Annotated in this window: 52 protein-coding genes (2 of these 52 only partly in view); 26 read left to right on the top strand and 26 right to left on the bottom strand. The window is 40.2% G+C overall.

The window, feature by feature from the left end; genetic code table 11:
* Positions 1–873 carry the 3' portion of a sigma-54-dependent transcriptional regulator gene (locus tag NU887_RS01460; protein WP_258421573.1) on the top strand. The gene continues 462 nt to the left of window position 1, outside the view, so 873 of the gene's 1335 nt are visible here — the last part of the coding sequence; its start codon lies off the left edge, out of view; its stop codon occupies positions 871–873.
* A gap of 1 nt (position 874) precedes the next feature.
* Here NU887_RS01460 and NU887_RS01455 read toward each other — a convergent pair whose 3' ends face one another.
* The 4 genes from NU887_RS01455 to tsaD form a co-directional block, all read right to left on the bottom strand.
* Positions 875–3400, bottom strand: coding sequence for a hybrid sensor histidine kinase/response regulator (locus NU887_RS01455; protein ID WP_258421572.1), 2526 nt, complete (start codon positions 3398–3400; stop codon positions 875–877).
* 74 nt (positions 3401–3474) lie between these two features.
* The gene (locus NU887_RS01450) at positions 3475–3981 is read right to left on the bottom strand and encodes an HNH endonuclease (RefSeq protein WP_258421571.1); all 507 of its coding nucleotides are present in this window, start codon (positions 3979–3981) and stop codon (positions 3475–3477) included.
* Positions 3982–4036: 55 nt separating this feature from the next.
* Positions 4037–4507 carry an SsrA-binding protein gene (gene smpB, locus NU887_RS01445; RefSeq protein ID WP_258421570.1) on the bottom strand — a complete coding sequence of 157 codons (471 nt, stop codon included), beginning with the start codon at positions 4505–4507 and terminating at the stop codon, positions 4037–4039.
* A 278-nt stretch (positions 4508–4785) separates the two neighbouring features.
* Entirely contained in the window at positions 4786–5790 is a 1005-nt protein-coding gene (tsaD, locus tag NU887_RS01440) for a tRNA (adenosine(37)-N6)-threonylcarbamoyltransferase complex transferase subunit TsaD (RefSeq protein ID WP_258421569.1), read from the bottom strand.
* Positions 5791–5802: 12 nt separating this feature from the next.
* Here tsaD and NU887_RS01435 point away from each other — a divergent pair, with 12 nt between their 5' ends.
* The 7 genes from NU887_RS01435 (at position 5803) to NU887_RS01405 (ending at position 15611) form a co-directional block, all read left to right on the top strand.
* Positions 5803–10422, top strand: a complete 4620-nt coding sequence (locus NU887_RS01435; protein WP_258421568.1) for a translocation/assembly module TamB domain-containing protein — start codon at positions 5803–5805, stop codon at positions 10420–10422.
* Positions 10423–10469: 47 nt separating this feature from the next.
* Positions 10470–11771, top strand: a complete 1302-nt coding sequence (locus NU887_RS01430) for a cryptochrome/photolyase family protein (protein WP_258421567.1) — start codon at positions 10470–10472, stop codon at positions 11769–11771.
* Complete coding sequence (locus NU887_RS01425) at positions 11768–12718, top strand: Smr/MutS family protein (RefSeq protein WP_258421566.1); 951 nt, start codon at positions 11768–11770, stop codon at positions 12716–12718. Before NU887_RS01430 ends, NU887_RS01425 begins: the two co-directional genes overlap by 4 nt.
* Positions 12719–12721: 3 nt before the next feature.
* On the top strand, positions 12722–13555 hold the full coding sequence (locus tag NU887_RS01420) for a hypothetical protein (protein ID WP_258421565.1): 834 nt from the start codon (positions 12722–12724) through the stop codon (positions 13553–13555).
* Between the two features lie 76 nt (positions 13556–13631).
* Complete coding sequence (locus NU887_RS01415) at positions 13632–14627, top strand: bestrophin family protein (RefSeq protein ID WP_258421564.1); 996 nt, start codon at positions 13632–13634, stop codon at positions 14625–14627.
* 43 nt (positions 14628–14670) lie between these two features.
* The gene (locus NU887_RS01410; RefSeq protein ID WP_258421563.1) at positions 14671–15216 is read left to right on the top strand and encodes a GNAT family N-acetyltransferase; all 546 of its coding nucleotides are present in this window, start codon (positions 14671–14673) and stop codon (positions 15214–15216) included.
* Positions 15217–15332: 116 nt separating this feature from the next.
* Positions 15333–15611 (top strand): autophagy-related protein 27, encoded by a 279-nt coding sequence (locus NU887_RS01405; protein WP_258421562.1) that lies wholly within the window; start codon positions 15333–15335, stop codon positions 15609–15611.
* A 46-nt stretch (positions 15612–15657) separates the two neighbouring features.
* On the opposite strand, the gene hisIE is transcribed toward NU887_RS01405, so the two are convergent.
* The 13 genes from hisIE to NU887_RS01340 all read right to left on the bottom strand — a co-directional run bounded on the left by hisIE (position 15658) and on the right by NU887_RS01340 (position 32093).
* Positions 15658–16266, bottom strand: a complete 609-nt coding sequence (gene hisIE / locus NU887_RS01400; RefSeq protein WP_258421561.1) for a bifunctional phosphoribosyl-AMP cyclohydrolase/phosphoribosyl-ATP diphosphatase HisIE — start codon at positions 16264–16266, stop codon at positions 15658–15660.
* 367 nt (positions 16267–16633) lie between these two features.
* Positions 16634–17389 (bottom strand): imidazole glycerol phosphate synthase subunit HisF, encoded by a 756-nt coding sequence (gene hisF, locus NU887_RS01395; protein WP_258421560.1) that lies wholly within the window; start codon positions 17387–17389, stop codon positions 16634–16636.
* Positions 17390–17532: 143 nt separating this feature from the next.
* Entirely contained in the window at positions 17533–18951 is a 1419-nt protein-coding gene (locus NU887_RS01390; protein ID WP_258421559.1) for a Glu/Leu/Phe/Val family dehydrogenase, read from the bottom strand.
* 54 nt (positions 18952–19005) lie between these two features.
* Positions 19006–20100: a serine hydrolase domain-containing protein gene (locus tag NU887_RS01385; protein WP_258421558.1), complete on the bottom strand. Its 1095-nt coding sequence runs from the start codon at positions 20098–20100 to the stop codon at positions 19006–19008.
* 79 nt (positions 20101–20179) lie between these two features.
* Positions 20180–20863 (bottom strand): ABC transporter ATP-binding protein, encoded by a 684-nt coding sequence (locus tag NU887_RS01380; RefSeq protein ID WP_258421557.1) that lies wholly within the window; start codon positions 20861–20863, stop codon positions 20180–20182.
* A 359-nt stretch (positions 20864–21222) separates the two neighbouring features.
* The gene (locus NU887_RS01375) at positions 21223–22482 is read right to left on the bottom strand and encodes an ABC transporter permease (protein WP_258421556.1); all 1260 of its coding nucleotides are present in this window, start codon (positions 22480–22482) and stop codon (positions 21223–21225) included.
* Positions 22479–23567 carry an efflux RND transporter periplasmic adaptor subunit gene (locus tag NU887_RS01370; RefSeq protein WP_258421555.1) on the bottom strand — a complete coding sequence of 363 codons (1089 nt, stop codon included), beginning with the start codon at positions 23565–23567 and terminating at the stop codon, positions 22479–22481. The genes NU887_RS01375 and NU887_RS01370 overlap by 4 nt, the downstream gene beginning before the upstream one ends.
* A 63-nt stretch (positions 23568–23630) precedes the next feature.
* Positions 23631–24416, bottom strand: a complete 786-nt coding sequence (locus NU887_RS01365; protein WP_258421554.1) for an SDR family NAD(P)-dependent oxidoreductase — start codon at positions 24414–24416, stop codon at positions 23631–23633.
* Positions 24417–24589: 173 nt separating this feature from the next.
* Positions 24590–26725, bottom strand: a complete 2136-nt coding sequence (locus NU887_RS01360) for a S9 family peptidase (RefSeq protein WP_258421553.1) — start codon at positions 26723–26725, stop codon at positions 24590–24592.
* 329 nt (positions 26726–27054) lie between these two features.
* Entirely contained in the window at positions 27055–28203 is a 1149-nt protein-coding gene (locus NU887_RS01355; protein WP_258421552.1) for a baeRF3 domain-containing protein, read from the bottom strand.
* A 101-nt stretch (positions 28204–28304) separates the two neighbouring features.
* A complete protein-coding gene (locus NU887_RS01350; RefSeq protein WP_258421551.1) occupies positions 28305–28826 on the bottom strand; it encodes a YceI family protein in 522 nt (173 codons plus the stop codon).
* A gap of 3 nt (positions 28827–28829) precedes the next feature.
* Entirely contained in the window at positions 28830–30365 is a 1536-nt protein-coding gene (locus tag NU887_RS01345; protein ID WP_258421550.1) for a hypothetical protein, read from the bottom strand.
* A gap of 225 nt (positions 30366–30590) precedes the next feature.
* Positions 30591–32093 (bottom strand): S10 family peptidase, encoded by a 1503-nt coding sequence (locus NU887_RS01340; RefSeq protein WP_258421549.1) that lies wholly within the window; start codon positions 32091–32093, stop codon positions 30591–30593.
* Between the two features lie 247 nt (positions 32094–32340).
* Here NU887_RS01340 and NU887_RS01335 point away from each other — a divergent pair, with 247 nt between their 5' ends.
* The 3 genes from NU887_RS01335 to NU887_RS01325 all read left to right on the top strand — a co-directional run bounded on the left by NU887_RS01335 (position 32341) and on the right by NU887_RS01325 (position 34278).
* A complete protein-coding gene (locus NU887_RS01335; RefSeq protein ID WP_258421548.1) occupies positions 32341–32688 on the top strand; it encodes a single-stranded DNA-binding protein in 348 nt (115 codons plus the stop codon).
* A 236-nt stretch (positions 32689–32924) separates the two neighbouring features.
* The gene (pfkA, locus tag NU887_RS01330; RefSeq protein WP_258421547.1) at positions 32925–33899 is read left to right on the top strand and encodes a 6-phosphofructokinase; all 975 of its coding nucleotides are present in this window, start codon (positions 32925–32927) and stop codon (positions 33897–33899) included.
* A gap of 7 nt (positions 33900–33906) precedes the next feature.
* A complete protein-coding gene (locus tag NU887_RS01325) occupies positions 33907–34278 on the top strand; it encodes a hypothetical protein (protein WP_258421546.1) in 372 nt (123 codons plus the stop codon).
* 65 nt (positions 34279–34343) lie between these two features.
* On the opposite strand, the gene miaA is transcribed toward NU887_RS01325, so the two are convergent.
* Positions 34344–35231, bottom strand: a complete 888-nt coding sequence (miaA, locus tag NU887_RS01320) for a tRNA (adenosine(37)-N6)-dimethylallyltransferase MiaA (protein ID WP_258421545.1) — start codon at positions 35229–35231, stop codon at positions 34344–34346.
* Between the two features lie 76 nt (positions 35232–35307).
* Here miaA and NU887_RS01315 point away from each other — a divergent pair, with 76 nt between their 5' ends.
* From NU887_RS01315 to NU887_RS01295, 5 genes are read left to right on the top strand one after another with little or no spacing between them, the layout of a single operon-like run.
* Positions 35308–36051, top strand: a complete 744-nt coding sequence (locus NU887_RS01315; RefSeq protein ID WP_258421544.1) for a response regulator — start codon at positions 35308–35310, stop codon at positions 36049–36051.
* On the top strand, positions 36048–36425 hold the full coding sequence (locus tag NU887_RS01310; RefSeq protein ID WP_113925476.1) for a response regulator: 378 nt from the start codon (positions 36048–36050) through the stop codon (positions 36423–36425). Before NU887_RS01315 ends, NU887_RS01310 begins: the two co-directional genes overlap by 4 nt.
* A 15-nt stretch (positions 36426–36440) precedes the next feature.
* The gene (locus NU887_RS01305; RefSeq protein ID WP_258421543.1) at positions 36441–36719 is read left to right on the top strand and encodes a hypothetical protein; all 279 of its coding nucleotides are present in this window, start codon (positions 36441–36443) and stop codon (positions 36717–36719) included.
* On the top strand, positions 36716–37477 hold the full coding sequence (locus NU887_RS01300) for an MBL fold metallo-hydrolase (RefSeq protein ID WP_258421542.1): 762 nt from the start codon (positions 36716–36718) through the stop codon (positions 37475–37477). Before NU887_RS01305 ends, NU887_RS01300 begins: the two co-directional genes overlap by 4 nt.
* Before the next feature lie 2 nt (positions 37478–37479).
* The gene (locus NU887_RS01295) at positions 37480–39051 is read left to right on the top strand and encodes an NFACT RNA binding domain-containing protein (protein WP_258421541.1); all 1572 of its coding nucleotides are present in this window, start codon (positions 37480–37482) and stop codon (positions 39049–39051) included.
* An 83-nt stretch (positions 39052–39134) separates the two neighbouring features.
* Here the strand turns inward: NU887_RS01295 and pyk are convergent, their stop codons facing one another.
* Positions 39135–40565: a pyruvate kinase gene (gene pyk / locus NU887_RS01290; protein WP_258421540.1), complete on the bottom strand. Its 1431-nt coding sequence runs from the start codon at positions 40563–40565 to the stop codon at positions 39135–39137.
* 13 nt (positions 40566–40578) lie between these two features.
* Positions 40579–41007, bottom strand: coding sequence for an IPExxxVDY family protein (locus NU887_RS01285; RefSeq protein ID WP_258421539.1), 429 nt, complete (start codon positions 41005–41007; stop codon positions 40579–40581).
* 151 nt (positions 41008–41158) lie between these two features.
* Here NU887_RS01285 and NU887_RS01280 point away from each other — a divergent pair, with 151 nt between their 5' ends.
* The 5 genes from NU887_RS01280 to NU887_RS01260 all read left to right on the top strand — a co-directional run bounded on the left by NU887_RS01280 (position 41159) and on the right by NU887_RS01260 (position 46439).
* A complete protein-coding gene (locus NU887_RS01280; RefSeq protein WP_113925470.1) occupies positions 41159–41395 on the top strand; it encodes an acyl carrier protein in 237 nt (78 codons plus the stop codon).
* A 22-nt stretch (positions 41396–41417) separates the two neighbouring features.
* On the top strand, positions 41418–42671 hold the full coding sequence (gene fabF / locus NU887_RS01275) for a beta-ketoacyl-ACP synthase II (RefSeq protein WP_258421538.1): 1254 nt from the start codon (positions 41418–41420) through the stop codon (positions 42669–42671).
* Positions 42672–42754: 83 nt separating this feature from the next.
* Positions 42755–43414, top strand: coding sequence for a ribonuclease III (gene rnc / locus NU887_RS01270; RefSeq protein ID WP_258421537.1), 660 nt, complete (start codon positions 42755–42757; stop codon positions 43412–43414).
* Positions 43415–43457: 43 nt separating this feature from the next.
* Complete coding sequence (gene nadE, locus NU887_RS01265) at positions 43458–45305, top strand: NAD(+) synthase (RefSeq protein WP_258421536.1); 1848 nt, start codon at positions 43458–43460, stop codon at positions 45303–45305.
* A 36-nt stretch (positions 45306–45341) separates the two neighbouring features.
* Complete coding sequence (locus NU887_RS01260; RefSeq protein WP_258421535.1) at positions 45342–46439, top strand: prolipoprotein diacylglyceryl transferase; 1098 nt, start codon at positions 45342–45344, stop codon at positions 46437–46439.
* A gap of 6 nt (positions 46440–46445) precedes the next feature.
* Here the strand turns inward: NU887_RS01260 and yidD are convergent, their stop codons facing one another.
* Positions 46446–46667, bottom strand: a complete 222-nt coding sequence (gene yidD, locus NU887_RS01255; RefSeq protein WP_258421534.1) for a membrane protein insertion efficiency factor YidD — start codon at positions 46665–46667, stop codon at positions 46446–46448.
* 73 nt (positions 46668–46740) lie between these two features.
* Here yidD and NU887_RS01250 point away from each other — a divergent pair, with 73 nt between their 5' ends.
* From NU887_RS01250 to NU887_RS01235, 4 genes are all read left to right on the top strand, one after another.
* Complete coding sequence (locus NU887_RS01250; RefSeq protein WP_258421533.1) at positions 46741–48198, top strand: POTRA domain-containing protein; 1458 nt, start codon at positions 46741–46743, stop codon at positions 48196–48198.
* Between the two features lie 123 nt (positions 48199–48321).
* Positions 48322–49131 (top strand): PorV/PorQ family protein, encoded by an 810-nt coding sequence (locus NU887_RS01245; RefSeq protein WP_258421532.1) that lies wholly within the window; start codon positions 48322–48324, stop codon positions 49129–49131.
* The gene (locus NU887_RS01240) at positions 49128–51230 is read left to right on the top strand and encodes a ComEA family DNA-binding protein (protein WP_258421531.1); all 2103 of its coding nucleotides are present in this window, start codon (positions 49128–49130) and stop codon (positions 51228–51230) included. Before NU887_RS01245 ends, NU887_RS01240 begins: the two co-directional genes overlap by 4 nt.
* 64 nt (positions 51231–51294) lie before the next feature.
* The gene (locus NU887_RS01235) at positions 51295–53757 is read left to right on the top strand and encodes a zinc-dependent metalloprotease (protein WP_258421530.1); all 2463 of its coding nucleotides are present in this window, start codon (positions 51295–51297) and stop codon (positions 53755–53757) included.
* Positions 53758–53809: 52 nt separating this feature from the next.
* On the opposite strand, the gene NU887_RS01230 is transcribed toward NU887_RS01235, so the two are convergent.
* Positions 53810–53941: a DUF2256 domain-containing protein gene (locus tag NU887_RS01230; RefSeq protein ID WP_258421529.1), complete on the bottom strand. Its 132-nt coding sequence runs from the start codon at positions 53939–53941 to the stop codon at positions 53810–53812.
* Between the two features lie 78 nt (positions 53942–54019).
* A complete protein-coding gene (locus NU887_RS01225; protein WP_258421528.1) occupies positions 54020–54922 on the bottom strand; it encodes a DUF1684 domain-containing protein in 903 nt (300 codons plus the stop codon).
* 177 nt (positions 54923–55099) lie between these two features.
* On the opposite strand from NU887_RS01225, the gene NU887_RS01220 reads away from it, so the two are divergent.
* On the top strand, positions 55100–55867 hold the full coding sequence (locus NU887_RS01220) for a 3-keto-disaccharide hydrolase (protein ID WP_420839698.1): 768 nt from the start codon (positions 55100–55102) through the stop codon (positions 55865–55867).
* 8 nt (positions 55868–55875) lie between these two features.
* Here NU887_RS01220 and NU887_RS01215 read toward each other — a convergent pair whose 3' ends face one another.
* From NU887_RS01215 to NU887_RS01205, 3 genes are all read right to left on the bottom strand, one after another.
* Positions 55876–56289, bottom strand: coding sequence for an NUDIX hydrolase (locus NU887_RS01215; RefSeq protein WP_258421527.1), 414 nt, complete (start codon positions 56287–56289; stop codon positions 55876–55878).
* 88 nt (positions 56290–56377) lie between these two features.
* Complete coding sequence (locus NU887_RS01210) at positions 56378–57001, bottom strand: Lcl C-terminal domain-containing protein (protein ID WP_258421526.1); 624 nt, start codon at positions 56999–57001, stop codon at positions 56378–56380.
* Between the two features lie 128 nt (positions 57002–57129).
* Positions 57130–57671, bottom strand: partial view of an EcsC family protein gene (locus NU887_RS01205; RefSeq protein ID WP_258421525.1) — the 3' portion only. The gene runs 202 nt beyond the window's last position; 542 of the gene's 744 nt are visible here — the last part of the coding sequence; its start codon lies beyond the right edge, outside the window; its stop codon occupies positions 57130–57132.

Genomic DNA, 57671 nt, shown 5'->3' with positions numbered 1-57671 from the left:
GTTGCTCCTACAGACCTGAGTGTACTGATATTGGGAGAAACAGGAACAGGAAAAGAATACATAGCGAAGAAAATCCATCAAAATTCAAATCGAAGGGACAAGCCATTTGTAGCGATTGATTGTGGCGCATTGTCTTCTGAACTTGCGGGCAGTGAACTTTTTGGCCATATAAAAGGATCTTTTACGGGAGCTTTGGACAACAAAACAGGGCATTTTGAACAGGCAAATGGTGGGACCATTTTTCTGGATGAGGTGGGCAATCTAGGCTATGAGATTCAAATCAAATTACTCAGGGCCATTGAAGAAAGGAAAATCAGAAAAATCGGAGCCAACAAAGAAACTGATATTGATGTCCGCATTATAGCTGCGACCAATGATGAACTTAAATCAGGAAGTCAGGATGGAAATTTCAGAGAGGACCTTTACCACAGATTGAATGAATTTACGATTGATCTTCAGCCACTGAGAAACCGAAAAGAAGATATCAAACTTTTCACAACTCATTTCATCCACCAAAGTAATTTGAAGTTGGCTCGAAATGTCAGCGATATTGATGCAGAAGTAGAAAGGATTTTTATGGAATATTCTTGGCCAGGAAATCTACGAGAGTTGAAAAATATTGTCAGAAGAGCAGTTCTTTTGTGTAAAAATAAGATCATCACCAAAGATTTATTACCGCAGGATTTGCTCGAATACAAACAGGAATCCGAAACGAACGTTTTTGACTATAAAAACAATCTGGTTATCCAAGAAAAAGAAATGATTGACAAGGTTTTGAAAGAAGTCAGGTTCAATAAATCCAAAGCTTCCCAATTGTTGGGCATGGACAGAAAGACCCTGTATAACAAAATGGAAAAATACGGTCTCAAATAATTTATTGGGCTGCTTCTAATAGCCAATCAGCTTGAATTTTGACCAAAACCTGATTGGTTTCCATGACCAACTTTTCAATTGATAGGGCTGTTTCAATGTTTTTTCCTCGTTTGAGATCTCTTTCTATTTCCATTGCCAATTGGCAGGTACGGATTTTCAGCTGTCCCAGACGGCTTGACATCCTGTGGACTATTTCCATCACTTTTTCGAAATCCGATTTTTGCAATGATGATTTTAACCCTCTCAAATCACCGTTGGTTGCATTGACAAAATCCTGAATAACTTCAATCAACATTTCCCTGTCACCCATACAAAACCTCATCAAATCCGACAGGTCATAGTCATCTTGTACCAAATCCGGATCAACCTTAACCTTGCTGATTTGCTTTGAAGGTATCGGGGAAAGACCCAACACTAACCCGACTTTGTTGATTATTTCGGTTTCATTGAAAGGCTTTAATAGCAGACCATCAAATCCATGCTCCAATAGTTTTCTTTCCTCCTCTACAAAAACATTGGCAGTAATGGCTATAACCGGAAGGTTCTTGTATTTTATGTTTGATTTGATCAGTTTGATTACTTCCAAACCACTTACTTTAGGCATTTGGATGTCAATGATTGCAACATCAAATTCTAAGGGAATAAATTGTTCCAAAAACACTTCCCCTCCCTGAATATCCGTCACATATGCTCCATGGTTTTCAAATACCAATTTGAGCAGTTGCAATCCAAGCGGGTCATCATCTACCAACAAAACATTAAATCCCCGGAGTGAAAAATCGAAAGTTTGGTCAGCTTCAACAAGACGAGGCGTGACAGAAGGACAAGGAAGCATCAATGAAATGACTGTTCCCTTATCTACTTCTGTTTCCACATGAATAGTTCCTTCAAGTTTATCTACGAGTTTTTTGACAATCGCCAGACCCAATCCTGTTCCTCCAAATTTCCTGTTTACAGCTGAATCACCTTGATTAAATTCCTTGAAAATATTCTTTCTGATTTCTTGGGTCATTCCCATGCCAGAATCAGCAATTTTGATATGGAGATTGTTTTTCTCCCAAATGACATGAACATCTATACCTCCGTTTTGGGTAAATTTGAAGGAATTCCCCAAAAGATTGTTCATGATTTGGTTGATTCTCAACTCGTCTCCAAGAAGCCACTTACTTTGTGGAATCTCTAGTTTCCAATTGAAAAAAAGGGTTTTTTCTTCCGCCTTTAAGGCAAAAGAATTTTTGATGGAAAGAAATAAACCTACAGGTTCAAAAGGTTCCTGAACGATTTTAATCTGATCGGCTTCCAGTTTCGAAAAATCTAAAATATCATTGACCACTGACTTGAGCGTATCAGATGCAAAACCTATTCTCTTGACAAACTCTTTTTGTTGGCCGATGAGATTGGATTTTCCCAAAGCTTCTTGATAGCCTTGGATGACATGAAGCGGATTTCGGATTTCATGACTCATATTGGAGAGAAAATCCTGCTTGGCTTTGGCAAGTTTATCTGAATACTTTTTGGCTTCTTCTAATTTCTCTCTGTAAAGGTTTTCTTTGTCTACCTCCTTTAGGATACTATAGGCAAACCCCAATGAGCCTATTACACCCAAAAAAACCAATGCTCCCAGAATCCATGAGACGGAATAAGTGAGTTTGTAGGCAGAATTTGTTTGGCTTTTATATCCATCCAACACTTCCGTTTGAAGGTCAGAAACAATGGATTGGATTTGTGAAAATATAGCTGTATTTTTTTCAATGAGGTTAGCCTCTAATCTTAAAAACCTGTTTTGAAGCCGTTGCTCATCTTTGAAAATTATCTCAACCGACTTTCGGATGGCCAAAAGTGTGGAATCTTGGTCATTGTACTTAATGGGCAGGGACTCGAATGAAACTTTTTCAGACTTTTTGATGTCATCGGCTATTTCAATCAATTCATTCTGAATATCAAATTCAATTTCTTCACCAAGATCATTGATTTCCGGACCAACAGAATCGGGTGCTAAGGTTTTTGGTGACAAAGAGGAGAGTAATTCTTTCGTTCTTAGCTTTCCCAAAAACTGCATATCGCTCAATTCCTGCTGCCTTTTGATCCTGATCTCAATCCCTTTCAAAGCCTCTGCACTGAAATTCCTGTTGGCAAGGTAATTCCGGACTTCTTCCAATCCTGCAAATACGACCATCAGTTCAGAAATAGTCAAGCTGAGCTCTTCATATGTCCCTATTTCTGCAGAATCTGTAGAGTTCAATTTAAGCCATTCCAGCCTTTCTTTGACCCTTTTTCTAGCGAGTTCCGCAACAGAATCTTTATCCGAAGTCCGCTCAGTTTTGGTAAAGTCCAATACATAAACATCGGCCATGAGGCCATTAAGCTGCTGGAGTTTTTCATTTGGTTGAGTCAGATCCTCTACAGTATCAAGTAAGTTACGGATGCTGAAATAGGTAACCGTGCTCACACCAAGAACCAAAATAAAAGCTAAAACAAAACCAAAGACAACCTTTTTTCTGACCAGATATTTTCCTTTCAGCCGCATCAGTCCCTTTTTGGATCAAAAAAGGCAATAACCGTTCCATATTCTTTTTAAAAAAAATCAGAGAGCGATTTACTTTAAACCGGCCTCAACTCGAGATAAGGGACCCACTCCTCGGCATGCCTCTCTGCATATTCTGCCAAAAAATACCCCAAGCTTGGTTTGAAAGGTTGGGTTCTGAGTTGCATACCTGCTTGTTCGGGAGTTTTGTCTCCTTTGTACACATTACATCGGTGGCAGGCTGTCACCAGATTGATCCAATTGGATTTTCCTCCTTTTGATCTTGGCAATACATGGTCCAAAGTAAGCTGTTTTTTAGAACCGCAATATTGGCATTCCTGACTGTCCCTTTTAAAAATGTTGGCCCTATTCAACAATACTCCCTTGTAAGGGATATTTTTGTATTCGTTCAATCTGATGACGGCGGGATATTGAAAACTTTTAGTTACAGTCCTGATAGTGAGGTCTTCATAAAAAGTCAGGCAGCTTACTTTTTCCAAATAAGTCAGGATAAATGCCTTTTGAACTGAAACAACGGCAACGGGAGAATGATCAAGATTTAAAACCAAAACACGTTTTTCCATAGTCCACTAATATAAAATCTTTGGTCGGAAAAACCTGTTGTAGAATTCAAATGTTTTAAAACTTCATTTTTGAAAGTTCTCTTTTCACATCTTTTTCTTTGATATCTTCCCTTTTGTCATGGAGTTTTTTACCCCGGGCCACTGCGATTTCAATTTTTGCCAATCCTTTGTCATTGATAAAAATCCTGATTGGAATGATAGAAAGGCCTTTTTCCGAAAATTTTGTTTCTATTTTTTCCAGTTCTCTTTTGTTCAACAAAAGCTTTCGCTCTCGGACTGCCTCGTGGTTATAACTTGCAGCCATAGAATATGGGGCTATATGCATCTGCTTGATGTACAATTCCTCTCTTTGAAAATAGCAATATGCTTCTGTAAGCGAAACTTTGCCCTCACGCACCGATTTGATTTCGGTCCCGCTTAAGACTATTCCTGCTGTATAGGTATCCAGAAACTCAAATTCATGACTTGCCTTTTTGTTCCTGATGTTGATGATTTTATCGAATTTATTCTTTTTGGTAACAGCCATGCTTGGTTATACTATTTGTAATGGTTGTAAAGATGTAGTGGTTGTAGTGGTTGTAATTGTTGTTTGCTGCACGTTGTCGAAGGGGTTAAATGGTTATTTGGTTAATTGTTGATTAAACGACCCTTGAGCGAAGTAGAAGTCGAAGGGCTTGCCTTACGCTTCAGGTATTTGAAACATGAATTTTGACAGTCCATCTCTCTTCTATTTTCTCGCCTCTTTGCTTCTCGGCTCTCGTCTCTCGGTTCTTGATACTTGACACTTAGTACTTGATACTATCCTCAAATCTTCATCCTCGCTTCCGGCACGACATCCAATCCGCAAAATTCCCCTTTAAGGTATTTGTAATGTGCCGCCATGGCAATCATAGCTGCGTTATCAGTACAGTATTCGAATTTTGGAACAAATACTTTCCAACCAAATTTGGAAGAAAGTTGTGTCAATTCCTCTCTTAATCCGGAATTCGCCGACACCCCACCGGCAATTGCGATTTCCTTGATTTTATGTTCTTTAGCTGCTTTTATCAGTTTTTGGGTAAGCATTTTGATCAGTGTATATTGGACTGAGGCACAGATATCATTCAGATTCTCGCTGATGAAATCTGGGTTTTCCTTGAGGTTGTCCCGAAGGAAATAAAGAACCGCAGTTTTGATACCTGAGAATGAAAAGCTTAACTCAGGCATATCAGAAACAGGGAATTTGAAAGCTTTTGGATTGCCTGTTTTTGCATATTTATCGATTAAAGGCCCGCCGGGGTAAGGAAGACCTAGGAGTTTGGCCGTTTTGTCAAATGCTTCACCCACAGCATCGTCTGTCGTCTCTCCTATCACTTCCATTTCCAGATAGTTCTTGACCAAGACCAATTGGGTATGCCCACCACTTACAGTCAGACAAATAAATGGAAATGAAGGTTTTGGTTCTTCAATGAAATGGGCTAAAATATGCGCTTGCATGTGGTTGACATCTATCAATGGTATCCCCAAAGCAAATGCAAGCGATTTGGCAAACGACACTCCGACCAACAACGAGCCCATCAATCCCGGCCCACGGGTAAAGGCAATAGCTGAAAGTTCCTCTTTACTAATTCCTGATGAGGCTATTGCTTCATGGACTACAGGAATAAGGTGCTGTTGGTGGGCACGAGAGGCAAGTTCAGGAACTACACCCCCATATTTTTCGTGTACCGATTGCGTGGCGATGATATTATTGAGTATTTTGCCATCAGAAATGACCGCTGCCGACGTTTCATCACAAGATGATTCAATAGCCAGAATATTTATCTTCATTTCGCTTGCCTCTTGGAAAAGAACCCCAAAGTTACGGAAAAATTACTGAAAGCCTTAAAGGTCGTCTTCAGGTTGGTTCTTTTACTTTTTCTGGCATTTTTTCTTCTGGTGATCGCATTGCAGATCCCTGCAGTCCAAACCAGAATCACAAAATCATTCACCTCTTACCTCAGTAAAAACACCGGATTCGAAACCAGTATTGCCAAAGTGCGGATCAGGTGGTGGGATGCTATCAGCCTTCAGGATGTACTCATCTATGACCATCATGACAGTTTGATGGTAGATTTAAAGGATGTTTACATAGATTTTTCAATTTCGGGACTCTTAAAAAGTGAGAACCCCGGACTGGACCAGGTCAAACTGGAAAGGGGAAATGTAAGGTTACTCTTCCACCCCGAAGAAGATTTTATCAACATTGCAGAATTTTTTTATCAAATCAACCTCCTTTTTCCAAGTGGGCCAAAGGATCCAAACCAAAAAGCTTCAAGGTTTGATATCGGTAATGTCAGCCTCAAAGAGACCTCATTGGACATCATCAATTATGGAAGTATTCCTATCGAAAGCGGTTTTGATTTTAATAAACTTCAGTTTAGAGATCTCATAGCTGATGCCGACGACTTTTATTTCCAAGGTCAGACAATAGGGATAAAAGTGAATTACTTTAGAGGTTTGGAATCCACTTCAGGACTAGTATTCCAACAGCTGAAGACTGATTTTACATACAGTCCTACCTTCATGGAATTTGATGACTTGTTTTTGAGATCCAATGATACCGAAATCAAGGACTACCTCAAATTCAGTTACACATCAACAAAAGGACTTTCGAACTTCATCCATGAGGTCAATATTTTAGCAAGGTTGGATGAGGCGGCTCTGGATATTCAGGATTTGAAGTATTTTACTGAAGGGCTAAACAATATCGAGGACAGGATATTTATCAGCGGAGAAATCGAAGGTACCGTAGACGACCTTGCCTCTGATGAGCTTCTCATCAGATTTGGGGAAAAAAGTGCACTTTTTGGAAAATTCAAAATCGATGGCTTACCCAATATCGACAGTTCATTCTTTGAGATGTCGCTGATGAACTCAGTGCTGAACAGCAACGATCTTTCTCCCTATATCGGCGAAAATGCCAGAAAGGAAATCAACAAATTCAGAGATGTCCGTTTTGACACTGACTTTTCAGGATATCTCAATTATTTTACTGCAAACGGAAATTTCAGAACCGGCATCGGGAATATCATCGGCCGCCTTAGTTATAAAACTGAAAAAGATCAACCTACCTATACTGGCAGGCTTCAGCTTGAAAACCTTGATATAGGTGTATTGGTCGAAGATCCTGAAAGATTTCAAAAAGTAACCATGACAGGACAGGTCAATGGGACAGGATTGACTTTGGAAACAGCCCTACTTCAAGTAGATGCTGATATCAAAAGCGCAGGGATCAATGGCTATAATTACGCCAATATTGTGACCGACGCCACCTATGGCAAAGATTTGTTTCGTGGAAACATTAAAGTAGATGACCCCAATCTCAAAGGAGAGCTCAGTGGAGTTTTGGATGTCCGGGAGGGAAAAGACTCCATTAGAATGACGGTTAAAATTGACACCGCATTCCTGAAAGAATTGAAATTTTTGGACAAAGATACCTTTGTCAGCGGAAAAATAGTAATTGATACCAAAGGTGTAACCTTGGATAATATTGAAGGAATCGCAAGGTTCAGTGATGTGGATCTCAGCTATGAGGGAAGAAATCTATTTGTGGACAATTTCTATTTCCAATCTTTATACACAGACGAATCAAGGCTCATCTCACTGAATTCTGATTTGCTTGTTGCAGGAATCCAAGGAAATTTCAAAGTGAGGCAACTCCTCGACGACATACAGAATTTAAGTCAGCAATATTTTTCAATTCTGACAAATTCTGATGAAAAAATTGCACTGAGAGCAGATGCGAATGAGGAACCATACAACATAGACCTCAACCTGAAATTTATTGACATCAATCCAATTATCAACCTTCTAGAGCCTAGGGCTTCGATATCAAAAAACACGATCATTGAAGGAGCATTTTATCAAACTCCTGAGAACACGATTTTTAACTTTTTCTCCAGTATCGATACCGTCTATTATGATGGAAACTTTCTATACGACACCAATTTAGATTTTAACACTTCTAAACTTATTAATAGCTCAGACGTCCTAGCGTCCTTTTATATCTTTTCCAAAAAACAAGTACTCAGCAGTGGTTTGGAATTCAACAACCTTGCGATTGAGGCCATATGGAATGAGTCAAGTATTGATTTCAGGTATGACCAGGACCAATTGGAGACAGGAAGCTATGTCAGAATCAATAATGAAATCACAATCTACCCTGACCATACGACAGTAGTATTTGAGCCTTCAGAACTGAAAATACTTGATAAAACATGGAATTTTGATCCAGAAAACAGCATTTTCATTGCCCAAAAATCTTTCCTTTTTGACAACATCAAACTCTTTAATGAGGATCAGTTCATAGCGCTCAACGGAACCATTTCTCCAAATCCCAATGAAATGCTTGGGTTGGAAATCCACAATGTCAACCTTGACTTTTTCAACACCCTGAGCACAAAAGAATTTAAAGGGCTCGCAAACGGGAATTTTGGATTCACAGATTTCTATGGTGCTATTGGTATCAACGGACAGGTGAATATTGATGAATTGAATATCAATAACTTTCTGGTAGGGAACATCGATGCCGCCACATTCATCGCTGACAAGGTTATCAATGTTGAAATCAACAATATCAGGAACGGTAAAAATGTGATTGCCATCAACGGCTTTTTGGGAAGTACCGATGACCAACTTAACCTAAATGCCAAATTGAATGAGGCGGATTTGTCTGTTTTGGAACCTTTTTTATCCAACTATATCACTAAAATGGGAGGTACTGTTTCAGGTGATTTTGACATTGGTGGATCCATTGCATTTCCTGTTGTGATGGGAAATGGCATAGTCACAGGTGGAACACTCCTTGTCAATTACCTCAAAACCCAATACACTGTCGATGGCAATCTGATCTTCAATACCAATGAAATCAGCTTCAAAGAACTTACAGTAAGAGATATCAATGGAAACCGGGCAAGGATGCGGGGCGGTATTTCACACGATTATTTTTCGGATTTTATCCTGGATATTACTTCCAACTTGGAAAATTTCCAAGTTCTCAACACAGGCTCCAAAGACAATGACCAGTTTTATGGTACTGCCTATGCGACCGGGAACCTTAATATTTTTGGCGCAGCCAATAACCTGGATATTACTGCAAGAGCGACTTCTCAGAAAAACACGAGAATTTTTATCCCTCTAGGATCCAAAAGCTATGAAGCCCAAGAGGACTTTATCAAAATCATTAATGTCCGTGATACGGCAAGGGTAATATCCTTAGAAGAAACTGTCGAAAAACTTGACATCAACAATGTGCGGATGAATTTCACCTTTGATGTGACGCCTGATGCCTACACCGAAATTCAGATCGATCCAAGGACAGGGGAAACCATTCAAGGTAGAGGAAAGGGCGTGCTGACGATGAACATTGATACCCAAGGTAATTTTTCGATGTCGGGCAACTATGAAATCACAGAAGCCAAATACAATTTTTCGCTGTATAACATCCTGAGAAAGGAATTTATCGTGCAGCCCGGTGGTAGGATTTCATGGTTTGGAGATCCCTATGAAGGCATCATGGACATCAATGCCTACTATTTGGAAAGTGTTTCACTCCAAAGCCTTCAGACCAATCAAAATGCAGCTCTGGAAGACCCTGCAATGCGGCGGAGATTCCCGCTTAAGGTCCTGATGAACCTAAAAGGTCAGATTCTTTCTCCTGAGATTACCTTCAATTTTGACTTTGCTGAATTTCCCACCGAAGGAAACATCCAAACTTACATTTCCGCATTCCAAAACAGGATAGCAAATGATGAGCAAGAAAAAAACAGGCAGGTTTTTTCAGTCATCATGATGCGGTCGCTTTCTCCGGAAGGCCAGTTCAGCGGCGTCAGCAACATCGCCACGTCTAACCTGAGTCAGCTGCTTTCATCCCAACTCAACAGCTTCATCGCTCAGGTGGATCAAAACCTAGAAGTCGACATTGACCTGGCCAACCTGGACCAAAGTGCACTTGAGACTTTCCAGCTAAGGGTGGCCTATACTTTTTTGGATGGAAGACTGAGAGTCACCAGGGACGGAGGATTTACCGATTTGCAGGGCAATGCAGACCTAAACAGTATAGCAGGAGATTGGCAAGCCGAATACCTTGTCACGCAAGATGGCAGGTATAGGGTCAGGGTATATAACAGAAATAATTTCAATACTTTCACTTCCCTTTCCCTTGCACGGAATGTGGCGACATACGGGGTCTCTGTTTCCCAAAACCTTTCTTTCAATACCTTTGGTGAGCTTTGGGATAGAATCAGAAACAAAGAAAATCAGCGCCTCAGGATCAATGACCAAGATGATTTTTTGAGATACAATGATGGCAAAGAAAATTGGACCCCAATTCCTTTGGACAGCCTGGAAAGGAAAGTAAGCCCTTTGGATTATCAGATGGATCCTCCTGTAAAAAATACGCCAAAAGGGAAGCAAGATTAAAACAATTTTGCCTGCAGGATATTGATACCTGAAATGAAACAAACAGTATGGAAAAAATCAGCCTATTTTGGTTCAGAAGGGATCTGAGACTCGAGGACAACACCGGCCTGTATTATGCCTATTCACAGGAAAAAAATGTGCTGCCGCTATTCATCTTTGACAGGGAAATTTTGGACAAACTTGATGACAAAAAAGATGCTCGGGTAGAATTTATCCATTCCCAAATCTTAAAATTGGGTGAATCCCTGAAGGAATTCGGAAGCTCTATTTTGGTCAAATACGGCAAACCGATTGAGATTTACAGAGAATTACTCGGAGAATATGACATCCAAAATGTCTATACCAACCGGGACTATGAACCATATGCCAAAGAAAGGGACCAAGCCATCAAGGATTTGTTAAAAGAAAAAGGAATCCAGTTCTTGGATTTCAAAGATCAGGTCATCTTTGAAAAGGAAGAAATCGTCAATGGAAGCGGGGAATTTTACAAAGTCTTCACTCCTTACAGCAAAGTTTGGCTGGAAAAATTCAGCAAAGCATCCATTCAGCTTCTAAACCTTGATCCCAAAAAAAACAATTTCTACCAGACTTCTCCCCTACCTGTTCCTGCATTGGAAGAAATGGGTTTTGAGAAATCAGACATCCAAATCCCTCCTCTTGAAATTGACAAACCCCTGATCCAGAAATACGATTCTCAAAGAAATTTTCCCGGAATAAAGGGAACATCCAGATTGGGAATTCATTTAAGATTTGGTACCATCAGTGTAAGGAAACTCGCTTTGGAGGCTTCAAAGCTCAATGATACCTTCCTCAATGAATTGATCTGGAGGGAATTTTATATGATGATTCTCCACCACAACCCACAGGTGACAGACCAAGCATTCAAGCCGAAATACGACCATATTCCTTGGCGGACAGATGAGGGTGATTTTGAAAAGTGGTGCGAAGGAATGACCGGATATCCGATCGTAGATGCAGGTATGAGGGAACTCAATGCTACCGGATTTATGCACAATAGGGTAAGGATGATTGTAGCGAGTTTCCTTACCAAGCATCTTTTGATTGATTGGCGATGGGGAGAAGCGTACTTTGCAAAAAAATTACTTGACTTTGAACTGTCTTCCAACAACGGGGGTTGGCAATGGGCTGCAGGGACAGGGACTGATGCCCAGCCATATTTCAGGGTATTCAATCCCGAATCCCAGACTGAGAAGTTTGACAAAGACCTCCGGTATATCAAAAAATGGGTACCCGAATTCGGAAAACCCGATTATCCAAAACCTATGGTTGACCATAAATTTGCAAGGGAAAGGGCCATAGAAACATATAAAACCGCATTGAACACATGAACATAGGAGACAAAGTCCGATTGCTTCACGGCAACGAATCAGGAGTAATTGTAAAAATATCCGCGAGTGGAAGGGTGGAAGTAGAGATAGAAGACGGATTCCGGATTCCTGCCATGAAAAATGAAATTGTCGTCATATCGAGTGCAGAAAAGCAATACTTTGGAGATCAAAAAGAAGTTGTCGCAGACCTGCCAAATTCTTTTTCCAAGGTTAAAACTTCAAAAGAGGAGGGCTTATTTATCGCGTATCTTCCCCTCAATGACAAAGACCACAGCATTTACATCAGCAACAATTCTGACCGTGATTATATCCTGATGGCTACTGAAGTCTTTGGCAGCAATGGTCAAACCATTTTTGCAGGGATGCTCAAAAAGAAAACTACCCAAAAACTGGGGGAAAAATCAATCCAGGATTTTGAGGAGTGGCCGATGCTTTTGGTACAGTTTTTTCCCATTCATTCCAAGATAGAAAAGATGGAACCCTCTTTCGAGAGAAGAGTCAAATTCAAAGCTTCTTCCTTTTTCAAAAGCCGGGGTACTGCTCCAATTTTGGACAAAAGTGGCTATGTATTCAAACTTTCTGATCAAACCAAAGAAATAGATATTCAAAAATTGAACGAACAGCTCAATACCGAAAAAACCATTCCTGTATTGAAGTTTCAAAAGCCTCCTAGAGAAATCGACCTTCACATTGAGCAGCTTACCAAAGATTTCTCGATGATGAGCAACGGTGAAATGGTTCGCCTTCAGATGGAAACCTTCGAAAAAAACCTCAATTACGCCATCGCTTCAGGAATGGATGAAATCACCTTTATCCACGGCATCGGCAACGGCGTACTCCGAAAAGAAATCCACAAGTATTTGAGTCATTTAGGAAATATTAAGTATTTTCAGGACACACAAAAAAGCCGGTTTGGATACGGCGCTACATTGGTCAGAATCTCTTAAGCCATGCAAGGAAAGGTTTCCCCTATTTTCAGGTTGTTCACACAGCAGTTTGAAGACGCAAAATCAGCTTTTTTATCATTGAGCAAAAGGTATAGGGGGAAAAAATCCATGGAATTGGAACAGAAGCTGATATTCCTTGAAATCTATGTAGACTTCCTTTCAAGAATTCATTTTAAAGAAGAAAACCTCAAATTCCAGCTCTTTTCACCCTTCAAAAAAATCTTTAAAGGACTTAAGAAAACCAAACACCTGAAGATGATTATGAAGCAGGTGGAATCAGTCAAGATGAGAGACAATGTCGTATTCAATTCCTACACCAAAGCCCTTGAATCAGAAAAAAACAAAGTGTATGCTGAGGTTTATGACCTTATCGTATCCACCCCGCTTCAGATTTGGGATGAACTTTACAATGAAGTCTACCAATACAGCAGAGGCCTCAAGCCACTCATGGTCAATACCTCCACGACCCAGATAATCAGTGAGGAGCTGGAGTTTTTTAACCTTGACAATAAAACGAAACTCGATACCAAGGCACTAAAAGACATATACGAAGGAATACGGGTAATTATAGCTTTGGAAAATCTCAGGATAGAATCAGGTTTCAATTCTATTTTTGTGAAAGAAGTACATGTTAGGATGAGTGAGCTTCAAAAGGACTTGTTGGTTTGGTATCAAAATCAGCTTTTTTTACAGCACCTGACCGGATTTTTGACTGACAAAGAAGATATTTCCAAAAAATACATTGACCTCTTGGCTTCTTTGCAGCAAAATAAAAAGATAAATACCGCCAAAGTAGAGACCAAATGCCGTGAATTATTCGAAAGAATTCTGGAGTAAAAAGGCACAAAACCCATCTTGAATAAAGATTCTTTGGCAATAAATTGATTTTTGAAAGAAATAAAGTCTAACCGATATGTACGTAAACAGGAATTACAGCTTTTTGATGACCTTCAAGTGGTCCAAAAAACCTTTTTATTATGGACTCGTCTATGCCGCTATCATTACCATTCTTTATCAGGTCACAGAAATCAAGTTTACCCTGCCTTGGCAACCAATCAGCATTATCGGTATTGCAGTCTCTTTTTACCTTGGTTTCAAAAACAACTCCTCCTATGACAGGACTTGGGAGGCACGCAAAATCTGGGGAGCAATAGTCAACGACAGCCGGACTTTTGCCACTGCTGTCATCAGTCTTCTGAATGAAAATCCCGACCATGAAACAGAAATTCTGAAAAAAAGTCTCATCTACCGCCACTTGGCCTGGGTGATTTCCCTGCGGTATATGATGCGAATTCCCAAGTCTTGGGAACACAAGTTCGGTCCCCAAAACATTGTATTTGTTCCCACATATGCTGAAATACTGAACAACGGACTGGACAAAGAATTGAAAGAATATCTTTCTGAATCAGAGTTGGCGCATTTCAGAACAAAATCCAATATACCTTCGCAGATTTTGAAAAAGCAATCTGAAGTCATCAAAGAAATAAAAAACAAAGGATTGATCAGTGATTTCAAGCAGGTCTGGTTTCACCAATTGATCGGGCGGCTCTATGACAATCAGGGTATGTCAGAGCGGATCAAGAATTTCCCTCTTCCCCGTCAGTATGCATCTGTAGCTTTGTGGATGACTTGGGTATTTTGCCTATTGATTCCCTTTGGCCTGTTGGACATTTTTTTGACATCTGATGAATTGTGGATTTGGATGACCATCCCTTTCTCCGGGATGATTATATGGATATTTTTCCTGATGGAAAAAATTGGAGATTATTCCGAAAATCCATTTGAAGGGGCATACAATGATGTACCTATTTCATCTATCACCCGTGGCATAGAAATCGATTTGAGGGAAATGCTTGATGATGAAAATATTCCCAAGCCATACCCCGTTGAGAATGGGTTTTTGATGTAAATTCACAGTACCATTGACAGCTAGAAGTCCGTGGTTTTTTCCTATGTCACTCCAATTCAAAACAGCTGATTCCTACGAGGAATTTGTCGGCATCCTTGAACTCCAACAAGAAAATCATATCAAAAATCTAGAATCCTTGGATCAGGGGTTTGTCTTTGCGGAGCACAGCGTAGAAGACCTTGCCAAAATGAATTCATTTGCACCGCATATCATAGCCAAAGATGGCGACCTAGTTGTGGCTTACATCCTCGGCATGACAGTCGAAAGCAGGTACGATATTTCGATGTTGATCCCGATGTTTGAGCAGTTTGACCAAATCGAAGTAAACGGCACCCCACTTTCAGATTACAATTACATCGTTGTTGGTCAGGTTGCTGTTGCAAAGGATTATCGTGGAATGGGCATTTTTGACAAATGCTACGAACTCTACCATGAAGTTCACGGCAAAAATTTTGACTTTGCCATCACAGAAATCTCCGAGCGTAACTACCGGTCACTTGCCGCCCACTACCGGGTCGGCTTCCGAGAACTCAGCCGCTATCCCAATGAAGACGGTGAAGTTTGGATTATTGTAGCTTGGGATTGGTGAAATCAAGGGCAGGTTGAGGCCTACTTATGTTTCAATTTTTATAAAAAACCATTCTTAGAAGGGATTCTGTAAGACAAAACTGAAAATTCTAAAGCTAAAATTTTGTAATTCCATTTATGGCAAAAATCATAAAAAGAAAACGACATTACATTACCCGATTCCCTGTTTGGTTTTTTGTAATTATTTTTTTCGCACTTTCTCCCTATCTCATAGGAGTCCTTGGAAGTTATCTTACTGAACTTTCAACAGGGGAACCCTGCAATGAAAGCAATTGTGGTTGGATGGTTCTCCCCTTTTTCACTTTCATCACTTTACCGATGGGAGTATTAGGATTGTTGGTATTTTTAGTAATTGTTCTTCAAGATTCCCTTGAACTGAAGAATACACCCAAATAAATATCTCTCCTGATAAAATCAAAAATTCAAATATGGAATTTGATTTTCAGTTTCCCTTATGCCTTTTGATCAACACTTCCATCACCTCGTCGAGTTCGATTTCTTTTGCTTCCAGGAGAATGAGGTAGTGGAAAAGCAAATCGGCAGCTTCGCCTAAAAATAAATCTTTGTTGTCGTCTTTGGCTTCAATGACGATTTCCACTGCTTCTTCCCCTACTTTTTGGGCGATCTTGTTGATCCCTTTTGAAAAGAGTGATGCGGTGTAGGAATTTTCGGTTGGATTGTTTTTGCGATCTTTGATGATATCCCTGAGTTGGTCGATAAAGAGTGTTTTACTGCTGTTGTTCTCCGCCCAACAGGTATCATCTCCTTTGTGACAAACAGGCCCAACAGGATTTACGCGGACCAAAAGTGTGTCATTGTCACAGTCCAACTTGATAGATTTGAGCATCAGGAAATTGCCGGAAGTTTCACCTTTGGTCCAAAGCCTCTTTTTAGTCCTGCTATAAAAAGTGACTTTTTGGGTAGAAATGGTCATGTCAAAAGCTTCTTGATTCATGTAACCAAGCATAAGGACAGCACCTGTCACTTCATCCTGAATGATGGCAGGGATAAGCCCGTCTACTTTGTCAAAATCTATATTGAGGTTATTCATTTTTTAATTCCAATGTGATTTATAAGTAAAAGAAAGATGGTTGAAATAAAGTGGAAATAAAATAGATATAAATTGAAATAGGGTTAATAGGTGAAGCTTATTTCTATCTATTTCGCGAGGCATATTTCAACCATATTTCTTTAAATTGATATAAAGTGGAAATAAAATAGATATAAATTGAAATAGGGTTAATAGGTGAAGCTTATTTCTATCTATTTCGCGAGGCATATTTCAACCATATTTCTTTAAATTGATATAAAGTGGAAATAAAATAGATATAAATTGAAATAGGGTTAATAGGTGAAGCATATTTCAACCTTATTTCATTTTTTATTTCGCAAAGCATATTTCAACATTATTTTAGTTTTTACTTCCTTATAGATATACCCTCAAAACTCAAATAAGTCTTGAGTTCAGGGATTGGGATCTCTTTAAAGTGGAAGATACTTGCTGCCAATGCAGCATCCGCCTTGCCAAAGGTAAACACATCTTTGAAATGTTCGCTGTTTCCGGCACCACCTGAAGCGATGACAGGAATGGAAAGCATAGAGGATATCTCCGCCGTAATCTCGTTGGCAAAGCCTCCTTTGGTACCGTCATGATCCATGGAAGTAAGGAGAATTTCTCCTGCGCCACGGTCACAGACTTCTTTAGCCCAAGCTTGGGTTTGGAGTAAAGTCGGTTTCCTTCCTCCATGAGTATGAACAAAGTCTATTCCATCGACATTACGTGTATCTATGGCTACCACCACGCACTGACTGCCAAATTCCAGTGCCATGTCATTGATGATCTGCGGGTTATGAACTGCCGCAGAATTGATAGAGATTTTATCTGCACCTGCATTGAGGAGAACTTTTACGTCTTCGATTGTAGATATTCCTCCACCAACAGTAAAAGGGATATTGATGGCTTTTGCAATTTTTGTAACCAGTTCGGCCAAAGTTTTACGCTTGTCAACAGTGGCTGTGATATCTAAAAAAACTAGTTCGTCCGCACCTTCATCTGAGTAGATTTTTGCCAATTCCACCGGGTCTCCTGCATCGCGCAACTGCACAAAATTCACTCCTTTGACTGTTCTGCCATCTTTGATATCCAGACAGGGGATTATTCTTTTTGTTAACATTATTTAGATGGGAGATTTGAGACATGAGATTTGGGACGGGAGACAAAAGATCCAAGGCGTGAGAGCCGGCATATTGGTCGACCTTAACTTTTCAACCTTAAAACCTTCCAACCTTTCGAACTTTTTCTTTTAACCAAAATTAATCAAGGAAAAATTCCAAGATCCATATAGCTGACCGAAATTCTCTCCAATGCTAATATAAAACCGGCTGTTCTAAGGCTTTTAATGTTTTTTTCCTGCCTCACTTTATTCATGGCATGGTAGGCATTGACCATTGTCTCTTCCAAACCGGAAAGAACCAAATCCCTTTCGGAAGCTCCTTGGATCAGCTGTGCTTTTTCCTCGTCTGTAAATTCCTCCCCAGTGGCATTTTCGATAGTGCCGAGAAGTTTCCTGTATTTTTCTTGGTCATATCTTTTTTCCAGTTTGCCAAAAGACACACGTGAAAGATTTTTTAGCCATTCAAAATAAGAAACCGTCACCCCTCCTGCATTGAGATACATATCAGGAATGATCATTTTTCCATTTTCGTTCAAAATTCTTTCCGCTTCCTGGGTAACCGGACCATTGGCAGCTTCCCCGATGATCTTGGCTTGGATCTTGGCCGCATTTTCTTTAGTAATCTGGTTTTCCAAGGCAGCGGGAATTAGGATATCGCAAGGATAGGTAAGCAGTTCCTTGCTTTTTTCTATAAATTCTCCTGATGCGTATCCTTTAAATCCTCCTGTCTGATTTTGGTATTTCTTCAATGCCTCAACATTGATTCCCTTCTCATCGAAGATTCCCCCATTCCATTCAGCGATCCCAATCACTTTTGCTCCAGCTTCGCTAAGGTATTTGGCAGAATAAAAACCCACGTTTCCAAGCCCCTGTACAATTACGGTTTTTCCCCTCAGACCTGTGGAAAGACCCAAAGCGGTCATATCTTCTTCCACACTCACCGCCTCACGGATTCCAAAAAACACACCTTGACCAGTCGCTTCAGTCCTGCCGTCGATTCCGTGTTGGGAAAGTGGCTTCCCGGTTACACAGCCTTTTGCATTGATCACCTCCGGATTGAAAGCCTCATAAGTATCTACAATCCAAGCCATTTCGCGTGCTCCCGTGCCGTAATCAGGGGCGGGCACATCGATGGCAGGGCCTATGAATTTTTTCTTGATCAATTCAGAAGTATACCTCCGGGTAATTTTTTCAAGTTGGTTTACTGTGTATTTTTTTGGATCTATACTTACCCCACCTTTGGCACCACCAAAGGGAACATTTACCAAAGCACATTTATAAGTCATGAGTGAAGCAAGACCTTTAACCTCCTCTTCATCAACTTGGTCACTATATCGAATTCCTCCTTTGCAGGGAAGTTTATGATGTGAATGCTGTATTCTATATCCTGTCAAAGTTTCATAAGTACCATCATCATTTCGGATAGGGAAATTGAATTTGTATATGCTGTTACATTCTTTGATCTGCTCCAATAATCCGGGATGAATATCCATATGCCTAGCTGCCTCATCCACAAACCCACAAACATCCTGAAATAAACTGTATTCGGTCTTCTTGCTCATAAAAACTGGTATTTTGGTTACGCCCCGAAGATACAAATCATTTGACTGAAGTACTTAATTGGCGGGAATGATATTTCTTAAGATTGCCCAGATATCATCCAAAAAAGCATAAGGAACCAAAGCCTGATCCGGGCTTTCGCCCATCCTTACCAAGACAAGATTTTGGGACGGTACCACACAAACATACTGTCCGTTTTTTCCCAAACCGCAATACATATCATCTGGTCCATTCGGGGCATAGGAACCAGGAACTTTTATTTGAACTCCAGGCGGCATATAACTTCCCTTACCATTGAGCCAACAAAGATATCCGTAGCTTTCATTGAAGCTTTGGGAAGTATTGATCATGTCGTCCAGGTAATTTTTATCATTAATGATGCTTTGTCCATCCCAGTCACCTTTTGCCAAAAACAAAAGCCCGAATCTAGCCATGGACCTGGCATCACTAAAAAACACATTATTGAAATCAACCCGCTGCCAAGTTCCGTTAATTCCGATTTTGGAAGCTAGTTTTTCATTGAAATATTGGCTGAAAGATTTGTCGGTTGCCCCTTCTATCACCTTGTCCAATAAAGTATATGGAGCATTATGATATGCCCAACGGATTCCGGGATCAGCTTTGAAAACCAAACTTTCCTTCGAAAAATCATCCTTATTTGCCACTCCATCATCTAGACCTGTGGTCATGGTGAGATGGTGCCAAACCGTGATTTTATCTTCTTGTAGCGTGGTAAGTGAAGTCCAACCCTTCCCCATATAATCAGAACTTGGTTTTTGGATGTCCAGCTTACCTTCTTCTTGGGCAATCCCAGTCAAGGTTGCAGTGAGGGTCTTCCCTGCAGATGCCCAATACCACAGAGAACTTTGGTCAAAAGGCTGTCCGCCGCTGATTTTGGTTCCGAAATATTCTTCTACGACGATCTTCCCGTCTTTGAGAATGATGAAAGCACGGGAGCTGTTGTTTTCCAATAACTCCTTGAGGTCTTCCAATTTTTCCAAGTCCCAATTGAGGGAAGCGGGTGTGGTGGTCTCCCAGGTATTACCGGACAAAGGAGGAAAATACAATGAAGATGGATTGGGATCGGGAGATTCTTTTTCTTGGCATGAATAGATTGCAAAAAAAAGAATCAAAAAGAGATAATTTTTCATAGGATATGGAGATAGATTTTGATAAAAATGAAACTGAAATTTAGACAAAACAGGCATAAAATGGTTTAAAAAAGCAATTTTATTGTTTTATGATATAGCCGTCCTCCATTTCAATGATCCTGTCTGTTCCGGCTGCAAACTCAGGATCGTGGGTGACAATGAGCATGGTCTGTTTGAATTCTTTTGCCAGTTCTTTGAAAATATTAAAGACAATATCTGAGTTTCTTTTGTCAAGATTGCCGGTCGGTTCGTCTCCCATGATGATCAAAGGATCATTCATCAGGGAGCGTGCGATGGCAACCCTTTGTTTTTGCCCACCAGAAAGTTGGTTTGCTTTCTTGAGCGCATGGTCCTGCATGTCAAAAATTTTCAGCTTTTCCATGGCGATGTGTTCGAGTTCGGGCTGGGATTTCTTGTTGAGTTTCAGGCCTGGGATCATGACATTTTCCAAAACCGAAAATTCATTGAGCAAATAATGGAACTGAAATACGAATCCGATTTTTTCATTCCGGATTTTGGAAAGGTAACTTGGGCTTTTTCCACTGATCACCTCACCGTCAATCAATAATTTACCTTCATAATCTGTATCCATGGTACTGAGGATATAAAGGAGGGTTGATTTGCCACAGCCTGATTTTCCCATAATAGACACAAATTCTCCCCTGGTCACCTGAAAAGTCACCTCCTTCAGCACCTGTGTTTTATCAGGGCTAAAAAAGTATTTGTTTACTTTTTGTGCTTCTAGGACAGGTGTTTCCTGCATGTTAGTGGTTGTAGTTGTTGTAGTTGTTGTAATGGTTGTAGTCGTTATAATTGTTGTAGTGGTTCTAATTGTTGTCTGCTTCGCGTTGTCAGGTTATCGGGTCGAGAAGCGGACAATCTAAATGAAAATGATTCTTATCAACAAAGACTTTACCTTGTCACCTCGACGAAGGAGAGGTCTATTTTACATTTCTTTTATTTATTAAAAGATTTCTCAGTCGTACCTCCTTCGAAATGACTAGTGTAGGCTCTTTCTTGACTTAACGCTGTTATTGCTGACTGCGACTGCCAACTTTTCTCGTTTCTCGCCTCTTTTCCATTCTTCATTATTAATTCAGAATTTACTCTTCCCACCTCCCCTCATTTTCCCCTAATTATCTCCACCGGATCGACCCCACTCGCCTTGCGGGCAGGAAAATATCCGGCAAAATACGTCGTCACAATACTGAATATCGCCGCGATGATATAATACTTCGGGTTAAAATCTACCGGAAAGGTTTTGACCGTCGGAAGTGCCTCCGTCTCGAAGGGGATCCGCTCAATGCCCAAACCGGCCATAAATCCAAGAATCAATCCGATAGTTCCTCCTACAAAACCGATGGTTAAGGCGATGGTGATGAAAATATTATTCACATCCCTACCCGAAAAGCCAATGGCCTTCAGGATGGCGATGGTATCCATTTTTTCATAAATCATCATGTTCAGGATATTGTAAATCCCAAATCCTGAAACAATCAGCAAGGTAATCCCCACGGCATAGCTGATCAAAGTCCTGATATTTGTCCCTGTTTCAAACTGTGCATTTACAGTCTGTATGTCATCTGCATCGATCCCAAAGATATCCCTGTAGTCCCGTGCCATAGCGGGAGCAAGGTTAAAGTCCTTCAATTTGACTTGGATATCAGTCACATAGGAAGCGGTTTCTCCCATCATTTTCTGGACCGTGCCAATGGAGGCATAAGATTGGACATTGTCCAAATCCCCCAAACCGGACTGGTAATATCCCACCACCTTCAATTGAACCCTGTTGCCCTGAGAAGTGGTCGCTTGGATAACATCCCCAATTTCGGCCATCATCCGGTCCGCAGCGCCTTTTCCCAAAATGATGCTGTTGGATGTATTTTTAAGGTCTATATAATTTCCTGCTGTCACATAATCTGTGAAGGCAAAAAGTTTGCTTTCAGCTTCGACATCTATGCCGTTGATGACACCGGTGATATCAATGGTTCCGACATTGTAAAAAACCTGTGCGGATAACTTTGGTGCCACACCCAAAACCCTTGGATCCTCTTCAAGTGTCCTGATAATGGCCTCATTGTTATAAATGCTTAAGCGGCTGGCAGCGGGTTTGACCGACCTGATGATATTGTAAAAATTGCTGAATTCATCGGCAAGGTCGATTGGCTGGTTGACCGATGGTTTGATTTCGTTGTAAAATCGGATGTGCGGAGTCCTGTTGAGGATTAAGCCATCCAAGAGTTTGTTCAAGCCATTCATAAATCCCAGCAAAGCCACAAACATCGTAATGCTAAAAACCACCCCGATGGCGGCAATCATGGTTTGTTTGAACCGGGCAAGCATCAGCGCCTTGGCTATTTCTATGATGAGGGAAACTTTCATTTGACAGGTTTGATTACTGAGGTTGTCTCATCTATCCCTTCCAGTATTTCTGCTTTTTGTAGATCTTTGAGTCCCAATTTGACCGGTAAGGTATCACCTGCAGCATTGATCACAAAAGCATCATTCAGGATAAAAGACCTTGGCAAAATCAGCGCGTCTTCCTTTACTTCTATCACAATATTAGCTTCAAGGGTGAGATTGGGATACAAAACAGGAGGTGCATTTACAAAAACCCCTTCCACCAAAAAACTCTTCGAAGATTCATTCATCAAAGGATTGATTTTGGACACTACCGCCTCGAATGTCTCTCCTCTGTAGCTATCCATGGTCACAATTATTTTTTGACCATGTTTGACTTTGACGATATCGTATTCATCCACCTGCATTTCCAAAACAAACTCATCAGCACTTCCCAACACAGCCAAGGGGGTCTGCGCATTGACCATTTCACCCTTTTCTTTGAGCAAATCATAAACCCTTCCGTTTACCTCACTTTTCAGGACAAGGTCACTTTCCAGGGCTTTGGAGATAGAGAGGTTTTTGGCAGCGCTTTTTTCGTTGTATTCTATTTCCCTTTTGACATCCTGATAGATCAGCTTGGCACTTTGGTAGGCATTTCGTGAATTTTCGAAGGCCAGTTGTCTTTGTTCCAAATCAACAGCGGATCCCACTCCCTGTTCTTTCAACCTTCTTTGCCTTTCATAAAGCAGGGAATCGTTCCGCCATTTATTTTCGGCATTTTCAATGTTGTTTTCCAATTCTCGTAGCCGGGATTGATTCGCTTTTCGGTCTGCAAATGCCCGTGTCAGTTCGGCATTTTCCCTATTCAGCCTGGCAGTTTCATTGTAAATGACCAAAATCGGGCTTCCAATTTTTACGGAGTCACCTTCACTGACAAAGATCTCCTGAACAATTCCGTTTGCATTGGCGAAAGCTTGGTATTGGTTTTTAGCTTTGATGAGACCGGAGGCGTAGACTGATTCCGAGATACTTTCTCTTTTTGGATTAATGGTCTCTTCTGAAGATTGGCACGAAAAAGTAAAAACCGCTATACAACTTAAAAAAATAATAATAAAGTATTTCATATGAGACAGGTTTGATGACCTCAATTTACAGGATTATTGTGAATAATATTTAATGCAGTTTTCTTAATTCCCCATTTTCCCAATCATCCACTCGCCCAATTTTGGAAAATGCTGACCGATAAAAGCGATAAATTTGCCATGTCCGGTAAAGACAAAGGATTTTCTCCTCTTTAATATTGCATTGACCATAACCTTCGCGGCTTTGTCCGTTGGCCACATGAGATTTTTCGGTCTTGGGTCATTAATTTCAGGATGAAACACACCGGCATTGTCCACCCTCGTGATATCGGAATCTACAAATCCCGGATGGATTACCGTACAGCTTACACCCGTGCCTTTCAATTCCAACTGCAAAGTCTGTCCGATAGAACGGACGGCAGCTTTAGATGCACCATAGGCACCGGTTTTGGGATTGGGTACATAAGCGGCCACACTCCCAATAAGCACCAACCTTCCTTTACTTGCTTTCAAATGAGGAATCGCAGACTTGGCTGTCATCGCCAGTCCCGTGACGTTGCCATCCATCTGCCTCCGCCATTCTTTTGCAGACAAGTCTTCAATCTTGCCAAAAACACCAAACCCTGCATTGGCAACAGCCACATCCAGACGCCCATAATGGTGGATGACCTCCTGAACAGCTTTTTCGATTTCAGATTCCTCAAGTACGTCACAGGGAACCAAAAAACCTTCGGCTCCTAATGCCTTTACTTGATTCAGAACTTCTTCAAGCTTATCAACCCTTCTTGCGCTTAGGGCTAGTTTTGCCCCCTGCTTTGCAAATTCAAAGGCCATGTACTTCCCCAATCCTGAGGAAGCTCCTGTTATCCAGATGACTTGGTTTTGGAACATTTTTGTAGATATGAGATTTAAGACTTAAGACATGAGACTGACTAGGATTAAAATTTAAAATAAGGTAGAAAAAAATTGAAATAAAAAAGCATCAATCCCCATAAAAAGGATTGATGCTACAACTATTTCGCCGAAGGCGTATTTCTATGTATTTCGCTCTGATTGAGCTTATTTCATTTTGTAATCCCAAGAATATCAAACACAAAAGCATACTCCAAAGCCAACTCTTTTAGGCTTTCAAACCTTCCGCTCGCACCCCCATGTCCCGCATCCATATTGGTTTTGAGGAAAAGTCGGTTCTTGTCAGTTTTTTTGGTTCGGAGTAGAGCTACCCATTTTGCAGGTTCCCAATATTGTACCTGTGAATCATGAAGACCGGTAGTGGCTAAGATATTTGGATAATCCTTTGCCTCCACATTATCATAAGGAGAATAGGAAAGCATATATTCGTATTGCTCCTGAATGTTTGGATTTCCCCACTCCTGCCACTCAAAAGTGGTCAATGGAATAGTCTCATCCATCATGGTAGTGATGACATCGACAAAAGCTACTTGGGCAATGATACCACGGTAAAGCTCAGGTGCCATGTTGGCGATCGCTCCCATAAGCAATCCTCCTGCACTTCCACCCGAGGCAAAGAGTTTGTCTTTGGCCACATATTGGTTATCCTGAAGCCATTTGGAACAATCGATGAAGTCATTGAAGGTATTCTTCTTATTCATCATCTTGCCATCCTCATACCAATCTCCACCCATTTCCTGACCTCCACGCACATGTGCAATGGCATAGACAAATCCTCTATCCAACAGACTCAATCTTGAACTGCTGAAGTAAGCATCCATGGAAGCTCCATAAGAGCCATAACCATAAATCCATCCCGGAGAGGCCCCGTCTTTCTTGAATTGATCTATTCTATAAACAATGGACAACGGGATCCGCTTTCCGTCACGGGAAGGAACCATGATCCTTTCAGTCTTGTAATTTGCTTTGTTAAAATCCCCCAAGACAGGCTGCTCTTTCATCAGAGTTTTTTCCTTGGTTTCCATGTCATAGTCGTAAGTGGAATTTGGCGTGGTCATTGAAGTATAGGAATACCGCAAAGTCTTGGTTTCAAACTCAGGATTATAACCGATCCCTGCAGAATAAGCAGGCTCTTCAAATACCATCTGATGTTCCGAATTGTCAGCCCACTTGATGATGCGGATATTTGCAAGGCCCTCTAAGGTCTCCTGGACAGCGTAATAATCCTTGAAATATTCCACGCCTTCTAAGAAAACATCTGCCCTATGTGGGATCAAATCTTTCCAATTGGCGACGGCTGGATCTGCAACAGGTGCTTCTGCTAATCGGTAATTGACTGCATTCAAGTTGGTGTAGATGTTGAATTTATCGCCAATAGCATGGTCCACGCTGTATTGTACATTGTCCTGCACCGGAGCGATCAGTTTTGGTTTGCCGGGATTATCTGCATCCATGAAGAGGGAATAAGAGGCATCCGTACGGCCGGAACCGATAATGATGTATTTTTTGGATTTGGTAATTCCGACACCGCAGCTCAAAGTCTGGTCTTTTTCCTCAAACACCACCTCATCTTTGGAGGAGTCTTGACCTAGGAAATGTCGCTTAACCTGAAAATTCCTCAGTGTAACCGGATCAGGAATGGAATAGAAAAATGATTTGTTGTCATTGGTCCAGACTGCCGAGCTTCTGATATTTTCGATTTTGTCAGGAAGTATTTCTCCGGTACGGAGGTCTTTGATCATCACAGTATAGAAATTTCTACCCACGGTATCCATAATGATGGCGGCAAGGTTATGGTCCGGGCTTACCGAAGTAAAAAAGTTGAGAAAAGATTTTCCTTTTCCGAGTTCATTTCCATCCATGATGATTTCTTCAACACCTTCGAGAGAGCCTTTTTTCCTTGCATAAATCGGATATTCTCCGCCTTCCACAAATCGGGTATAGTAATAATAATCGTCCAATCTATAGGGTACAGACGAATCATCTTCTTTGATCCTTGCACGCAGTTCATTGAAAAGCTGCTCCTGAAAGCCCTTGGTATGTGCCATCATGGTGTCCAAATAGGCATTTTCAGCATTCAGGTAATCGATGACTTCAGGGTTTTCACGGTCGTTGAGCCAATAATAATTGTCCACGCGTTTGTGCCCGTTTTTGGCGGTGATTTCAAATGGTTTGACGGTAGCCAAGGGTGGTGCTACATCAGGTAAAGTTGATTCCGGTATTTCCGGGGAACATGCAATACTCATTCCTGTGAGGATAATTAAAATGGTTTGGATTGATTTATTCATAGTTGCTAGCGAATGAGGTGCAAATATAGGGAAATAGTAACATCGAAAATCGTGCAGGCGATCTTGACTTGGTTGTGAGCGGCTGAGACAAATCCCAATGTTTTTATAAAATTATTACCCTTACAAAAAGTGAAATTGCTTCGTTCTGGAATTCGCGGAGTATAAATCCGGAAAAAATGAAAATCACAATACCCAAATCATGTAAATTGAATTACCCGCTCGGTTCAAAACTTTTAGGAAGGGAAAATTTCCCCAATAATTAAAAAGAAAAAAATATGGGAACCCGACTTAAAAGCCAAATCCCCATATACGATTAAAACAAAATACGCTTAGTATCTGTAAATGGCAGCAAGCCCTGTTTTAGAAGGCATTTTGTCTGCAGGAAGCACCATCACTTCTCCTCCCATTTTTATCACCAACTCACCCATATCATCCAAAAGATCATCCACGATTGGATTGTCCAAGTCTTTGTTTTGAGTATTTCCGGTGACAAGATTGGTAATCCTTATGGCAATAATCTTGTCCTCTTCTACCAAAAGAGTTTCTATCCGTCCTTCAGTAGCCGCTAGAGCGACTTCTTTGATCACGGTGCTCCCTTTGCCGTTAGCCTCTGCTTGACCGAATGAACCTGCCAAGTCATCCAATTTCTGCATTTGAATGGGCTCCATTATTTCCCAAGCCAATTTTGCCAGTTTTTCAGTATCGACAGACATGGGATTAATCTGGATTCCTTCATGCAAAAGCAATGAATTTTTGGTCACTTTTCTGAAAATGTGGTGGTGTTCGGGCAATGCAGCCAAGATCAAAGGCAAACCTGTTGGTTTGGAATAAAATTGCTCAACGTGGTCACTTGCAAAGCGAAAAAATCTTTCTGTATCCACATGGTCTGCGGAAACCAGCGCATCTTTTACTGCATAAACACTGTCATAAAGTGCCTGATACTCTTCCATTCCACTTGGCGGCTCCAAAGCCAAAAAATTAGATTTTGTATAAAGGTATTCAAATCTGTTTCCTGATTTTCTGGCCAGTTCAAAAGCTTTGGTTCCAAATTCCTTGGATTTGACAGTATCTGAAAGGTTTGTGTAAGTAACACTCAGGCCATTCCAGATCATTGCAGCTTCCGGGTCCAGTCTCACCCCATCATTAAAAGACCGGGCCGCCTGCACATAGTCAAAACTGTAATAATACGCCATTCCTTGGTTAAACATTTCCTGCGCTTCCTTTGAACTAGTATTGATGGGAAAATCAATTGAACCTATTCGGACATTTGAAACCCCAATCGGTTTGGTCAGAAAATCCTCCGGGACGTAAGCCATCTCCCGGCAAAGCGTTATTCCCATCAACTGGTCAAGGTTATTTTCTCCTAAAAAGGTAATAACCTCAGACTTTTCCTCTTCTTCTGTGAAGAAATAAATTGTCCCAAAAAACACAGGGATCAGGACAAAAGCCCACAATTTCAAAATTGATAAGTAGTTCATTTAAAGGTTTATTTTGGTGGAAAAGAACAATCTACAAAAAAATATTAAATATTGAAAAACAGAGAATTACATCAAAAAAATCTTTGAAAACGACTCAAAAATCATTTCTCGAAATTTATCAGAATCTTTACCTCATCACCTAGAACAAGACTGCTTTCACCAATTCCATAATCCAACCTGTTAATCGTAAACTCCGCTGAAAAACGTTGATTTTTTCCCGATTTAATCATAGCAAAAGGGATAGTGATTTCCTTCTTTACATCTTTGACCTGAAGCTCAAAAATCCCTACAAATCTCCCTTTTCCTTTCGAAGTAAATCTTTTTGATGAAATTCTGATTTCAGGGAATTTTTCCACATTGAAATACTGCCTTCCCTGCAAATGTTTATCCCGAAGCTTGATCCCTGTTTCAATGCTTTGTGGATTAGCAGTTGCCTTAATCTTGGAATCAATCAGATTTTTTGGATCAAAGGAAATTTCATACTCCCAATCCGATATGGTACCATCCACATTGATTCCGGCGTTTTTTATCTGAAATCGGATTGGATCTATTGTATTTTTGCTTTGACAGAAAATCTGAAATGGAAACAAAAAAACCAGTAAAAGCAGGATTTTTACTTTCATGGATCAAAGGGTTTTCAGAAATGCTATCAATGCCTTTTTATCTTCGGGATCCAATTCCAATCCAAATTCGTGTCCGGATACTGCCCTGTTTTTGATTCCGGCACCAATAAATGCCGTGGGCACATATTCACTTTCTAACCTTTTGGGATCCAGGACATCCTCCAGTTTTGCCAAAGAAGCATCATGGAAAAATGGTCCCCGATACCAAAGTCCTCTTAGAGATGGGACTTTATAATAGCCGGTGCCTCTCCTTGTTTTCGTTGTATATCCAGGATCTGTTCCTACGGAAATGTCAAAAATGTCATACTTGTCATAATGCTCCTCAGGAATCTCAAAACCATCCGCAGGGGTGAGTTTATTATTGGTATAATACGGTGGAGTATGGCAGGTAACACAACCCTGTTCCGCAAAAATCACTTTTCCCTTTTCGGTAAGTTGGCTTGGTTTGTTGGGGTTTTCAGGAGCTTTGATGGAATAAACATATTTTGCCAAGGCATACAATTGCTTGTCTGAATGTCTGTCGTATGTGCCAGGGAACATAATGGGTTTGCCGCTATTGATTACTTCATCATTTAATCCAAGTGGATTGAAACTTCCATACATATTCAGAAAATCCAGAGATTGGTTCATGGCGATATACCGCATCAAATCTTCAATATTTCTATGTTGCCCAAGACCGCCGTGGTCAAGATATTTTCTGTCCTTAACACCTATCAAATCAGGAATCTGCGGGGGAAAAAGGATACTTGTCCCCTGTCTGCCAAAAGCTCCTGTGGGTACGGCGGCGTACGCATCAAGGATATCTTGCTTTTTCTTGGAGAGCAATTCCCCGTGTGGATCTCCCTCCGCCCAAGGAGAGGAAAAAAGAAAACCACTGACAGCCTTGACGTCATTTTCAGGAGCCTTTTGCAGCCCATACGCAAAAGCCTTATCTCCGGGAAAGCTGCCTTGTGCACCCTTCAACAATGAACCATCTGGCATTACCTTGGTGTGGCACATCCCACAGGAGAGATTTCCCAAATAAACCTTTCCTTTTCCAGTTACTATCCATCTGGCAAATGGCATGATTCCATCCTTGGAAAGCGGCATTTCACTATATTCATAAAACCCAACATCACGCACATTTTCTTTGGAAATAATGGCGCCAAGAGAATCAATCGGATAATCAAACAGCAACTCTCCTGCCTTCACAAAGTCTTCCTCGGTCAGTAATTTGGATTCATCCAACTCAATTTCCGCATCTATACTATGTAGCCAATCCCAATATCCCTCAGGTTCATGGTCAGGATGGTACACAGTATAGGTTTTGTAGATAACCCTTTCAGGGAGGTTATAATAAAATGCAGCCGATACCGGCTTTGCCGAAAATTCAGGATTGAAATTGGGAAGTTCCCAATCTTTTATCGCCTCATCGGTCCATACTTTGGGGATATCAGAACCATATTGGATGACCCATTTTTGGATACCGTCAATTGAAATACCCGCCACTAAAATCGGGAATAAAAACAAAACCCAATATCTTCTAAATAGGGTTGACACCTTCGATTTTAAAAGCATTAACAGGGGTCTCATTTCTTGAATTATTGTAAAAAAAGGATTTTGTAAGTTCTTAAGTCAGAAATTGTGATTGCAATATGGAGCCAGAAACCTTTTTTAATGGTCGTCAATCCCTAAAATACAAAAACCATTTGGACTATCAAAAAATGACAATCCAAATGGCTATCCAAGACATTCCTTTATATTTTGCTTATTCCCAAATGAATGTCATTTGGTGGTATCCTTGATAAAGTCCGCCAAATCTTTCTTGAATTTTTGGAGCGATGGCATGTGGGTATAGAACATATGACCTCCCTCATAATACGTCATGATGATGTTTTTTCTGATTTCAGGTCTCAGGTTCATTTGGTCAATGGTGTGTTCCACTCCATAAAACACAGTAGCCAAATCGTAGTAGCCGTTCATAAGCAGCACTTTTACATTTGGGTCTTTGTTCATGGCATCCGCCATATCGATGGCCGTATTCACTGAAATCATACTGCCCCAACCTTCATTCCCTCGGTGTGACCAATCCCATTTAAATCCAGGTGAAGCATAGGCGGAAGTTTTGTAGGTCAGTTTTTTGCTTACACCCAAATCTCTGTGCAAGTAATCCAAGAATCCTGTGGTATAGGCAGGCGAAATGGCATCGCTTTGAGGATCCGTAATAGCATATTGATTTTGAGGCATAGGATTGATGCCTTTGAATCTGGAATCCAATCGGCCGACTGTCATGCCCTCTTCTCTGAGCAATTCATTGAAAAATTCACTGGCTGTCATCCTTAGGTTATTTCTATTCCAAATATCCTTTGATATTCCTGTATAATTTTCCATTTTTTCGGCCACACTGTTTTTATCTGCAGGACTGAGTCTTCCTCCTTTAAACAAAGCCGGCAAATAATCCTGTTCGGTAAATTTTCTCACTTCATCGACAAAAGCTTCCAAGTTGGGGTTTTTGTTGGGAATCTTGTCATGATACCAAGCAGTAGCAGCATAGGATGGGAAATGAATAAGGTAGGAAGTACTTTCTTGGACAGGAAAAGCCAATGACCTGATATCAAATACCGAAGAAACCATGACCACACCATTGAGGGCATATCCTTTGTCCAATAAATAACTCATGACTCCGGCATTTCTGAATGTTCCATAGCTTTCACCCAACAAATACTTTGGTGATTGCATCCGGTCATATTCTTTCAAAAACTGCATGATGAACAAACTAGTAGATCTGATATCTTGATCCACCCCCCAAAAATCCTTTCCCTCCGCCTTTCCGATCGGCATGCTCAACCCTGTTCCAATAGGATCCATCATCACCACATCAGCTACATCGAGAATGGAATAATCATTGTTGACCAATTCATAAGGTGCAGCTTTTGTATATCCCGGATCGTTGACAACAATTCTTTTTGGTCCCATAACACCCATGTGAAGCCAATAGGAAGAGGAACCGGGGCCGCCGTTAAATGAAAAAATGATGGGTCTTTTGGTTGGTCCATCCTCTTTGAAATAAGCTGTAAAGCCATGCAAAGCAATTGGTTCATTGTTTTCATCTCTAAGCTGAAGTGTGCCCGCCCTTGTTTTGAGGCTGTGGGTGGTACCGTTGATTTTGACAGTTTGGGTAGAAGTGAATACCTCACCTTCCTGAATGGGTTTTTCAGTTGGTTTTTCTTGTGCATTGATCTGAAATGCCAGAAGAAAAGCACAAACAAATAGCATGGATTTTTTCATTTTGGTGTGGTTTTTAAATGAATTGATTCGAAAAGCAAGCTAATAAAATCTAAAGCCAAATTAAGAACCGTACAAAAATTTTAAATCTAAGAGGCAGAAATTCAGAGATGTTGGAGCTCAAAGCCGTTTCACAAACGTTTATAATCGATTAGAAACGACAAACTACCGACTAACAGAAAGCTTTTTACAGAAATTTGGACTATTGCTTGATAAACAGGCAGTTTTCATTTAACCAAAACAAAAAAATATGAGCAACATGAGAAACAAGGTACAATTGATCGGAAGATTGGGTGCCAAAGCAGAAACAAAACATTTTGATTCAGGAAAAGCAAAAGCAACTTTCAGCATTGCCACCAAGGATGTTTTCAAAAATGCGAAAGGTGAAAAAGTGGAAGAAACCACTTGGCATAATATCGTCGCATGGGGAAAAACCGCAGAAATAGTAGAGAAGTACACTGATAAAGGTTCTGAAATCGCGATTGAAGGCAAGCTTTCTAACCGTACTTATGAAGATAAAGACGGTACAAAAAAATACATCACTGAGGTAGTAGCTGAAGAGGTATTACTTTTGGGAGAAAAAGTGACCTCCGCATGACCTCAAACCGGCATCCTGGCAAAATCAATGAAAAGGATGCCGGCTTATTTTTTAAATAAAAGAGAATAATGCCCAAAAAGTAAGAAAACAAAATCAAGGTTTTTGAATTTTTAATTCATGTCAGAATAGGAAATCCCTATTTGTAAGATAATCTAAAACAAATCAAAAGATTTTCGGATTGTATTACCATGACATCCAAATATGAGTAATTTTGGCTTTTGGAAAACCTATTAAACATGAAAAAAATAGCAGTATACACATCGGGAGGTGATGCCCCGGGTATGAATGCCTGCATCAGGGCTGTTGTCAGAACAGCGATTTTTAGAGATTTGGAAGTATTTGGAATTTCATACGGCTATGATGGAATGATCAATGGTAACATTAAAAGGATGCAATCCCATTCGGTAAGCAATATTATACAGCGCGGAGGAACCATCTTAAAATCCGCAAGAAGTGAAGAATTCAGGACCAAGGAAGGTAGATCGAAAGCATATCAACAGCTGAAAGCAAACGGCATAGAAGGTTTGGTAGCGATTGGGGGAGATGGTACCTTTACCGGAGCAAAGATTTTTTTTGAAGAATATGGAATTCCCGTCATAGGTTGTCCCGGGACTATCGACAATGACATTTACGGTACTGATTATACCATAGGATTTGATACCGCGGTCAATACTGCTTTGGATGCCATAGACAAAATCAGAGATACCGCAGCGGCTCATGATAGGATTTTCTTCATAGAAGTAATGGGAAGAGACAGTGGCTACATCGCCGTGGAATGTGGTATTGGAGGAGGAGCGGAATTTGTAATGGTTCCTGAAACTTCCACTAACCTTAAAGCAGTGGTAAAATCTCTGAAAAATCTCCGAAAATCCAAGTCTTCAAGTATCATTGTCGTAGCTGAAGGTGATGTTGAAGGCGGTGCAGAAGAAATAATGCAGAAAGTCCGCGAAAAAGTCAATGACCCCGAAAAGGAATTTAAAGTCACCACATTGGGACATATCCAAAGAGGTGGGCGTCCTACAGCCCGGGATAGGGTATTGGCTTCAAGGTGTGGTATGGCTGCAGTAGATGGCTTGATTGCAGGAGAATCCAATTGCATGGCAGGTGTCATGAACGGTCTAGTCGTCTATACCCCATTTGCTGATTGTATCGGGAAAAGCAAAGCCTTAAATCCCGACCATTTGAAATTAATCGAAATATTAAGTATTTAAAATTACCATGGGGTATCTACCTATCATAATTATGCTTGCCGGTTTTTCAGGATTGTTTTGGCTTGTGGTCAACCAATCTATTTTAGCCAAGAAAAAATCCATCTTGCAACTCCAACAGGCTTTTTTTGATGGTTTGGAAAAGTCAGGTTCTTTGACAAAAAACAATGCCAACCTCAGCAAAGAATCTCTACGTTTGATTGATTCAGAATACCAAAAGGTAAAATCAAACCTTACTTCAAAGACAGAACCCACGTTTCAAAAGGAAATCAAGCCTATCTACCAATCATTGAAAATCACCGTTTCCCAATACAACAAACTAATTGTCCAAAAACCCTATAGCTTTGTGGCAAAAGGAATGGGGCATAAACAGCTTGGATGATTGTATAATTTTAAAATTCTCAATTAATGGTCTTCTTGATTTCCAAAAGCCCTAAACCGGTTTTCTTATTCTTTGGTATTTGCAACCAAAGCCAGTATCCCTTGAAGATCTGAAGGATGAAACCATTTCATTTCACTGTATTTTTTGAACCAAGTCATTTGTCTCTTGGCATATCTCCGGGAATTTCTCTTGAGTAACCTTACAGCCTCTTCCCTGTCGTATTTTCCTTCTAAATATCCAAATATCTCAGAATATCCCACAGTTTGAAGTGCATTCAGATGTCTGTGGGTAAATAATTTTTCGGCTTCTTCAAAAATCCCCTCTGTGATCATGGAGTCCATCCTCCTGTCAATTCTTTCATAGAGGTCTTCTCGGTCTCTTTCGAGTCCTACCAAAATACAATTGAAAAATCTGGTATTTTTTTTCTTTTTTCTGAATGAACTGTAAAGCTTACCTGTACCTATACAGACTTCCAAAGCCCTCATCAGCCTTTGGGGATTATGAATATCGACCTCTTCAAAGTATACAGGATCAAGGTTTTTGAGCCTTGATTGTAAATTTTGGATTCCTTTCTCTTTATGATCCAAAATCAATTGCTCCCTAATGGAAGGGTCTACATTCGGGATTTCATCAAATCCAAAACAAATGGCATCAATGTATAATCCTGAACCTCCTGTCAGGATTACCAAATCGTGTTTGGCAAAAAGCTTTTCCAACAACTCTAGTGTTTCTATTTCAAATTTTCGGACATCATACATATCAAAAATTGAAAGTGAATTGACAAAATGATGTTTGACCTCTGCCATTTCATTGACGGTAGGCTTGGCGGTACCGATTTCAGTTTCTCTGTAAAACTGCCTACTATCCGAAGAAATTATTTCGGTTTGAAATATTTTAGCGAGTTTGAGACAGATTTCAGTTTTGCCCACAGCAGTAGGGCCTGCAATTACCAATAAATGTTTATTTTTAGAATCCAAAGCGTGTGTCAGAAAGGCAATAAGTAAATTTCAAAATTATCAATTATAAACAATGAAAGCCAAAAAAGTACTTATTGTAGATGACAATTCTCTCAACAGGAAAGTTTTTGAGCATATCATCGGCCAAATCTACGAATTTGGAACTGCTTCTGACGGAAGGGAGGCATTGGAAAAAATCAAAACCGGGAAATTTGATCTAGTATTAATGGATATACAAATGCCTGTACTTGACGGAATCAACACCCTGAATGTTATCAAAAACGAAAAAATTGCTAATATCCCTGTTATCGCCGTTTCAGCCTTTGCCAATGAAAAAGACAGGGATTACTTTATTTCTACGGGTTTCGATGATTTTATTTCCAAACCTATCAAGCCTCGAAATCTGTTAGAAACCATCGACAGACATTTACGGAAAAATGAAGTGCCGATTAGAATTGATAATCCAAACGAAATAGAACTGGATCCTAAAGTGGTAAATACTTTATTGAAATTTAACAATGCCGAAAACATCCGTTCAGTATATGAGGAGTTTATTGAAGAATGTATTAATTTATTGGTTGAAACCAAATCCTTAATTGATTCAGGAAACTATCCCGAAATCGGAGAGAAAATACATATTATCAAAGGTAATTCCGGTACCCTAGGCGCATTGAAAATTTACAATTTTTGTCAGAATTTTGAAAAAAGCATTAAATCTTCCAATTTTGAGAATACCTTAGAAGATTATATATATTTGAAGAGTATAGTTCAATCATTTCGCTTAAAAATCATCTCATCTCAATTACTCAATCCATGACGGAAAATAAGAAAGTTTTGGTAGCAGAAGACAGTTCTGTTATAATAAACCTTACCAAGAACGTACTCCTTTTCGAGAAATATAGAATTACAGCTGTCAAAAACGGCAAACAAGTTTTGGAAAAACTTTTGAATGAGGATTTTGATTTGATTTTGATGGATATCAACATGCCTGTCATGGACGGGATAGAATGTACCAAAACCATCCGGGCCCTGGAGGACAAAAACAAAGCAAACATTCCGATCGTCGCCATTACAGGGAATTACAAAAACTACACGCTGGATGATTTCAAAAAAGCAGGCCTCAATGACTACATCCAAAAACCATTGGATTATGATTTGTTACTTGCAACTGTAAGAAAACACCTTTCTTAAATAGAAAGAACCGGAATGACAGTCAAATACACAAAAAACTTTCTGGACAAAATCGAAGATCTCTTTGCCTCATCAGAATATATTTTGAGGTATGAAAAAGGAAATTTCAAATCAGGATATTGTGTTCTCAAAGAAAACAAGATCGTCATCGTCAATAAATATTATACCTTAGAAGGCAAGATCAATGCCTTGCTCGATATTATCAAAGAGTTGGGGTTCAGCCCTAAAGATTTTTCAGATAGAAAACTGCAGGATTTAATTTCCGAATTACAACAAACCGAACTAAAACTTTGAAGGTCACATTCTTAGGCACAGGCACTTCTCAGGGCGTACCCGTGATAGCCTGTGACTGTCCGGTGTGCAGTTCACTTGATTACCGGGATAAAAGATTGAGGAGTTCGATCCACCTGGAAATAGAAGGCAAAAGCCTTGTCGTAGATACAGGTCCCGACTTCAGACAACAGATGATCAGGGAAAAAATCCATCATCTGGATGCGGTACTTTTTACCCATGAGCATAAAGACCACACGGGCGGACTGGATGATATCCGCTCCTATAATTTCCTTCAAAAAAAAGACATGCCAATCTATGGGACCAAAAAAGTCCTCAATCAGATCAAGCGTGAATTTGCCTACATATTTGAGGAAGTGAGGTACCCCGGAGTTCCTTCGGTGATTACCCATGAAATCGTCAACGAACCTTTTTCCGCAGAAGGAATCCAGGTCGTCCCGATTCAGGTGCTTCATTATAGATTACCTGTATTTGGGTTTAGGTTTGGGGATTTTACTTATATCACAGATGCCAAATACATCGATGACACTGAACTTGAAAAAATAAAAGGAACCAAAGTCCTTGTGCTGAATGCCCTGCAGCAATCACACCATCTTTCCCACTTCACCTTGGAGGAGGCCATCCAACTCGTGCACCTGATCAAGCCTGAATTGGCTTATTTTACACACATCAGCCATCGCCTAGGCACGCACCAAGAGGTGGGAAAAACATTACCTCCAAATATCCATCTGGCTTTTGATGGATTGAAAATCTCCCTTTAACGATGCACTTCAATTTCCATTTTTTAAAATTCCTTTGCCCAGAGCTGGATAAAACCTTTTCAGGCGCTGAGATTGTGGAATGTTTTTCCCAAAATAAAGACGAATTGGTAATCGGCTGTACGAAAGATGAAGAGGATATTTTCATCCGGGCCAACCTGCTTCCTTCAATTTCCTGTCTTTCCTTTCCCGACAATTTCAAAAGAAGCAAAAGAAATACTGTCTCCCTTTTCCCTCAAATCATCGGAAAAAAGATCAGCAAGATCGATGTCGTCAATTTTGAAAGGGCATTTATAGCCTATTTGGATTCCGGTGACAAAATAGTCTTCAAGCTTCACGGAACGAGAAGTAACATCCTTTTTTATCCTAAAGATGAAACCTTACCGTCTTTGTTGTTTAGAAATGAACTGAGGGATGACAAAAACCTGTTGGTCTCCGATCTTTCAAAAAACCTCCATTTAGACTGGAACACTTTCTCCTCAGTGGAAGGAAATGCCTCAAAATTCTTGCCGACTCTGGGAAAAATCCCAAGAGAATGGCTCAAAAAACAAGGCTATATAGAGGCTGGATTAGAAGAGAAATGGGAGTTGATGAAGGAACTTTTGGATATTTTGGAAAGCCCGCTTTATGCCATCATCAGCGATGAAAATGAATATCTTCTGTCTTTGCTCCCTGAGAAGGAAGCAATATTTACGACTTCTGATCCTATCAAAGCATGTAATGAACTTTTCAGATATAGGGTAGTCATCCAGTCATTTGAAAAAGAAAAACATTCTTGGCTGAAGCAACTTCAGGAACAACAAAAGAGAACGAAGTCCTACATCCAAAAGACCGGGGAAAGATTGGAGCAACTTCTCCTTGAAACACCGCCTTCTCAAGTGGCAGATGTAATCATGGCCAATCTCCATGCGATAGAATCCAATACCGAACAGATTGCGCTTTTTAATTTCTACTCAGGAAAAGAGGAAATTTTCAAACTCAAGGTGGGACAAAGTCCTCAAAAGTATGCCGAAAACCTCTATCGCAAATCCAAAAACAGAAAGAAAGAAATTGAACAACTTTCCCAAAACCTTGCGGAAAAAGAAAAACTATCCCTACATACAGCTTCGTGGCTAGAAGAAATCGAAGGGTTTAAAGACTTTAGGAGCCTTCGGGATTTTATCAAAAACAACCACCTGACTCCAAAATCAAAGGAACATGAGGAACAGGTACCGTTCAAGAGATTTGAAATCGAAGGATTTGAGGTTCTTGTCGGAAAATCAGCAAAATCCAATGACGATATGCTTCGCAATTTTGCCTGGAAGGAAGATTTATGGCTTCATGCCAAAGACGTATCCGGGTCACATGTGCTGATCAAATACCGTTCGGGCATCAATTTTCCGAAAACAGTTTTGGAAAGGGCAGCTGAATTGGCAGCGTATTATTCAAAAAACAAAAATGAAAGCCTTTCTCCTGTGATGTATACTCCTGCAAAGTTTGTGAGAAAAGTAAAAGGAACACCACCCGGAGCAGTAATGGTTGAAAAAGAAAATGTGCTAATGGTAAAGCCTACCGGACCAAAAGAGGACAATAAATAACATCAGAAAGAAAATAATTCGGCATTAAGACAAACAAAAAAGGCCTCCGAGGTGGAAGCCTTTTATGATGTAATCTGATTAATTTATTCCACCAGGTGGATTTTAAGCATATTGGTTTTTCCTTTTTCCTTCAAAGGCATACTGGCAGTATTGATGATGATATCACCGTTTTTAACATAGCCGTCCTTTTTCAACTGGTCTTGGATATCCATAAAAGTGGCATCTGTAGAAGTGTTGCTCTCATAATAATAAGCCCTGACTCCCCAAACCAAACTCAATTGGGTCAAAAGGTTTTTGTTTCTGGTAAAAATCAAAAGGTTGGCAAGTGGCCTGAAAGACGCCAATCTCAAAGGAGTCTGGCCTGAAGTTGTAATACCAACTAATGCTTTTGCTTTCACATTTCTGGAAAGTCTAGCTGCCATCAAGGTGAGATTTTTGCTCAAGAAGTTCGGATCGCTATCTTCTATTTTATAAAGGTGATGGAAAACATCCTCGTTCGTTTCAATGTAGTTGATAATGGTACTCATGGCTTTGACAGCATTGACCGGGAACTGTCCTGAGGCAGTTTCAGCAGAAAGCATTACTGCATCTGCTCCATCCAATACTGCTGTAGCGACGTCATTGGTTTCAGCTCTTGTAGGTCTTGGATGCGTGGTCATACTTTCAAGCATCTGTGTGGCGATGATTACCGGCTTGCAGGCAACTTTACAAAGCGAAACCATTTTCTTTTGCCAAAGCGGAACAGTTTCCATAGGCATTTCCACACCAAGGTCTCCTCTTGCTACCATGATCGCATCGGTCGCCTCAATGATGGATTCAATATTTTGCAAAGCTTCTGGCTTCTCTATTTTCGCTACTATTTTGCAGTTTTTCCCGGCCTTGGTGATTCTTTCTCTTAAGTCGATGATGTCATCCACAGACCTTACAAAAGAAAGTGCAATCCAGTCCACGTCATTGGCCAAACCAAATTCAAGGTCTTCAAGGTCTTTTTCAGTAAGGGAAGGTGCCGATACTTTGGTGTTGGGTAGGTTTATACCCTTTCGTGATTTCAATATTCCTCCGTGAATTACTACGCATCGGACATTCTTGCCATCTGTGCTGTTCACAGCAAGTTCAATATTCCCATCATCAATCAAAATTCGGTCTCCTGATTTCACATCATTGGGAAGGTTTTCATAGACTGTGCTCACTATGTCAGCGTTTCCTACCAAGGAATCATTGGTAATGGTGATTTTACCTCCAGGCACTATTTGGACTCCCCCGTTTTCCATCTCACCCACCCTGATTTTTGGGCCTTGTAAATCTTGAAGAATACCGATTTTGACGGTGAGTTTGTCATTGATTTCGCGTATCATCTTGATGACTTCAGCATGCTGGGCGTGAGTACCATGCGAAAAATTAAGTCTGAATACGTTGGCTCCTGCGTTGGCGAGACTTTTTAAAGTATCAATATTGTTTGATGCTGGACCGATGGTGGCTAATATTTTTGTCTTATTATAAAGAGCAATACTCATAGAATATTGGGTTTTAATAGGTTAATAGATTTTCTTTTGATTTGATTTTGTCGATGTCGAGTTTGACTACATTTTGGATTAATCCATTCCCCGAAAGGCGCTCAATATAGTCATTAATATCCACTTCGGAAGTAAAATCTTGGATGAGTAGGAAGTAGTCTATGATTTTTAATTCGGGAATCAGGTATAATGAATTGGTATCAAGGCCAAAGGATTTGTTTTTTAGCAACTGGATAAATCCATTTTCCTTTTCACTTTTATACTGAGAAATGCAAAGGCGGGTGCCGCTGATAAATTCCAACTCATAATCATCTGTTTTTGCTAATTTTAAATCCAAGGCATTATTGATGATCCAGGCCATTTTATAGTCTTTAACAGGGGCTACAAAACCAAGAAGTTCAAACTCATACAGGTGTTCGACGACTAATTTATTTTTCTTCATTTGGGGAAGAATTTGCTCAAACAAAATTAAAAATAATCTTACAACTTCTGACACCCTAAATAATATCTTCAATTTAGGTGAGGCATTTTTTTGGCAATAAGGTTTTAAATCTATTTCTTTGCGAAGTGTTTTAAATTAAACTGTTCGAAAAATGTCTGAAATTGCACAAAAAGTTAAAGCCATTATCGTTGATAAATTAGGCGTAGAAGAATCTGAAGTAACTCCTGAGGCTAGCTTCACTAATGATCTTGGTGCAGACTCGCTGGATACAGTTGAGCTCATTATGGAATTCGAAAAAGAATTCAACCTTTCTATTCCAGATGACCAGGCTGAGCAAATCGGCACCGTTGGTCAAGCTATCAGCTACCTGGAGGCAAACGTAAAATAAAATATTCATTCAAAATTCATTTATGAATTTAAGAAGAGTTGTAGTAACTGGTTTAGGTGCCCTTACACCGATTGGAAATACCGTTCCCGAATTCTGGAATGGTCTATCAAATGGTGTAAGCGGTGCTGCGCCTATTACTAGGTTCGATGCTTCCCTTTTCAAAACCCAGTTTGCATGTGAGGTCAAGAATCTTGAAGTCGAACAGTTTATTGACAGAAAAGAAGCCCGGAAAATGGATCTTTTTACTCAAATGGGGCTTATAGCTGCAGATGAAGCGATCAAAGATGCAGGTCTTGATCTAGAAAAAATCAACTTACACAGAGCCGGAGTCATCATGGGTTCAGGTATCGGCGGTCTCAGGTCCTTTCAGGATGAGGTCACTGATTTTGCCAGAGGTGATGGTACCCCAAGGTTCAACCCCTTCTTTATTCCCAAAATGATAGCTGACATCTGCGCAGGCTTCATTTCAATTAAATATGGATTCAGAGGGCCAAATTTTGTAACAGTTTCGGCTTGTGCTTCTGCCACAAACGCCATCATTGATGCTTTTAATTATATCAGGTTAAACAAAGCGGACATCTTCATCACCGGGGGCACTGAAGCTACCATTACTGAAGCGGGTGTTGGCGGGTTTAATGCCTTGAAAGCACTTTCCCAAAGAAATGATTCTCCTACTACTGCTTCCCGACCTTTTGACAAAGACAGAGATGGCTTTGTCCTTGGTGAAGGAGCCGGGTGTTTGATCTTAGAAGATTATGAACATGCCAAAGCACGTGGAGCAAAAATATATGCCGAATTGGTAGGTGGCGGAATGACTGCAGACGCTTACCATATCACTGCTCCCCATCCTGAAGGAGAAGGAGCAAGCAACGTGATGAAGCACGCTTTAGAGGATGCAGAAATGCAGCCTGAAGATATTGATTACGTCAATGTACACGGGACTTCCACTCCTCTCGGGGATATCAGTGAAGTAAAAGCGATTCAAAAGGTATTTGGTGAGCATGCTTATAACATCAATATAAGCAGCACCAAATCGATGACAGGTCACCTTCTGGGTGCGGCAGGTGCCATTGAAGCGATTGCTTCAATCCTTGCCATCAAAAACAGCCTCATTCCCCCCACTATCAACCATTTTACAGATGATGAGGAGTTTGACCCTAGATTAAACCTGACTTTCAATAAAGCACAAAAACGAGAAATCAGGGCTGCATTGAGTAATACCTTTGGATTTGGTGGGCATAATGCTTCCATCATCTTCAAAAAAATAACAGGATAATTTTGAAACTGTCAAGATTACTTAGGCTTAGGTCTCTGTTTTATAATAAATACGAAAAAAGGCTTGCTTCCTCCATCAAACATATGGTCGGAAGCAAGCCTTTTAATTTGACCCTTTATAAACTTGCCATCAAACACGCTTCTGTGGCAGAGGAATCCATCAATGGGATGAAAATTTCCAATGAAAGGCTCGAATACCTCGGCGATGCAGTTTTGGGAGCAGTAGTTGCAGAATTTTTATTTATTAAGTATCCCTACAGAGATGAGGGCTTTCTTACAGAAACAAGAAGCCGGATGGTAAACAGGGAAGCCCTCAATCAAATCGCCATCAAAATCGGACTTTCGAAAATCATTAGTGAGGAATACAAAGGCAAAAATCTAAGTGCTCATAAATCTTTGTACGGAGATGCGTTGGAAGCAATGGTTGGCGCGATTTATTTGGATAGAGATTTCCATTTTTGTAAAAAATTCATCTTAAAAAGGATTATTATCCATTTTGATCTGGACAACATTATCAGCACCACGACAAATTTTAAGAGTAAAATCATCGAATGGGGTCAAAGAGAAAATGCTGAAATTGATTTTAAAACAATTTCTGTAAATGGAGAACAACGGTTCAAGGAATTTATAGTCGAACTCCATGTCAGCGGAAAACTTTTGGCAGAAGGAAAAGGAGCCACCAAAAAGAAAGCAGAGCAAGAAGCTGCTAAAAATGCTTGTGAAATTCTCAAGATAGCAGTATAGTAATGTATCTTTGGGGTCAGTTTATAGTATTTATATCATCAAAATGTCAACATTAAAAATCGCTTGTGCAACTGTCAACCAAACACCTTTAGACTGGACAGGAAATCTTGATCATATCAAGCAGGCGATAATAAAGGCAAAATCCCTGAATGTAGAATTTGTATGTTTTCCTGAATTAGCAATCACAGGCTATGGTAGTGAAGATCTTTTTTTAAGCTATTGGTATCCACAAAAAGCAATCAGTCAATTGGCACACCTCCTTCCCTATTCAGAAGGAATTACAGTAGCTGTTGGTTTGCCTGTCAGGATCCAAGAAAAGGTTTACAATTGTGTGGCAGTCCTGGAAAACCAAAAAGTTTTGGGTTTTGTAGCCAAGCAATTTATGGCCATAGACGGGGTGCATTATGAGTTTCGTTGGTTTACCCCTTGGGAACACGGGAAAGTGATCCAGTTTGAATTTCAGGGAAATCAGATTCCTTTTGGAGACCTTGTCCTGGAGAAAAACGGGATAAAATATGGTTTTGAAATCTGTGAAGATGCCTGGAGAGGAGACCTCAGACCGGGCTTTAGACTCAAAGACAGAAATGTAGACCTTATCTTCAATCCAAGTGCAAGTCACTTTGCCATGGGCAAAAGTATCCTTAGAGAACAGCTAGTCAATGAAAGCTCCAAGAAATTTGCAGCTACTTATTTTTATGTCAATCTCCTTGGCAATGAAGCAGGAAGAATGATCTTTGATGGAGAAATCCTTGCTTCAAAACATGGAAAGCTGATTTTAAAAAACGAGCTTCTTTCCTTTGAAGATTTTCAGGTTTTGGTTTTTGGCTATGACAAGAAAAAGGAAGAATACCCTGAAATTAAAAGCCTGCATGATAAAAACGAGGAATTTGTAAAGGCCTCAGCCTTGGCTCTTTTTGATTACCTTCGAAAAAGTAAAAGCAAAGGCTTTGTGTTATCCCTTAGCGGTGGGGCGGATTCTTCCACAATTGCGGTTTTGGTATCGGAAATGGTCAGACGTGGCGTTGAAGAACTGGGAGTTACTCTCTTTTCTCAAAAATTGGGATTATCCTTTGTGCCGTCGACAAATAATCCGGTCAAAGAAATCACCGGACAGCTACTTACAACAGCTTATCAGGCGTCCGACAATTCTTCATTTGTCACTTTCCAAAGTGCAAAGTTCTTAGCCGAAAGTATGGGCGCTGAATTCCTTCATTGGGAAATCACCGATGAAGTCAAATCTTATACAGAAAAAATAGAAAAAGCCATTGGAAGAAAACTCTCTTGGAAAGAAGATGACATAGCTCTCCAAAACATTCAGGCGAGGACGAGGTCTCCCATCATTTGGATGCTTGCCAACATAAAAAACGCCCTTCTTTTGAGCACTTCAAACAGAAGTGAAGGAGATGTAGGGTATACAACCATGGACGGAGACACAAGTGGAAGCATCTCACCTATAGCTGGGGTTGACAAGCATTTTGTCATCCAATGGCTTCGTTGGGCCGAAACAGAACTTAATTATTCCGGCTTGAATAAAGTGAATGGTCTCCAACCTACAGCTGAACTCCGACCTTCTGAAAACCAACAGACAGACGAGACTGACCTCATGCCTTATGCTGTAATTGTCGAAATCGAGCGGCTAGCTATTCGGGACAAAAGGTCACCGCTTGACATCTTTTTAATCCTAAAGGAGGAATTGAACGTAGAAAAAGAATTGCTAAAAAGTTATATCAAAAAATTCTTTCGGCTTTGGTCCCAAAACCAATGGAAAAGAGAACGCTTGGCGCCTTCTTTTCATTTGGATGAATTCAATGTCGATCCAAAAACCTGGTACAGATTCCCGATATTATCAGGAGGATATGCGGAAGAATTGAAAGAATTGGATGAATATTGAATTAAATAAAATCACCTGACCCAAAAAAACAACAATATGACATTACAACTGATAGTAGACTATATCGTTTGGAGTCCCAACCCGGCGGTTTTTCCAAGTTTTGAAAGGTTAAGGTGGTACAGCCTATTGTTTGCTTTTGGATTTATAATATCACAACAGGTGATGATCTACATCTACCGCAAGGAAGGTCAGGATGACAGGCTTGTTGACAAGCTGACTATTTACATGGTATTGGCCACTATTATCGGTGCAAGATTAGGCCATGTACTTTTTTATGAACCCGAAAAATACCTCAGTAATCCCCTCGAAATCCTAAAAGTTTGGGAAGGAGGACTTGCGAGTCATGGGGCAGCCATTGCAATATTGTTTTCCTTATACCTGTATGCAAGGAAGGTTCCCACTCAAACATATTTATGGGTGGTAGACCGCATTGTGATTGTAACAGCCATGACAGGTGCCATGATCAGAATGGGGAACCTGATGAATTCTGAAATAGGTGGAAAACCGACCGGTACTGATAGTGGTTTTGTATATGCTAGAGATAGTGAAGAAATTTTGGAAACTTTACGCATTCCGGTTTTAGAAGTCAGCGCGTACAAACCTGATAACAGAGAATCTGAACTTACCGGGACCGGAATAGTTCCTGTCAATATTGATATTAAAATAGATAAGGGAGGATTCAGTGAGGGTGATCTAAAGGCTACATTGAATACCGATGTCAAGTATGTTTTGACCAAATTCAAGAGTTCTCAGAAATACATGGCGGAAAACCCCAATACTCCCTTGAATTTTGACCTTTCTGATAAGGGAGACCATTTTCTGGCTACAATTTATACTTTTGGTATAGCCCGGTATCCTACCCAAATTTATGAATCGGCATCTTATTTTATAATCTTCCTTGTTTTACTTTGGCTATGGATGACTTACAAGTCAAGGCTTCCTGATGGTTTGCTTTTGGGATTGTTTTTGATCTCGGTATTTGGAATGCGCTTTGTCTGGGAATACCTGAAAGAAAATCAGGTTGACTTTGAGCAGGGACTTTCTCTAAACATGGGCCAATGGCTGAGCATTCCATTGGTGATCGGTGGCTTTATATTAGTGGGATTGGCTTTAAAAAAAGGCTTCAAAGGGTAAAATAAGCTAAGGAACCGGGTCGTGTCCATGACCTCCCCAAGGGTGGCAACTTGCTATTCTTTTGATTCCTAGCCAACCTCCTTTGAATATTCCGTGTTTCAATATCGCTTCTTTGGTATATTGGCTACAAGTGGGTGTATACCTGCATGAAGCAGGAAAAAGTGGAGAAATCACATATTGGTACACCAAAACCGGAAATATGGCGATCTTTCGGATAATTGTTTTCAAAGCAGTGATATTTCAGGGATAAAAAAATATAGCAAGCTAAAGTTCATTTAATTTAAAATAAGTACTGTCTAACTTGAAAGATTTTCGCAAATATAGCTTTCTTTTCCTCCTTCCATTGCTTGGATTTTTTGAGGTAAATTATGCTGTTGCCCAGACTGAAGCAGTAGAAAAAGACAGTACAACAACGGTCAGCCATCCGGAAAAGGTGGTCATCAATAATATTTTTATTGTAGGAAATGAAAAGACTCGAAAGAATATAATCCTTAGGGAAATAGACCTTAAAACAGGAGTCAGTTATGATTGGGATGAATTGATCTCGATGATACAGGCTGATCAAAAAAAAATCTATAACCTGCAGTTGTTTAACAGTGTGGAAATCACACCACTCATCACGGACAATGAACAGATTGAACTATTGGTCTCAGTAACCGAAAGGTGGTATATCATCCCAAACATCATTTTCAACCTTGCTGACCGTAACATTGCAGAATGGTGGACTAACCAAAACCGGGATTTTTCCAGGGTAAATTACGGAGCAAGGTTGGTTCACAACAACGTTGGCGGCAGGAATGAAAAGCTGAAAGTCGGAGCACAATTTGGTTTTGTGAAAGCATTTGAAGTACTGTACAGCATCCCTTATCTGGACAAAAATCAAAACCATGGCATCTCCGGCCAATTTACCTATTTCACCCAAAAGACCATTCCCGTCAAATCAGCATTCAACAAACAGGTTTTTTATACCAACGAAAAAGAAGAAGTTTTAAGAAAAAATTCTTCCGCCTATTTCAGATATAGTTATAGAGGGAGTTATTACAATTTTCATTTTGTAACTTTTGGATACAACAATACCACCATCAACCCTGATGTTTTTGTCCAAAATCCTGACTATTTACTGAATGAAAGCAACAAACTCAATTACTTTGTACTAGGATATACTTTTAGACATGATAAAAGGAATAATATCCAATATGCCACTGAGGGTGAATTATTGAACATCAGTGTGACAAAGTATGGCATCTTTGCATCAGATGATATGGATGATACCGAAATCTCTATCAATGCCAATAAGTATATCAAAGTAAGCGATAAATTCAATTTTGTTTCCGGATTGTCACTCAATTCATTTATTCAAAAAAGACAGCCTTTCACTTTGGTAAGAGGAATCGGATATAATCCCAATTTTATCAGGGGTTATGAACTGAACGTAGTGGAAGGTCAACAGATCCTTGTACACAAAAACAGCTTCAGATTCAAATTTATTGACGTGGGATATGATATTGGAAAATATGTCCCATTGGAAGAATTTTCTTACCTACCGCTCAAAATGTATCTTGGTTTTAATTTTGACCATGGATTCGTCAATGACCGAAACAACCTGCCTGACAATGCCCGTCTGACGAATAAATACCTTTTTGGCTATGGAGCAGGCCTTGATATCGTGACGCTTTATGACATGGTATTCAGGTTTGAATACTCCCTCAACAACCAAGGTGAACAGGCATTTTTTGTCAACTTTAGGGCACCTTTTTGAGTTAGTCGAATTTAAACGTTTAAGATCGGGTAGTTATTTTTTCCTTTCCTTTTGTACTTGTATTTTTAATTGAATCGATTTTCCTCCGGTTTTTTTAATGACATGACAAGTCCTCTCAAATTTTTGTTTCTCTTAAGTCTGATTTTAGGCTGTGCTCAAGCTAAAGGACAAACCGGTACAGAAGCATTGCCTAGAGGCGGAAGAAGCATGGGTTTGGGAAATTCAAATGTGACAATCGGAGATGTTTGGAGCATTTTTAATAACATTGGGGGACTCTCAAAGATTGATTATACCCAAGCTACATTTTCTTACGACCACCGTCTTGGCATCAATGAACTCACCACATTGGGTGCCGCTGTGGCAATTAAAGGTAATCAAAAGGCTTTTGGGTTAGGAATTTCAAGTTTTGGTTCGGAGAGTTTTTCCCAAAATCAAATCGGGATTGGTTTTTCAAATCAATTGGGCATTGCTAGTCTTGGATTAAAAGTAAATTACTTACAGACGAGCATTGAAGGATTTGGAAGGGGCGGGGCAGCAATCATAGAATTTGGAGGGGTGGCAGAATTGACACCAGAATTGTTTTTTGGAGCCCATGCCTACAATATCACCCGTGCGAAATATGGCAAAAATTCGAATGACCGCTTGCCTACTACCATCAAAGCGGGGATTTCTTATCGACCTGCCTCAAAGGTCATGGTAAACCTTGAAGCCGAAAAAGACATCCTATTAGACCCATTATTGAAATTAGGATTGGAATATAATATTTTGGAAAGGGTATGGGCCAGGGTTGGAATGAATACACAACCCAATAAATTCTTTTTTGGTATAGGTTTCCGTCCCAAAAGATACTACATCGATTATGCATTGACCCAGCATTCCAGTCTGGGAAATACGCATCATTTTTCATTCAGCTACCTGTTTTTGACCAAATGAAAACCTTGGTTTCTATAGGAATATTGGTGCTTATGGTAGTCCATCAAAGCCAAGCCCAAACCTACCGGAAGGACGAGATTAATATCGAAAATTTTATAGAGGAGCTTTTTGGAATGCAAAGGTCAGATGAGAATTATGAGGATCTTTATGAAAGTCTTTTGCAGGTATTTCTAAATCCCATAAACCTGAACAAAACAAACGCAGAGGAATTAAAGTCGATATTCATTTTGACGCCTTCACAGGTCAATAGCTTTATTGCATACCAAAATCAATTTGGGGAATTTATTTCAATCTATGAATTACAAGCCATTCCTGATTTTGACCTGGAAACTATCTATAAACTATTACCATTTGTCGTTTTGGATGATTCAGAAAAGATGCAGGGCTCGTTGAAAGAAAGGGTTCTGTCTTCAAAAGATGCATATTTTATCTTCAGGCAAAATAGGGTTTGGGAAACCCGAAAGGGGTATACTCCTCCTGATACTTTGGGAAATGGGGAGCTGACAAGCAGGTATCTTGGTGATCCCAATAGCCTTTACGGCAGGTTTAGAATCCAACATTCAAAAGATTTCAGTCTTGGATTTACGATTGACAAAGATTCCGGGGAGCAATTCATTTGGAATCCCAATTCAAAAAGGTTTGGCTTCAATTTTTTATCATATCATTTTACTTTATACAACCAAGGTAATTTTAAGGCAATTTCGCTGGGGGATTTTCAGATGCAGACCGGGCAAGGTTTGGTGTTTGGTGCAGGATTTGGGGTGGGAAAAGGAGCCGAAACCATCACTACAGTCAGGCGAAGTACCATAGGCATAAGACCTTACACTGCAGCCTTAGAATTTGGCTTTTTCAGGGGCATGGCTGCCACTTATAAAGCAGGCCCATTGAATGTTACCTTAATGGCTTCAAATGCGCCACGGGATGGAAATCTTCAGGTCCAAATTGACACCATAGAAACTACGGAGGAAATCATCACTTCACTGCAAAGCAGCGGGCTCCATCGCACAGCTACCGAGATCACTTACAAAAACAGGATCCGTGAGAAAAATCTCGGAGCCAATATCCATTACCAAAGCAGGAAGCGGGATTTTCAAATTGGGGTCAATTCCCTTTATACCCAATTTGGACAGGCATTTCAAAGAAACAGGCAGGTTTATAACCAATATGAGTTTTACGGAAAAGCAAACCACCTGCACAGTCTCTATTTTGCATACAACTATCAAAATTATTTTTTCTTCGGAGAAACTGCAATATCGAAAAGCGGAGGAAAAGGTTCGGTTTTAGGAATGATGAGCAGCCTGCATCCAAAGCTTGGATTTTCGGTATTGTGGAGACGTTTTGACAGAGATTTTCACAGCTTTTACGGCAATGCCTTTTCCGAAGGAACGAGACCGATCAACGAACATGGACTCTATTTTGGCTTGAATTACAAACCCAATCAAAAGATAACCTGGTCAGTTTATTATGACTATTTCAGGTTTCCATGGCTTAAATACCGGGTATATGCACTATCAGCAGGAAACGAGTGGCTTACTCGGTTCACTTACTCACCATCCAGAAAAATTCTGCTTTTTGCCCAAATCCGTGAAGAATCCAAATCAAGAAATATTTCAGAACTCCAAAATAATTTTCAATCAGGCTACCAACTTTCCCAAGGCAAAAAATGGAATTATGCCTTCAACCTGGATTATAGTCTAGACAAACATTGGAGTATCAAATCTAGAATCATGTCTAGCAGGTTTGACTTCAACAATAAAACCACAAGAGGTTTTGCCATCAGTCAAGATATCAATGTAGACTATGAAAAATGGAGGCTCTCGGGAAGAATCGTACTTTTCGATACAGAAGATTATGACAACAGGCAATTTATTTATGAAAGGAATGTCTTGTGGCTATTCTCTATTCCAGCGCTTAACGGTCAGGGGATGCGGTATTATCTTTTGGGTCAATATAAAATCAATCCCAAACTGACTTTTTGGGCAAGAATAGGCAGAACAATTTTTACTGATCGAGAAGTCATAGGAAGTGGCCTCCAAGAAATAAATGGCAAAAAGATTACAGAAACGGTTTTTCAACTTCAATACCAGTTCAATAGATAATTTCCACCATCGGTACAACCTTCATATGGGTTTTTGATAAATTGAGACATCAAACCACCATCATATGAAAAAACTGTTTTTACTAGAATTATTTTGTTTGATCCTCCTTTCTGCACCTATTTTTGGTCAGATAGTAGATAAAAGCAAATTCAGCAAAAATGAAGGTTTCTTTACATTCTACACCGATGAGGACAAAGGAAAAATCTATCTTGAAGTAGACAAACTTGATTTTGAATTCCTCTATGTGAATTCAATGCCAGCAGGTATAGGTTCTAATGACATAGGTTTGGACAGAGGACAATTAGGAAGGACTCGCATCGTAGAATTCAGAAAAGCCGGCAACAAACTTTTATTGGTTCACAAAAATTACGAGTTCAGGGCTTACAGCGACAATCCTGCTGAAGTCAAATCAGTAAGAGACGCTTTCGCAGAGTCTGTCCTTTGGGGCTTTGAAATCGCAAACAGTGAAAATGGCAAATACCTTGTCGACGCAACCTCCTTCTACATGCAGGACGCCCATATGGTTGGAGAGAAGTTGGGTTCTGCCAGACAAGGGTCATATAAACCAGATCCTTCACGCAGTGCACTTCATTTTCCAATGACCAAGAACTTCCCAAAAAACACAGAAGTGGAAGCCATCGTGACTTTGACAGGAACTCCTACCGGAGCCTATATCAGGTCTGTAACTCCTTCTCCGGAATCTGTAACTGTAAGGCAACGCCATTCTTTCATCGAACTGCCTGACAATAAATATACCCCAAGGGAATTCGATACAAGGGCAGGATATTTCCATATTGATTACATGGATTTCACCAGTCCAATTGGTGAACCAATGGTCAAAAAGTATATCTCAAGACATAGGTTAGAAAAAAAGGATCCAACAGCCGCAGTTTCAGAGGTAGTTGAACCGATCGTCTATTACCTGGATAGAGGTACGCCTGAACCAGTCAGGTCGGCTTTGTTGGAAGGAGGAAACTGGTGGGCTCAGGCTTTTGAAGCCGCAGGCTTTAAAAATGCATACCGAGTTGAATTGATGCCTGAAGGTGCAGACCTGATGGACGTTAGGTACAATGTCATCCAATGGGTACACCGCTCCACTAGAGGTTGGTCTTATGGCTCCTCGGTCACAGATCCTAGGACAGGCGAAATCATCAAAGGCCATGTGACTTTGGGAAGTCTCAGGGTAAGGCAGGATTTTTTGATAGCACAGGGCCTGATACAGCCATTTGAGGACGGAAAGCCAAAAAACCCCAAAATGCTTGAATTGGCATTGGCTAGGTTGAGACAACTTTCTGCACATGAGATCGGACATACTTTGGGTTTGGCGCATGCTTATGCTTCCTCCCCCACCAACCGTGCCTCTGTCATGGATTATCCTTATCCTATGATCAAGATGGATGACAATGGAAACATTGATATCTCTGATGCCTATGATGACAAAATCGGAGAATGGGACAAATGGGCAATCCGCTATGGTTATGAAACCATTCCAGCCGGACAATCAGAAAAAGCCCACCTGAACAAGCTCCTAGAAGATACCTATGCGGCAGGACATACTTTTATTTCAGACATGGATTCCAGGCATCCGAGCGGAAGTCACCCTACTTCCCATCTTTGGGATAATGGCGCTTCAGCCCCTGATGAATTGATGAGGATGATGGCCATGCGTTCCAAAAAGCTGAATTCATTTGGGTTAAATTCAATTGATGAAAACCAACCTGAAGCATTGATGGAGGAAGTTTTGGCTCCCCTTTTCTTGATGCACAGGTATCAATTGGAAGCTACGACCAAGCTTGTCGGAGGATTGGATTACACCTATAAAGTCAAAGGAGATAACCAAAGAGTACAATCCAGGCTGGAAGCTACCAAGCAAAACGGAGCATTGGAGGCCTTGCTTTATGCTGTTCAGCCGGAAAAGCTTGCCATTCCTACCCAGATTCTGGACCGGATGCCTCCACGTCCTATGGGATATTCAAGAAACCGTGAAACTTTCCCTTCCAGAAACGGACTGAACTTTGATCCTTTGGCTCCGGGAGAAAATGTGGTCGACCTGACTTTTGGACTACTTTTTGAAGCAGGCAGAGCAAACCGATTACATCAGCAGCAATTGTTTGATGCAAGTTTACCTTCTTTTTCAGATGTTTTGGAAAAAGTTACCGCACAGGTTTTTGGGAGTGGCTATGATGGGACTTATCAGGGGGAAATCCGCTTGATGGTTCAAAACAAGCTGACAGAACACCTGATCAATCTTGCCAAAGACCCAAAAGCTACGGCAACAGTGAAAGGAATCACAAGAAACCAATTGAGGGAGATTGCTTACTGGAATTGGAATAAAGGTCAAAACAAAACAGGACCATCCAAATCCACTGCGGCCAAAAGTACTTCTGACGACTTCCACCGATACTTGGCTGACAAAATCAACCATTTCTTCAACGAAAAAGAAGAATTCAGTATCCCGGCGGAACTTGCTATACCTGATGGAGCTCCTATCGGAACTACCGATCTGAGATGTGACTTTGAATATTAAAAAAAAATACAAAACCCGGCTGAACTCAATTTCAGCCGGGTTTTTAATTCTCTTACTTTTTTGTCCCCGCACATTTTTTGGAGCAGTATTTCACATTCACCCAATTCTTCTCCCATTTTTTTCTCCATGTAAATGGACGATTGCAGACAGGGCAAGTCTTGGTTGGCAATTCCGATTTCTTCATTTAATAGGAATCATTGTTTTATCAAAAAGTTTAAACATTTCTCATGTCTTGCATCTTGCTTCTCGCTTCCCGGTTCTACTAATGTTCTCCAAATGTCTTTTCCCCAGCTGTAATTGCCAGATCAAGCATATTCTGTCGTGGTGGCAGTGGGCAAGTGGCATGTGGCGTAAATACACAGGGAGGATTATAGGCTTTGTTAAAATCCAATATCACAATATCTCCTGAAACAGGCTTTTTGACATACATATACCTTCCTCCACCGTAGGTCTCTCCCCCACTCGTGTTGTCAGCTATGATCAGATATAATTCATCCTCAGCATCCAAAGCATCGATTTTGTAGGTTATGCCATCTTTTTGAAATTCAAGGTAGCCTGGTGATGGATTTGGTGTTGTCTGTCCCAAAACGTTCGTAATCGGGATTTCCCTAATCGGGGAATAGGGAATGAATTTAGCTTCAAGCCTCCATTCCAAGTCTATCGGATACCTTTTAATGCCCTCAAATTGGGTGACAGCAGCCGTCTCTAAATCCCTCAACCTGACTCCATAGGCATCAGCCCTTTTAATAATATTCCATCTAAGGCTCTTAAATGATAGCTTTTCAAACTCCTGAGTTTCCACATCAAAAATCTTTACTTTCTCTTTTAACTCATTTTCTCCCAAGAATATACTGTCTGTTTGGGGCGTGAAGTAAACTTTTCCTTCTTCTAAGAAAAATACACCGATCGAATCAGGAAAACCTTGAGATTCCAACCGGAACCTGGATCCTGCACCGGTTCCAAAAGTAGTTTCGCCTGCATCAAGCCAATGTAATCCTATGAGGTTTAGCCAACCTTCTTCTGACTTTACAGAATTAACCCGATCCTGGTACCAAGCTTCCACCTCTGCGGCATGCTCTTCGGGATTGATTTGGGATTCTTTTTTTCCACAAGATAAAACAAAAGTGAAATAGGCTAAAATCAATAAGAATCGGGATAGTTTCATAGGTTGTATGCTAGGTTTTCAAGGCAATTTAAAAATCTTATCGTCCAAAAACATCTAGCCAAAAAAATTAACCTGATTGAAACTGTGATAACAGCAAATAATTTCCAGCTGAATAAAAATTTTTCGATTTGAACTGAATGGTAAGTATCTTGATCTATTATTCAAACCAAAATAACCATGAACGTATTTCAAAGAATTACAATTATTGCAATGTGCCTTATGACCCCGATGTTGGCTTTCTCCCAAACAGGCGTGGGAACCAAAAAACCCAAAGGTGCAAAGCAACTTTTTGATGGAAGCAGGAAAATGCTGGATCAAAAATGGACTTATTGGGAAGGCCCAAGATTCAAAGCAGCGCTACCCATCAAATGGGAAATCGTGAAAGATCCGGTAGACAAAGGCACAGCGATGAACAGTAATGACCCGGCAGCCGCAGGAGGATTGTATGGTGCTGCCGATATCGTCACCAAAGAGGAATTCAGGGATTTCAGGTTACATGTCGAATTTTTAATCCAAGAAGCAGGAGGCAACTCGGGAGTTTACTTACAAAACAGATATGAAATCCAGATTCTCGATGGAGACTATGGCGACCATGGATTGGCGGCAATTATCAACGAGCACATACCTACCGTACAGGCTTACAATGGATTGGGGAAATGGAATGCCTATGACATCAACTTCAAGGCTGCAAGGTTCAAAGAAGGGAAGTTGGTAGAAAAGGCAAGGGTGACCATCTACTTCAATGGCAAAAAAATCCATGAAGACAAATCAATTAGCCAGGTATGGGGAGGTCCAAATTCAGGTCAGGATGGAGGAAATGACGGAGGAAAAGGAATTACAGACCGTCCGGGAGGTATCAAATTACAAGCTGAAGGACATAATGTGCTATATAGGAATATCTGGATCAAAGCCACTGATCTTGGTGAAATGGGAACAGATTTCTAATTCTTCAATTAATGGATTTTATATAGCCTGGCAAACTCCAATACATTAGGATACATCCATTCTTTGATTTCAAATACTTCCGAAGGACTAAAGAATCTGATTTCCTGGCATTCAGGTGAAGGTTTGAATTCAAGGTGAAAAAGCGATGTTGGATAAACGGCATTCACAATATATTGACCTTTAGGATTGATTACAGAAAAAAAATAATGGGGATGGTCTGAAATGAATTTTGCTTCCAAAGCCATTTCCTCTTTCAATTCTCTTCGTAACCCTTCCTGTGGGCTTTCTCCGAAATCCAATCCACCTCCGGGAAGTTCCCAAAGACCATTTTCTTCCCTGACAAGAAGAAACCTTTGTGTAGAATCCACCACAAGGGCTTTTACAGACACCCTGTAAAAGCAATCGGGAATTTGAAATGACATAAGCTTATACTTTATGAATTTTAACCCATTTTTTGACAAAAAAAAAACCTGTGAGATTTACCCACAGGTTTTTCTTATTTTTTTCAAATCAAAAGAATCGGATTACCCTGACATTCAAAACCTCACTCTTAGGTTTTGACAACAATTCTCCAGTTACAAAAGACATCACACAGGCGTTGGAAGCATTACTTTCACATGAACTCCAATATTCAACTGATGAAAAACCGCCAATCAAATCTCTGTTTTTATATAAGTAATTCATTTCTTCCTGACTTGGCATAAACCAGTCATCGTATCCTCCCACATTAAAATCCAAAGTGACCCGTGCCGCTACAGACCCATCATTTTCGGGATGGCATTGGGTGGGATTGTTGTAGTAGTCCGGTAAAGCATCATGAAACGCCAATACTAATTCAGTGTTGGATCTACCAAATCCAACTTCCGGGGAAGTTCCGCCTACGGCTGTTCCTTGACAACCCCATTGCGATTGAAATACTTCCTCTACAGGGGCAATGATTATTCCTGTTTTCTTACCTTCTACAAATCCCTCTTCTCCTGGCTCGAAAATATGTGCCACAACTCCACCTTGATAAGGTTCACCTACAATAACGTTTTCAGGACTCTCTTCTTTCACACATGAAGAGAAAATAATAAATAAAGATACCAAAAAAGGCAGTACCGATTTTGACGATAATATCACGGACTTTAACATACTAATTTTAATTTAGGTGGGTATTAAGCTAATCAACAAGACATTGCTGAATAACCACAAAGTTAATATAAAAGAACTTAAAATCAACAATTTCAAGATATTGAAAAACCCTTAAAGTATTTCATCCTCTAAATTTCCCAATCAAAATACCTTAAACGATAACATTGGATGGCATTTTGTCCAAGTTTATTTGCCAATTGATAGTTGGCTACTGCTCCAACACCTGCACCTATGATGGGGATTAGTTGGGCAAGTTTTACGAGATCCAGGTAATCTCTGTACTGTAGCTGAAAATCCCTCCAATCAAAATCGGAGACATCAGCAGGGAGTTTGGCGATATAATCATTCCAGTTTTCAAGTAGGGACAAAGTCTGATTTCGGGTTTCCTGACTTGAAAATGTCAATTTGAAGATATACAAGAGGTAAAGCCGCTCCTCAAATTTTTTTACATCATAACCATATGCTGCAGCAATCTCAAAAAGCATCTTCATTTTGATGGTGAGAAATGCAGGGAAATCAGCCAAACCCAATAAAATTCCTCCGGCACCGGTAATCGCCCCCTCTGCAGAGGCAGTGTTTTGGTATATTTTAATGATTTTTTTTACTTTAATTTCCCTTTGTTCCAATGATGAACCAATCAAAGGTGAAGGGGTAATATATTTGGTTCCAA

This window comes from Aquiflexum gelatinilyticum (genome assembly GCF_024741135.1).
GTDB lineage: Bacteria > Bacteroidota > Bacteroidia > Cytophagales > Cyclobacteriaceae > Cognataquiflexum > Cognataquiflexum gelatinilyticum.
This window is presented reverse-complemented; position numbering and strand designations above follow the sequence as displayed.

Bases quoted from the DNA above. Each gene is read 5' to 3' on its own strand.
- NU887_RS01455 (WP_258421572.1), bottom strand. From the start codon at position 3,400: ATGCGGCTGAAAGGAAAATATCTGGTCAGAAAAAAGGTTGTCTTTGGT.
- NU887_RS01450 (WP_258421571.1), bottom strand. From the start codon at position 3,981: ATGGAAAAACGTGTTTTGGTTTTAAATCTTGATCATTCTCCCGTTGCC.
- smpB (WP_258421570.1), bottom strand. From the start codon at position 4,507: ATGGCTGTTACCAAAAAGAATAAATTCGATAAAATCATCAACATCAGG.
- tsaD (WP_258421569.1), bottom strand. From the start codon at position 5,790: ATGAAGATAAATATTCTGGCTATTGAATCATCTTGTGATGAAACGTCG.
- NU887_RS01430 (WP_258421567.1), top strand. From the start codon at position 10,470: ATGGAAAAAATCAGCCTATTTTGGTTCAGAAGGGATCTGAGACTCGAG.
- NU887_RS01425 (WP_258421566.1), top strand. From the start codon at position 11,768: ATGAACATAGGAGACAAAGTCCGATTGCTTCACGGCAACGAATCAGGA.
- NU887_RS01420 (WP_258421565.1), top strand. From the start codon at position 12,722: ATGCAAGGAAAGGTTTCCCCTATTTTCAGGTTGTTCACACAGCAGTTT.
- NU887_RS01415 (WP_258421564.1), top strand. From the start codon at position 13,632: ATGTACGTAAACAGGAATTACAGCTTTTTGATGACCTTCAAGTGGTCC.
- NU887_RS01410 (WP_258421563.1), top strand. From the start codon at position 14,671: ATGTCACTCCAATTCAAAACAGCTGATTCCTACGAGGAATTTGTCGGC.
- NU887_RS01405 (WP_258421562.1), top strand. From the start codon at position 15,333: ATGGCAAAAATCATAAAAAGAAAACGACATTACATTACCCGATTCCCT.
- hisIE (WP_258421561.1), bottom strand. From the start codon at position 16,266: ATGAATAACCTCAATATAGATTTTGACAAAGTAGACGGGCTTATCCCT.
- hisF (WP_258421560.1), bottom strand. From the start codon at position 17,389: ATGTTAACAAAAAGAATAATCCCCTGTCTGGATATCAAAGATGGCAGA.
- NU887_RS01390 (WP_258421559.1), bottom strand. From the start codon at position 18,951: ATGAGCAAGAAGACCGAATACAGTTTATTTCAGGATGTTTGTGGGTTT.
- NU887_RS01385 (WP_258421558.1), bottom strand. From the start codon at position 20,100: ATGAAAAATTATCTCTTTTTGATTCTTTTTTTTGCAATCTATTCATGC.
- NU887_RS01380 (WP_258421557.1), bottom strand. From the start codon at position 20,863: ATGCAGGAAACACCTGTCCTAGAAGCACAAAAAGTAAACAAATACTTT.
- NU887_RS01375 (WP_258421556.1), bottom strand. From the start codon at position 22,482: ATGAAAGTTTCCCTCATCATAGAAATAGCCAAGGCGCTGATGCTTGCC.
- NU887_RS01370 (WP_258421555.1), bottom strand. From the start codon at position 23,567: ATGAAATACTTTATTATTATTTTTTTAAGTTGTATAGCGGTTTTTACT.
- NU887_RS01365 (WP_258421554.1), bottom strand. From the start codon at position 24,416: ATGTTCCAAAACCAAGTCATCTGGATAACAGGAGCTTCCTCAGGATTG.
- NU887_RS01360 (WP_258421553.1), bottom strand. From the start codon at position 26,725: ATGAATAAATCAATCCAAACCATTTTAATTATCCTCACAGGAATGAGT.
- NU887_RS01355 (WP_258421552.1), bottom strand. From the start codon at position 28,203: ATGAACTACTTATCAATTTTGAAATTGTGGGCTTTTGTCCTGATCCCT.
- NU887_RS01350 (WP_258421551.1), bottom strand. From the start codon at position 28,826: ATGAAAGTAAAAATCCTGCTTTTACTGGTTTTTTTGTTTCCATTTCAG.
- NU887_RS01340 (WP_258421549.1), bottom strand. From the start codon at position 32,093: ATGAAAAAATCCATGCTATTTGTTTGTGCTTTTCTTCTGGCATTTCAG.
- NU887_RS01335 (WP_258421548.1), top strand. From the start codon at position 32,341: ATGAGCAACATGAGAAACAAGGTACAATTGATCGGAAGATTGGGTGCC.
- pfkA (WP_258421547.1), top strand. From the start codon at position 32,925: ATGAAAAAAATAGCAGTATACACATCGGGAGGTGATGCCCCGGGTATG.
- NU887_RS01325 (WP_258421546.1), top strand. From the start codon at position 33,907: ATGGGGTATCTACCTATCATAATTATGCTTGCCGGTTTTTCAGGATTG.
- NU887_RS01315 (WP_258421544.1), top strand. From the start codon at position 35,308: ATGAAAGCCAAAAAAGTACTTATTGTAGATGACAATTCTCTCAACAGG.
- NU887_RS01310 (WP_113925476.1), top strand. From the start codon at position 36,048: ATGACGGAAAATAAGAAAGTTTTGGTAGCAGAAGACAGTTCTGTTATA.
- NU887_RS01305 (WP_258421543.1), top strand. From the start codon at position 36,441: ATGACAGTCAAATACACAAAAAACTTTCTGGACAAAATCGAAGATCTC.
- NU887_RS01295 (WP_258421541.1), top strand. From the start codon at position 37,480: ATGCACTTCAATTTCCATTTTTTAAAATTCCTTTGCCCAGAGCTGGAT.
- pyk (WP_258421540.1), bottom strand. From the start codon at position 40,565: ATGAGTATTGCTCTTTATAATAAGACAAAAATATTAGCCACCATCGGT.
- NU887_RS01285 (WP_258421539.1), bottom strand. From the start codon at position 41,007: ATGAAGAAAAATAAATTAGTCGTCGAACACCTGTATGAGTTTGAACTT.
- NU887_RS01280 (WP_113925470.1), top strand. From the start codon at position 41,159: ATGTCTGAAATTGCACAAAAAGTTAAAGCCATTATCGTTGATAAATTA.
- fabF (WP_258421538.1), top strand. From the start codon at position 41,418: ATGAATTTAAGAAGAGTTGTAGTAACTGGTTTAGGTGCCCTTACACCG.
- rnc (WP_258421537.1), top strand. From the start codon at position 42,755: ATGGTCGGAAGCAAGCCTTTTAATTTGACCCTTTATAAACTTGCCATC.
- nadE (WP_258421536.1), top strand. From the start codon at position 43,458: ATGTCAACATTAAAAATCGCTTGTGCAACTGTCAACCAAACACCTTTA.
- NU887_RS01260 (WP_258421535.1), top strand. From the start codon at position 45,342: ATGACATTACAACTGATAGTAGACTATATCGTTTGGAGTCCCAACCCG.
- NU887_RS01240 (WP_258421531.1), top strand. From the start codon at position 49,128: ATGAAAACCTTGGTTTCTATAGGAATATTGGTGCTTATGGTAGTCCAT.
- NU887_RS01235 (WP_258421530.1), top strand. From the start codon at position 51,295: ATGAAAAAACTGTTTTTACTAGAATTATTTTGTTTGATCCTCCTTTCT.
- NU887_RS01230 (WP_258421529.1), bottom strand. From the start codon at position 53,941: ATGAAGAAATCGGAATTGCCAACCAAGACTTGCCCTGTCTGCAATCGT.
- NU887_RS01225 (WP_258421528.1), bottom strand. From the start codon at position 54,922: ATGAAACTATCCCGATTCTTATTGATTTTAGCCTATTTCACTTTTGTT.
- NU887_RS01220 (WP_420839698.1), top strand. From the start codon at position 55,100: ATGAACGTATTTCAAAGAATTACAATTATTGCAATGTGCCTTATGACC.
- NU887_RS01215 (WP_258421527.1), bottom strand. From the start codon at position 56,289: ATGTCATTTCAAATTCCCGATTGCTTTTACAGGGTGTCTGTAAAAGCC.
- NU887_RS01210 (WP_258421526.1), bottom strand. From the start codon at position 57,001: ATGTTAAAGTCCGTGATATTATCGTCAAAATCGGTACTGCCTTTTTTG.